The sequence below is a fragment of the Streptomyces sp. NPDC044984 genome, assembly GCF_040646935.1.
Classification (GTDB): Bacteria; Actinomycetota; Actinomycetes; order Streptomycetales; family Streptomycetaceae; genus Streptomyces.
In genome coordinates this window covers 1-57,234 of sequence record NZ_JBEZBE010000003.1, presented here as the reverse complement: position 1 = coordinate 57,234, position 57,234 = coordinate 1, and the positions used below count along the sequence as shown (strand labels likewise).

Below are 57,234 nucleotides of genomic sequence, written 5' to 3'. Positions count from 1 at the left end.
AACGACGGGCCTCGCCTCCGGGAAACGACCATGCCGCCCCCCGGGGAAACGTGAGTGCGAGGCACCCTCTGGGCAGAACAGTGGGAGGACGACGCGCCGGGGAGCCGCGGCCGGAGCCGATGACGAGTGCCCTGCTCCCCTGTCCGCCGTCGTCCCCCACGAGCCGCGGGAGGCTGACAGGTGTCCAGCGCAGCCGAGCAGGAGGCGGTGGCCTCAGGGCGGGCCACCGGGAACGGGCACCCGGCCGCCGTCGTGAACGGCGCGCGGCCGGCGCCGCCCGTGCCCACGGTGCCCGTGCGGCCGGGCCGGCCGACGCCGCTGGGCGCCCGGTTCCGGGTCGGCCCGGACGGGGTGGCGGGGACCGACTTCGCGTTGTGGGCGGGCGGGGCGGAGGGGGTCGAGCTGTGCCTGTTCGACGAGCGGGGCAGGGAGAGCAGGGCCCGGCTCACCGAGCTGACGCACGGGATCTGGCACGGTTTCGTGCCGGGTGTGCTGCCCGGTCAGCGGTACGGCTACCGGGTGCACGGCCGCTGGGACCCGTGGACGGGCGCCCGCTGGAATCCGGCGAAGCTGCTCCTCGACCCGTACGCGCGTGCCGTGGACGGGGACTTCTCGTTGCCGCCGGAGGTGTACGGGCACGTCCGCGACTGGCCGGAGCAGCATGTCGCGGACACCGTGCGCGACGACCGGGACTCCGCGCCGTACGTCCCCAAGGGCGTGGTCGTCCACGACGACGACGACTGGGCGGACGACCACCGGCCGAAGACGCCGTGGGCGGACTCGGTGATCTACGAGCTGCACGTGCGCGGCTTCACCAAGCTGCACCCGGGTGTCCCCGAGGAGCTGCGCGGCACCTACGCCGGTCTCGCGCACCCGGCGGCGGTCGAGCACCTGGTGCGCCTCGGCGTGACGGCGGTGGAGCTGCTGCCGGTGCACCAGTTCGCGCACGAGGACCACCTGCTGCGGCGAGGGCTGCGCAACCACTGGGGTTACAACTCCATCGGCTACTTCGCCCCGCACGCCGGGTACGCGGCCTCCGGGACGAGGGGACAGCAGGTCGGCGAGTTCAAGCGGATGGTGCGCGCCCTGCACGCGGCGGGCATCGAGGTGATCCTCGACGTGGTCTACAACCACACCGCCGAGGCGGGCGAACTGGGCCCCACGCTCTCCCTGAAGGGCGTCGACAACCGCGGCTACTACCGCCTCCAGGCCGACGCCCGCCGCTACGCCGACTACACCGGCTGCGGCAACACGCTCCACGTCGTCCAGCCGCACGTCCTGCGCCTGATCACGGACTCCCTGCGCTACTGGGTGACCGAGATGGGCGTCGACGGCTTCCGGTTCGACCTGGCGGCGGCGCTGGCCCGCTCGATGCACGACGTCGACATGCTGTCGCCGTTCCTCGCGGTGATCGCGCAGGATCCGGTGCTGCACCGGGTGAAGCTGATCGCCGAACCGTGGGACGTGGGCTCCGGGGGCTACCAGGTGGGGGCGTTCCCGCCGTTGTGGACGGAGTGGAACGACCGCTACCGCGACGCCGTACGGGACTTCTGGCGGCACGCGCTGCCGGACGTGCGGGAGATGGGCTACCGGCTGTCCGGGTCCAGCGACCTGTACGCCTGGGGCGGGCGGCGGCCGTACGCCTCGGTCAACTTCGTCACCGCGCACGACGGGTTCACCCTCCGGGACCTGGTGTCGTACGACCGCAAGCACAACGAGGCCAACGGCGAGGGCAACCGGGACGGCACGGACGACAACCGGTCCTGGAACTGCGGCGTGGAGGGAGAGACGCGGGACGAGGACGTACGGGCCCTGCGGCGGCGGCAGCTGCGGAACCTGCTGACCACGCTGCTGCTGTCGACGGGCGTGCCGATGCTGGTCGCCGGCGACGAGATGGGCCGCACCCAGCGCGGCAACAACAACGCCTACTGCCAGGACAACGAGACCGGCTGGGTGGACTGGACCCTCCTGGACGACCCGGACTGGCGACCGCTGTTCGAGCTGACCTCCCGGCTGATCGCCCTGCGCCACCGGCACCCGGTGCTGCGCCGCCGGGCCTTCTTCTCCGGCCGCGCGCACTCCGCGGACGGGCTGCGCGACCTGGCCTGGTTCACCCCGCGCGGCACGGAGATGACCGAGGACGACTGGTACGCGCCGGCCGCCACGCTCGGCATGTACCTCTCCGGGCGGGACATCCCGGGGCGCGACGAGCACGGGGACCAGATCCTCGACGACAGCTTCCTGGCCGTCCTGCACGCGGGTGAGGAAGCGGTGGAGTTCGAGCTGCCGGGGCCGCCGTGGGCCCGGCGGTACGAGGTGGTCGTCGACACCGGGCGGGAGGAGCAGGCGTCCGCACCGGACGCGGTGCACCGGGCGGGGACGGCGGTCACGGTGCCGGGGCGGACGGTGCTGCTGCTGAAGGCCGTCGGCTGACGTCTCGTTGCGGCTCCGTGAAATCGGCGGCGATCTTCTTGACCGGCCTGCGGCGCGCCTGGGAGCGTCCCTGGTCATGAGGACTGCCGCTGCCCGCCGGTGCGTGCGCGTCGCGCTCGTGCGGCGACGCCACGTCGACCTGTGCCGGCAGTCCGGCGCGCTCTGTCGCTGACGCGCGCCCTCCTCCCCTCACCTCTTCCTCCTCTCCACCGCCTCTTTCCTCCCGGGGATCACGCATGCCTGAAATATCCCGTCGTGCCTTCACCGGTCTGGTCGGCGGCGGCGCGGTGACGGCCGTCGCCGGCGCGTCCGCCGGCGCCCAAGCCGCCACGCCCGCCGAACGCCCCTTCAGATCCCGCGCCTCCGGCCGGCCCGGCGGACGCCCCAACATCCTGTTCGTCCTCGGGGACGATCTCGGCTGGGCCGACCTGTCCTCGTACGGCTCCCCGCACATCAGGACCCCGCACCTGGACCGGCTGGCCGCGCAGGGCGTGCGGTTCACCCAGGCCTACTCCGGCTCGGCGACCTGCTCCCCGACCCGGTTCAGCCTCTACACCGGCCGCTTCCCGGGCCGTGCCGCGGGCGGGCTGGCCGAGCCGATCGGCAACCGCACCCAGGGCCTGGAGCCGGGCCACCCGACCCTCGCCTCGCTGCTGAGGGAGGCCGGGTACGCCACCGCCCTGATCGGCAAGTGGCACTGCGGCTTCCTGCCGGACTACAGCCCCACCAGGTCCGGCTGGGACGAGTTCTTCGGCAACTTCGGCGGCGCCCTGGAGTACTTCTCCAAGCTCGGCCAGCTCGGCGAGTACGACCTGTACGAGGGCGACGCCGAGTACCAGGACCTGCGCTACTACACCACGATCCTGACCGAACGGGCCGTCGAGTACGTCTCCCGCGACCACGACGGTCCCTGGCTGCTCAACCTCAACTTCACCACCCCGCACTGGCCGTGGCTGACCGAGGACGACGCGGAGACGGGTGCCGAGATCGCCGCGAAGGTCCGGAACGGGGGCGGGGTGCGCGCGCTGCTGCACGACGACGGCGGCTCGGTGGCGAAGTACAAGGAGATGGTGGAGAGCCTGGACGCCGCCGTCGGCCGGGTGCTCACCGCGCTGCGCCGCGCCGGGCAGGAGGAGAACACCGTCGTCGTCTTCGCCAGCGACAACGGAGGCGAGCGCTTCTCCTACCAGTGGCCGCTCAGCGGCGGCAAGTCGGAGCTGCTGGAGGGCGGCATCCGGGTGCCGACCCTCCTGCGCTGGCCGGCCCGGATCGACGGCCGCCAGGTCAGCCACGAGCCCGTCTACACACCGGACTGGACGGCGACCCTGCTGGAACTGGCCGGTGCCCGGCCCGACCCGGCGTACCCGCTGGACGGGACCAGCCTCGCCGGGTACCTGCTGCGCGGCGAGGACCTGCCCGGGCGCGACCTGTTCTGGCGGGTGCGGCGCAACCGGGCGCTGCGGCGCGGCGACTGGAAGTACTACCGCGACACGGACGGCGGGGACCACCTGTACGACCTCGCCGCCGACGCCCGTGAGCAGGCCGACCTCGCCGCCGCCCGGCCCGCGCTGCTGGCCGAGCTGCGGGCCGCGTGGGAGGAGGTGGACGCCGGTCTGCTGCCCTACCCGGCGTCCTGACCCGGCCGGACGGCAGGCCGCCGCAGGACCCGCGCGCATCGGCTGACGGAGTGATACGGCTCCCGGGTCCCGGACGGTGCGACCGGCCGTCCGCGCAGGTCGTAGGGCCAGCGGCGGAGGACGGTCCGGCCGAAACCCGGTGGGCAGTGTCAGCGGCGATCCGTAGGCTCGCTGCTGATGCCCACTACACCTTCTCCCCCGGAATCCCGTTCCGCCGTGCGCACGCTGCTGCGGCTGTGGCCGTATGTGCGGCCCGTGCGGGCGCGGCTGTTCGGCGCCGCGCTCGTCGCGATCGTCGCCTCCTGCATCGGGCTGGTCATCCCGCTCGTCCTGAAGTGGATGGTGGACGGGCCGATCGCCGACCGGGACCCGGCGGGGGTGTGGCTGGGCGCGCTGTACCTGCTGCTGCTCGGGCTGGCGGAGGCGCTGCTGTTCGGGTTCCGGCGGTGGCTGGTGGCGCGTCCGCTGTCGCACGTCGAGGCGGAGATGCGGGCTGGGCTCTACCGGCACCTGCAGCGGCTGCCGGTCGCGTTCCACGACCGGTGGCCGTCGGGGCAGTTGTTGTCGCGGGCCACGACGGATCTGATGCTGCTGCGGATGTTCCTCGCCTTCCCGCTGACGTTCTTGCTGGTCAACGGGGTGACGATTCTCGTCGGCGTGATCATCATGCTGGTGCAGGACTGGACGCTGGGGCTGGTCATCCTGGTGCCGGCCGTGCCGGTGCTGATCACGTGCGTGGTGTTCGAGAAGCGGTACTCCGGGGCGGCGCGGCGGGCGCAGGACCAGGTGGGTGATCTGACGACGGTGGTCGAGGAGAGCGTGCTCGGCATCCGGATCATCAAGGGGTTCGGGCGGCACCGCAGTCAGGCGCGGGCGTTCCGGGAGCTGTCGGGGGAGCTGCGGGGGACGGAGCTGTACAAGGCGCGGCTGCTGGCGACGATCCTGGGCGTCATCGTGACACTTCCCGAGCTGGCGATCGGGGCGGCGCTGGTGCTGGGGGCCGTGCGGGTGGCGGACGGGTCGCTGTCGGCGGGGACGCTGGTGGCGTTCCTGTCGACCGCGCTGGCGCTGCGCTGGCCGGTGGACTCGATCGGCTTCCTGCTGGCGATGAGCCAGGAGGCGGCGACGGCCACGGAGCGGTACTTCGAGGTGATGGACGCGGAGCCGGAATCCTCCGGAGCCGCGCCCACCCGTGCCGCCCATGGAGGCACCTCCCAGGCCCTTCAGGCACGGGGGGAGGCACGACTGCCCGAAGTGACGGACGGCCTGGTGTTCGAGAGCGTCAGCTTCCGCTACCCCGATGCCCCGGCCGGCTCCCCGCCCGTGCTCGACCGCATCGACCTCCACATCCGCCCCGGCGAGTCCCTCGCCCTCGTCGGCGCCACCGGCAGCGGGAAGACCACCCTCACCGCTCTCGTACCGAGACTGCACGAGGTGACCTCGGGGCGCATCACCCTCGATGGGACGGACATCACCGGGATGTCCCGCGAGGAGCTGCGCTCCCGGGTCGCCGTCGCCTTCGAGGAGCCGACCCTGTTCTCGGCCAGCGTCGGCGAGAACGTGCTGATGGGTGGCGGAGCCGGGGAGGACGATCTCCACCGCGCCCTCGCCGTCGCGCAGGCCGACTTCGCGCACGCGCTGCCGCAGGGCGTGGACACCCAGGTCGGCGAGCAGGGACTCAGCCTCTCCGGCGGTCAGCGGCAGCGGCTGGCGCTGGCCAGGGCCGTCGTCGGACGGCCCGACTTCCTGGTCCTCGACGACCCGCTCTCCGCCCTCGACGTACACACCGAGGCCGCCGTCGAGGCCGCCCTGCGCCGGGTGCTCGCGGACACCACCGCCCTCATCGTGGCCCACCGCCCCTCCACGGTCCTGCTCGCCGACCGTGTCGCCCTGCTCTCCGGCGGCCGGATCACCGCGGTCGGCACCCACCACGAACTGCTGCACGCCAACCCCGAGTACGCGCACCTCATGTCCGGCGCCCCGGCGGGGAACCAGGAGGACGACGAGCGATGACGGCGACCACCACCGCACCCGCCCGGGACGAGGACGACGACCGGACCCCGCGTTCCGACGACCCCTTCGACCAGGACCAGCTGCCCACTCCCCCGGGCGCCACCGGCGTACTGCTGCGTTCCCTGCTGTCACCCATGCGGGGCAGGGTCGCCGTCACCGCGCTGTTGCTGCTGCTCCAGCAGGCCGCCGTGCAGGCCGGCCCGCTGCTGGTGGCGTACGCCATCGACCGGGCCGTGCCCGCGTTCCGCGGCGACGACAACGGGCCGCTGATCGCGGTGGCGGTGGGCTACCTGCTGTGCGCGGCGGCGGCCGGCGCGCTGCAGTACGGGTTCGTCACCGCCTCCGCCCGGGTCAGCCAGGACGTGCTGCTCGATCTGCGCGGCCGTATCTTCCGGCACGCGCAGGCGCTCAGCGTCGACTTCCACGAGCGCTACACCTCGGGCCGCCTCATCTCCCGCTCCACCACCGACGTCGAGTCCCTGCGGGAGCTGCTGGAGGAGGGCCTGCAGGAACTGGTGATGGTCATCCTGTCGGCCGTCTACATCTCGGTGCTGCTGCTCTGGCTGGACCTGGGGCTCGGGGCCGTCGCGGTGGCGTCCTTCGTGCCGCTGTACCTGCTCGTACGGTCGTACCGGCGGCGGGCGGGGCGGGTGTACCGGAAGCGGTCGACGGCCATCGCGGCGGTGATCGTGAAGTTCGTCGAGACGATGAACGGCATCCGGCCGGTGCGCGCCTTCCGCCGGGAGGCCGCCAACGACGCCGACTTCGCGGTGCTGAACCGGCGGCATGAACGTAGCAATGGCGACGCGCTCCTTGAGATGGCCCGCTATGTCGTCGGTTCCCGGATCACCGCCAACACCACGGTCGCGCTGATCGTGCTGTGGGGCGCCTACCGGGTCGCGGACGACACGCTGGAACTCGGTGTGCTGGCGGCGGCGGTGCTGTACCTGCGGCGGCTGTACGACCCGATCGACCGGCTCGGCATGTTCCTGAACTCCTACCAGTCGGCGGCGGCCTCGCTGGAGAAGATCGCCGGCCTGCTGGCGCAGACCCCGTCCGTGCCCGAGCCGGCGTCCCCCCGGGAGCTCCCGGAGCGGCGCCCCGGGCTCCCCGGCCGCGAGGTCGTCTTCGACGACGTCCGTTTCGCCTACCGCACCGGCGGCGAGGTGCTCCCCCGCTTCGGCCTCACCCTCCCGGCCGGGCAGACCGTCGCCGTCGTCGGCTCGACGGGCGCGGGCAAGTCGACGCTGGCGAAGCTGCTCGCCCGCTTCTACGACCCCACCGAAGGCCGGGTGCTGCTCGACGGGACGGACCTGCGCGACCTCACGGGGCGCGATCTGCGGCGCGAGGTGGTGATGGTGACGCAGGAGGCGTTCCTGTTCTCCGGGACGGTCGCCGAGAACATCTCGATCGGCCGGCCGGACGCCACCCGTCAGGAGATCGAGCAGGCGGCGAAGGAGATCGGCGCGCACGACTTCATCGCCGCGCTGCCCGACGGCTACGACACCGACGTACGCAAGCGGGGCGGCCGCATCTCGGCCGGTCAGCGCCAGTTGGTCGCCTTCGCGCGGGCGCTGCTGGCGGACCCGGCGGTGCTGATCCTCGACGAGGCGACCAGTTCGCTGGACATCCCCGGTGAGCGGGCGGTGCAGCGGGCGATGGCGACGGTGCTGAAGGGCCGTACGGCGGTGGTGATCGCGCACCGGCTGTCGACGGTGGAGATCGCGGACCGGGTGCTGGTGATGGAGCACGGACGGATCGTGGAGGACGGCGCTCCGGCCGAACTGATCGCCGGCACGGGCAGGTTCGCCGACCTGCACCGGGCCTGGCGGGACAGCCTGGCGTGACGGAAGCGCACGCGGCGGCCGGGCACTGAGCGGCCTTTGCCGCCGCCCGTGCCCGCGCGCCGGATTGTCTCCGCCGCCGAGGAACTGGTGGTCCCGCTCGGCGGAGGCACGCCGGTCGTCGGGCCGGTGCCGTCATCCGGCGACGGGCCTCGTCGACATTGCGGCCAGGTCCTGTCCGCAATCGTCGGTAGCGTGAGAAGCCGCCCTCTTCCGTCGATGTGAGGACGCTCATGCAGCAGAAGGCAATTCAGATCACCGGTGCCCGCGAGAACAATCTCAAGGACATCTCCGTGGAGGTGCCGAAGCACAAGGTCACCGTGTTCACGGGGGTATCGGGATCGGGAAAGTCGTCCCTGGTGTTCGACACGATCGCGGCGGAATCCCAACGGCAGCTCAATGAGACGTTCACCGCGTTCGTGCGCAACCGCCTGCCCAAATACGGTCAGCCCGACGCCGACAGCATCGCGAACCTCTCCGCCGCGGTGATCATCGACCAGAAGCGGATCGGGGGGAACGCGCGGTCCACCGTCGGGACGATCACCGACATCTACGCCTTGCTCCGGCTGCTCTACTCCCGGGTGGGCCAGCCCTGGATCGGTTATTCGAACGCCTTCTCCTTCAACGACCCCTCGGGAATGTGCCCGGACTGCGAGGGCCTCGGCCACCGGGTGCAGGTCGACCTGGACAAGCTGCTCGACCGCTCCAAATCCCTCAACGAGGGCGCCATCCGGCACCCCGCCTTCAATGTCGGCGGCTGGTTCTGGAAGCTGTACGCCAATTCCGGTCTCTTCGACAATGACAAGAAGCTCCGCGACTACACCGAGAGCGAGTGGCAGGCGTTCCTGTACGGAAGCCAGGGGTCGATCGCCCTGGAGTGGCAGGGCGGAAAGATCAACTCCAAGTACGAAGGGCTGATGGACAAGTTCAACCGGCTCTACCTGCGCAAGGAGCCGGACGAGATGAGCGCCAAGAACCGGGTGGCGCTGGAGCGGGTCGTCACCCGGGGGCCCTGTGACACCTGTAAGGGGCAGCGGCTCAGCCAGCGGGCGCTCGGCTGCCGCATCAACGGCCGGAACATCGCCGAACTCGCCTCCCTGGAGATCGCCGATCTGATGGAGTCGGTCAAGAAGGTCGACGCGCCCTCCGTCTCCACCCTGACGGCCAGTCTGATCGAGCGGCTCCAGCACCTCATCGAGCTGGGGCTGGGATACCTCAGCCTCAACCGCGAGACCTCCACGCTCTCCGGCGGCGAGTCGCAGCGCATCAAGATGGTGCGTCACCTGAACAGTTCGCTCGTCGACATGGTGTACATCTTCGACGAGCCCACGATCGGCCTGCACCCCAGCGACGTCCAGCGACTCAGCCGGCTCCTGATGGAACTGGCCGAGAAGGGCAACACCGTGCTGGTGGTCGAACACGACCGGGACATCATCGAGATGGCCGAGCACGTCATCGACCTCGGTCCCGGGGCCGGGCGCCACGGAGGCGAGATCGTCTACCAGGGCGACGTCCGGGGCCTCACCGAGGCGGACACGCCGACCGGACGGTTCCTCCGCAGGGCCATCCCGGTCAAGGAGCGGTTCCGCGAGCCCCGGGGGCACCTGGAGGTGACGGGAGCCCGGATCCACAACCTCAAGGACATCACCGTACGGATTCCGCTCGGCGTACTGACCGCCGTCACCGGACCGGCCGGCTCCGGCAAGAGCACGCTCATCCACGACGTACTGCTGCGGCAGCACCCCTCGGCGGTCGTCATCGACCAGTCAGCGGTCACCACCAACCGGCGTTCGAACCCGGCGACCTACACCGGCATCATGGACGAGATCCGCAGGCTGTTCGCCCGCGAGAACCAGGTCAGCCCCTCACTGTTCAGCTTCAACTCCGAGGGCGCCTGTCCCACCTGCCAGGGACACGGCATCATCTACACCGACCTCGCCTTCATGGATCCGATGATCACGACCTGCGAGGTCTGCGCGGGCATGCGTTTCACCGAGGACGTCCTGCGGCTGACCCTGCGCGGGCAGAACATCCACGACGTGCTGTCGATGAGCGCCGCGGAGGCGGCCGAGTTCTTCACCGAGCCCAAGGTCGCCAGGACCCTCCGTTCCCTCAACCGGGTCGGCCTCGGCTACCTCCAGCTCGGGCAGCCGCTCAACACCCTCTCCGGCGGCGAGTGCCAGCGCATCAAGCTCGCCACGGAGCTGGGGAAGAAGGGCAGCGTCTACATCATGGACGAGCCCACCACCGGACTCCACATGTCCGACGTCGACAGCCTCGTCCACCTGGTCGACGGCCTCGTGGAGAAGGGGAACTCGGTCATCGTCATCGAGCACAACCTCGACGTCGTCAAGCACGCGGACTGGGTCGTCGACCTCGGTCCCGGGGGCGGCAGCGAGGGCGGCCGGGTGATCTTCGAGGGCACCCCCGCCGACCTGGCGGAGGCCGAGCACTCCGTCACGGGGCGGTTCCTCGCCGCGTCCCTGCCGGGCGCCGGTTCCGAGGCCGGTCACCGGGTCCGGCGCTGATCCTCGGCCCCGGGCGTCGAGCGGCGCCCGGCCACGCGCGTCCGGTCGGGAACGCCGCGGCCCCGGCCGGACCGTGGGAGCGGCACGCGGATCCCTTCGAGGGGACGCGTGCGCACCCGCCGTAGTGCGTACGGGGACCTCGTGATCGCCGAGGCGGGAGCCGGGGACCGTCGTCCGGATCGAGGCGCAGGGCGTCGGCAGCACGCATCGGCGCCGGTGAGCGCGTGCCGGGCCCCGCGCCTGCGGTGTGATCCGGACGACAGGTCCTAACCCCGGACGCCCTGCCCGGCCGGCTCACGGTGCCGGGCCGTCAGCCGTTCCAGCTCCGGTACCACCGCGCCGGGTGCCGGGATCCGCAGCATCTCCGCGCGGATCCGCGCCGCGCCCTGCCGGAAGGACGGCTCGGCCAGTACCTGAGCCAGCCTGTCCCTGACCCGGCCGGCCGAGGCGCCCTCGCCGTGCGGTGGGAGGAAGATCCCCGCGCCCAGCTTCTCCAGCTGCCCGGCCCGGAAGACGTCGTCCCACTGCCAGGCGAGGGCGAGCTGAGGCACCCCGTGCAGCGCCGCTGTCGCCCAGGTGCCGGCCCCGCCGTGGTGCACGACGGCCGCGCAGCTCGGCAGGACGACGTGCAGGGACAGGCTGTCCACCACCCGCACGTTCTCGGGCAGCGGCGGCAGGTCCGCGCGGTCCTCGGCCTTGACCGTGGCGACCACCTCGGCGTCGAGCTCCGCGATCGCGGCCAGCAGCTCACCGGCCCGGGGCAGCCCCGTGAAGCCCGTCGAGCGCTCCGTGATGCCCTGGGTGAGCAGGACCCTCGGGCGTCCCGGATCCGCCCGCAGCCACGGCGGCACCACTGCCGGGACCGGTCCGTTGTACGGGACGAACCGCATCGGCACCGTCGGGCGGGACGTGGCGAACCGCACGCTCGGCGGCATCTGGTCGATCGTCCAGTGGCCGCTGATCACCTCGGGCCCGAAGGCCGCACCGTGCCGCTCCAGCGTCCACGTCAGCCACTCCTCCAGGGCGTCGTCCCGGTGCTCGGCCGGCGCCTCGTCCAGCGCCTGCCGGAACCGGTCGTGCACCCGCAGGAAGAGGTCCGGGCCCCACAGCAGGCGGGCCTGCGCCGCGCCGATCACCTGGGCCGCCACCGCGCCCGCGAAGGTGAAAGGCTCCCAGATCACCAGGTCGGGATGCCACCAGCGGGCGAAGTCCACCATCTCGTCGATCATGGAGTCGTTGTTGATCTGGGCGTAGAACGCCGCCGTCAGCATCGACGTGGACGCTTCGAGGAACTGGAGGTCGAGCAGCTCCGGCCGGTTCTCCAGGTAGTCCGGATTGCGGTGCAGCGCGAACACGCCGGGCGCCATGGCCCCCATCGCCGCCTGCACCTGGTGGTCCGTGCCCACCGGTACGGCCGTGAGCCCCGCCCGGGTGATGCTGTCGGTGAGGGCGGGCTGGCTCGCCACCCGGACGTCGTGCCCGGCCGCCCGCAGCGCCCAGGCGAGCGGCACCACACCGTTGAAGTGCGCGTCCATGGCGAACGCCGTCACCAGCACCTTCATGGGATCCCCCCTTCCTGGGTCACTTCTGGGCCAGCCGCAGCGAAAGCGGGGCGCGGACCACGGGGGAGCGCCCGCGCCGCAGCGGCTCGCCCTCGGCCCGCAGCCCGGGCAGCCGCTCGGCCACCGCCCGCAGGACGGCGGTGCACTGCACGCGGACGAGCGGGGCGACCAGTCCCAGGTGGTCCCGGCCCGCCAGGGCCATGTGCGTGAAACCGGGGGTTCGGGGCCGGTCGAGAAGGAAGCGGTCCGGTTCCTCGTACAGTTCCGGGTCCCGCTGGGCGGCGTCGACCAGTACCACCACGTGCTGGTCCGCCTCCAGCGTCTCGCCGCCGATCTCGAGTTCTCCCTGAGTGATCAGACTGCGCAGTGTCACGGGCGGGGCCCAGCGGAGGGTCTCCTCGACCGCGTCCGCCGCCCTGTCGTGATCGGCCCGCAGCAGCGACCACTGCTCGCCGTGCTCCAGCAGGGACATGACGGCGTTCGCCACGGTGGTGATCGCCGTCTCGGCCCCGACCACCGCACTCAGCAGCGCGGCCGTGACGGCGTCCTCGGGATCGCGTCCACCGTCGGGGTCCACGGCCAGCAGGGCGCTCAGCGCTCCGTCGGCCGGTGCGGCGAGGCGGTCGGCCACGGCCGCCGCCATCAGCTCCCGGACGCGGCGCAGCGCCTGCCGCATCGCCCGGGCCACCGGAAGGCGCGGCGGGCAGAGGACGGAGTCGAGCACCGGTCCGCAGGCGGCCAGCAGGTCCGGCAGTTCCGCCCGTGCCGCGTCCGGGAGGCCCAGGACGGCGGCGAGCGAGCCCGCGACCGCCGGCCGCGCCAGGTCCGACACCAGGTCGAAATGCGGCGGCAGGCCGTCCAGCACCCGGTGCGCCGCACGCTCCGCGTCGACCTGCCACGCCGTGCACGTACGGGGCCCGAGGACCGGGCCGAGCAGGGCTGCGAGGCGGTCGTGGTCGGTGGCGGCCGGGGTCAGCAGGTCCTCACCGAGCGGAGTGACGTGACAGGTCCGCCAGGTCTCCCAGACGTTCTCGCGCACGTGCTCCTGCGGGCCCTCGGAGGCGGGGTGCCGGGGACCCAGCAGCGGGTCGTCCAGCAGGCGGGCCGCCAGCCGGCCGTCCGCCGTCACCCACGCGCCCAGCGCACTGCGGTGGAGCGGACCCCGGTCGCGGACCAGCTCGCCGAGGGACAGATGATCGGCCTCGCCGCGCAGGCGCCGGGCCCAGGGGTCGCCCAGCGCGCCGAAGACGAAGTGGAAACCGCGCACGGTCAGCAGGTGGCGCCCCAGCTCACTGTCGGTCAGGGCGGCCGGCGGCGCGGACGTGGGTGTGGGCATCGTCGTGCTCCTCACACTGTCGCGGCCCGGGTGTGGGCGCAGATGGCGGCGACCAGCGGCTCGTGGACCGCGAGGGGCAGGGCGTGCCCCATGTTCTCGATCTCCACGACCCGGGCACCGGGAATCCGGTCGGCGAGGTGCCGGGCGTGCGGCGGCGGGGCCGCGGGGTCGCGCATCGCCTGGACCGCCAGCACCGGTGTGGTGACGCGGGACAACTCCGCCCCCCGCGACACCGGCGGCTGCGGGATCATGTGGTGCACGATCGGCTCGTCGAACGTTCCCGCGTGCCCGATGGCCAGGAGTTCACGGCGTCGGAACTCGTCGGCGTCGAAGGGCACTCCCTCCCCGTTGAGCAGGCGCCACTTCTCCACCCGGCGTTCCAGCCGCTCCTCGTCCGTCTCGGCCGGCTGCTGAAGCAGCGTCATCATGTCGAGGAACCGCTGGGTGGGCGCCGGCAGTCCGCTGACGGACGGCTCGCCCTTGAGAGCCGCCTCCAGGTCGGCGTCGAAGTCGACGTCGAGCGCGCCCCCCAGCATCACGGTGAGGGTGAGGAGCCGCTCCGGAGCGTCCAGGGCGAGCAGCTGGCCGATGGTGTGCCCCAGTGACATGCCCACCACGTGGGCGGCGCGGACCTGCCAGCCGTCCAGAACGGCCAGCGCGTCGGCGGCCAGCTCGTCGAAGCCGTAGGGGTGGAGCGCGAAGTCGCACCGGGAGGAGCGCCCGGTGTCCCGGTGGTCGTAGCGGATCACGAAGTGCCCGGCCGCTGCCAGGCGCTCGACGAACTCGTCCGGCCACGACCTGGCCGAGAGGTTGCCGCCGGCGATCAGGAGCAGCGGGGCGTCGGCCGGGTCGCCGAGCCCTTCGCTCCACAGGGACACCCCATCGTTGGTGATCATGCGTGTCGGCATCGTTGATGAATCCTTCCCGTTCCTCGTGCGTCAGGCGCCGGCGGGCGCGGGGGCGAGGACGAGGAGCGAGAGGTCGTACGGGATGGTCGGCGAGGGCAGTTGCCGCACCTCCTCGACCACGAGGCCCGCCGACGCGGCCAGGCCGTCCCACTTCTCGCGGGTGCGCAGGGCACCGCCGAGGAAGACCAGCATCCGCAGGTCGAGCTCCGTGAACTGCTCGTTGAACGAGTTCTCGTGGAGGTCGTCGCGTTCGTGGATCAGGATGCGCCCGCCGGGCTCCAGTGCCTCGGCGCAGCGGGTGAGGATCCGGACGGCGTCGTGGTCCGGCCAGTTGAGGAGGACGAAGGAGAGGATGATCGCGTCCGCCCTGCGGGGCAGCGGCTCGAAGAAGTCCCCCTCGACGACGTCGACGCGGTCGGAGAGGCCCTCGTCCTTCAGGTAGGCGCGGGCGGTCTCCACGGTGCCCGCCATCTCCAGCACGGTGGCCGACACGTGCGGGGCCCGGCGCGCGATGGCCGCGGCGAAACCACCCTTGCCGCCGCCCACGTCGAGCACGTGCCTGACGTTCGCCCAGTCGTACGCGGCGGCCGGGGCGTCGAAGGCGACGTCCTGGTCGCAGGCGAGCAGCGAGTCGAAGGACGCGCGCAGGTCGGGGCGGCCGGCCAGGTCCTCGTAGAACGGCTTGCCGTAGATCGACTCGTACGTGGGGCGGCCGGTCCGGACGGCGTCGGGAAGGCGGGTGAAGGAGATGTCGGCCCGCGCCACGGCCTGCGTCAGGTCGTGCCAGGCACGCTGCGCGGCCGGGTGGTCGTCGGCGAGCAGTTCCCCGACCTCGGTCGGGACGAACTCGCCCGGTGCGTCCTCCTGGAGCAGCCCGATCGCCACCAGGTGGCGGATCAGCCGCAGGAGCGCTTCGGGCCGGGTGTCGGTCCTGGCCGCCAGGGCCTCCACGGTGCGGGCTCCGGCCAGGATGTGGTCGACGAGCCGCAGGGTGGCGGCCGTCCGGACGACCATGGGGGTGTGCAGGCTTCCGAGTCGGATCAGGGTCCTGAGGGCGTCGATCTGCTGCGGCCGGGCCGCGACCGTCGGTTCGGCTGTCATGAGTGTGTCCGTGCTCCTGTCGTGGCGTCGGCGGGTGGGGGGATCAGGCGCGCCAGCCCTCGGAAGTGGGCCAGGGCTCACCGAGCTGGCGGTAGGTGCCGAGGTAGTCGGGCCAGTCGCGGTGGTCGCGGATCTTGCCGTCGACGATGCGGATGAGGTGGATCTGCTCACCGGAGAACCGGCGCCCGGTCGCCGGCATGCCGACGAGGTCGCCGACGTGCCGACCGTAGAGGGCGAGCTTCGCCCGCACCCACGGGCCGTTCTCCTCGTACCCGATCTCCTCCAGGTGCGCCTCCTCGGAAAAGGCGTACTTGAGCCAGGTGACGGCGGCCGCGAACGCCTCCGGACCGCGCAGCTCCGGGTTGTGCTCCAGCGCGCCGGGATTCAGGTACTCGGGGTGAATGAATTCCGCGACATCGTCGGTCTTTCCCGTGTTGTACGCCTCCACCATGCGGCGGACCAGATCGATCTGTGTGCTCATTGTTTTTTCCTCCCGTACCGGAAACGGTGACACCGGCGGCGACCGCGTCAACAATTGTTGTTTCTCCCTGCGGGGGCGTACAAGGGTTTCGGGGACGCCTCGAACGGCACTCCACCACCCTTCAAGTGCGGGTCGAACACTGGGAAGCCGGGAAGAGCTCGAATCGCAGAGGCAGGAGCCGACGGTGCAGGATTCGTCCTACAAAGAGCAGGTGGCACAGGCTTTCGACCAGTCGTCGTCGACCTACGACCGACTGGGAGTGGAGTTCTTCACACCCATGGGCCGCCGTCTGGTGGAAATCGCGGAACCGACCGCCGGTGAACGAGTGCTCGACATCGGCTGCGGGCGCGGCGCGTGCCTTTTTCCGGCTGCGCGGAAGGTCGGTCCCCAGGGGCGCGTCCACGGAATCGACATCGCTCCCGGAATGATCGAGGAAGCCCGCAAGGAAGTTGCCGAACGCGGGCTGCGGAATATCGTCCTCGAGGTGATGGACGCGGAGACGCCCGAACTCCCGGCGCGTTCCTTCGATCTGGTCATGGGGAGCTACAGCGTCATCTTCCTGCCGGACGCGGTGGGGGCACTGGCGCGCTACGCCGGAATCCTGGACCTCGGGGGCAGGATCGCGTTCACCAGCCCGGTCTTCCGCGCCGGCACGTTCCCGTTCCTGCCGCCCGAGTTCACCCCGCTCATCCCGCGGACGCTGCTGGAGCACCTGCCCGAGCAGTGGCGGCCCGAGGCGCTGGTCCGGCGGTTCAACAGCTGGCTGGAGCGATCCGAGGACCTCGTCCGCGCTCTGGAGGGCTGTGGTTACACCTCGGTCACCGTCACCGACGAACCGGTGCGGATGACGGCCCTGTCCAGCGAGGCGTGGGTGGACTGGTCCCACACCCAGGGCATGCGTCTGCTGTGGCAGAACCTCCCGGAGGCCCAGCGAACGGAACTGCGCGCACGGCTTGTCGAGGGACTCGACAAGCTGAGCGACTCCACCGGGGCCCTCGCCATCGACGTGCCGGTCCGCTTCGTCACCGCCCGGGTCGCCCGCTGAGCACGGCGCCCCGCTCGCGCACCGCGGTCAGCGCCGCCGCCACGGACGTCCGGTCCGCCTCGGCGGTGCCGGCCCGCGGCGGCAGCAGCGGCACCACCGCGTTCTGCCCGGACCGTACCGTCGGATGGCGGCGGGTGAGGGTGCTCAGCCCCTGTCCCGGCCCCGTTTCCAGGCAGATCACGCCCGTGCGGGAGCTGAGCACCGCGTCCAGGGCCGGCCAGAAGCGGACCGTCTCCACGGGGTGCCCGGCCCAGTACGACGGGTCGGCGGCCAGTCTCCCGGTCACCGGACCCGGCCGGTAGCCGGAGCGAAGGGGGATGGACGGCGCCTCCACCGGCGTGGCGGCGAACCGCTCGGCCGCCCCCGCCGCGTACGGGGCCAGCATCGGACTGTGGAAGGCGGTCAGCGAGGGCACCTCACGGCACGTCAGTCCCGCTTCCCGCAGCGCCCGGGCAACCCGGGCGAGCGGTGTGAGGGGTCCCGCGAGGACGGTCTGGCGGGGCGAGTTGACGGCCGCGACCACCACCTCCCCGTTCCCGAGGTACGGACCCAGTTCGTCCCCGCCCGCGGCGACCGCCAGCATCCCTCCGGGCGGTGCCTGGGCCAGCCGCCGCACCCGGTCCAGCAGGAGACCCGCCGCGTCGCGCAGGGTGAACACCCCGGCGAGCACGGCCGCCGCCATCTCCCCGACGCTGTGTCCCAGCAGCGCCCACGGCCGGCCGGTCGCGGCCGTCACCGTCCGGCCGAGGGCGTAGTCCACCGCGAACAGCAGCGGCTGGGAACGGGTGACGTGGTCCAGCGGCACGGCGGGGTGGTCGCTCAGCCAGTCGGCGCGCAGCCGCCCGCCCTCGCCGTGACCGGCGGCGTCGTACGCGTCGAACACCTCGTCCATGACGGCCGTGAAGACCGGTTCGGATCCGTACAGGCCGGCGGACATCCGCGCGTGCTGGGCCCCCTGTCCGGGGAACATCAGGAGAATCGCGGGCGCATCCATGACGGGCTCCTCACCGGGCGGCCGGGGCGGCCGCCCACGACGGGTGTTCCAGCAACTCCACGACGGCGCACGACCAGCTGAAACCGGCGCCGACGCTGACCAGCAGGCACAGCTCCCCGGGGGCGAGGCGGCCGGAGCCGACGAGGTGGTCGAACCCGGCGATGGGGTCACCGCCTCCCAGGTGACCGGTTCGCCGCCCGAACTCCCAGGTGGTGCGCTCGGGTTCGATGTCCCACTTGGTGAAGTAGGCGGCGCTCAGCCGGCGCCACCCCATGTGCGGCAGCACGACCCGGCTGATGTCCTCGAGGCCGACCCCGGCCGCCTCCAGCGCGCCGGTCAGGGCCGCCTCCTGGCCCGCCGAGACCCGTGCGACGCTGAACGAGCTCCCCGCCTCGGCCACGTACGCCCGCTTGTGCGTGTCCAGGTCCACGGTCCGCTGCTCCTCCGAGGACGGTGGGCCGAACGGGTGCCCGCCCCGGTGCATGCCCTCCAGCACCGGTTCCGAGACCGTCACCAGGCTGCGCAGCCGGGCGAAGCCGCCCCGCCGGGAGAGCACGAGGGCGGTACCGCCGTCGGCGTACACCGTGCCGGGGTCGCTGCGCCAGCGGTCGAAGCCCGGCGGGCGCATCCGGTCGCCCGTCGTGATCAGCGCGGCCCCCCGGTCCGGGGCGGCGAGCAGATAGGCGCGGGCCAGTTCCAGGGCGGCCATACCGCCGTTGGACACCTGCCGCACCTCCATGGCGGGACAGCGGTTCCCGACGGCCACCCGCTGGACGTAGGAGGCCGGCGCCCACAGATGGTGCCCCTGGGAGTACAGGCTGGCGTGCAGGACGAGGTCGATGTCGGCTGGTTCGACGCCGGAGCGGTCCAGGGCGGCCCGGGCCGCCAGCGCCGCCATCTCCGCCGGGGTCTCCTTGTCGGCGACCGCCACCGACAGCACCCCCGTCGAGGAGGCGAGCCTGCGGTCGCAGTGGCCGGCGGCCAGGGCCTGCTCCGTGGTCACCGGCGGGGGCAGCCAGACGCCGCAGCCGGCCACGTGGAGGTCCCCGGACGCCGCCTCCGGCGCGCTCACGCCGCCCTCCGGACCACCAGAGCGCTGTTGAACCCTCCGTGACCACGGGCGACGACGAGGGCCGCCCCGCCGCCGGCCAGTGGCCGGGGCCGCCCGGTCACCACGTCGAGCGGAAGGTCCGGGTCGGGGTCGACGTGGGCGGTCGCCGGGACCACCTCGTCCCGCAGCGCCAGCAGCGCGGTCGCCACGTCCAGCGGCCCGGCGCCCGAGTACAGCCGGCCGGTGAGGGTCTTGGGGACCGTCACCGGGACCCGGCGCGGCCCGAAGACCGACGCCAGGGCCTCCGCCTCGGCCGCGTCCAGTTCGGGGACGGCCGCGCCGTCGGCGAACACCACGGCCACGTCGGACGCGTCCAGCCCAGCGTCGGCCAGTGCCGTTTCGACGGCACGGGCGAGCGCGCAGGGACGGCCGGAGCCGGGCGGGGGGTCGAAGCTCGCACCGTACCCCGCGATCTCCCCGTACACCGCGGCACCCCGCGCGGCGGCCCGCTCCGCGTCCTCGACGGTGAGGATCGCCCCTCCTTCGCCGGGCACGTGTCCGGCCGCCCGCCGGTCGAACGGCAGGTACCCGGCCGCCGGGTCGTCCGAGTCGCTCAGCCGGCCCGACTTCACCTGGGCCGCCATGCCGTACGGGCACAGGGACGAGTCCACGGCGCCCGAGACGATCAGCTCGGCTCCGCCCCGGACCTTGCGGCGGGCGTGTGCGAGGGCGTCGATGCCGCCTGCCTGCTCGGCCACCACCACGCCGACCGGGCCGCGCAGATCGTGCCGGATGGCGATCTGCCCGGTGTTGACGGCGTAGAACCAGGCGAACGACATGTACGCGCTGACATGGGCCGGCCCCTTGCTCCAGAGGTTCTGCAACTCCCGCTGGCCGAAGTCGAAGCCGCCGGACGCGCTGGCCGTGATCACACCCGCGTCCAGGGCCGACGAGGGTGAGAAACGGGCTTCCCGGAGCGCCCAGTCGGCGGCGGCCAGCGCGTACCTGGTCATCGGGTCGGTCTGCGCCAGCAGCCGCTTCGGCAGATGGTCCTCGGGGACGAAGCCGTCCACCGTCCCGGCCAGCCGGCCCAGGCGGCCGTCGCCGGCGAACCGCCTCAGCGGTCCGATGCCGTTGCGGCCGTTCAGGACGGCGTCCCAGTACGCGCGCGTCCCCAGCCCGTTGGGGGCCACGATGCCGAGGCCCGTCACCACCGTGCGGCCCGTGCGGCCCCGCCGGGTCGTGGGCGACACGGGGAACTGCGAGGACGCGGTCCGTGCCGCGGTACCTCCTGTCATGGGGCTCACCTCTCGAAACGGCTCAGCAGCATGGCGCTCTGGAAGCCGCCGAAGCCGCTTCCCACCGTCAGCGCGTGCCGCACCCTCTGTTCGCGCGCCGTCAGCGGCACGTAGTCAAGGTCGAGTTCGGGATCCGGGTCGTGCAGGTTCGCGGTCGGCGGGATCGCCCCGTACTCCACGGCCAGGGCCGTCGCCGCCACTTCGAGCGAGCCGATCGCCCCCAGGGAGTGTCCGATCATCGACTTGATGGAGCTGATGGGCACCCGGTACGCGTGCTCCCCCAGGGAGTGCTTGAACGCGGAGGTCTCGTGCCGGTCGTTCTGCTTCGTCGCCGTTCCGTGGGCGTTGACGTAGTCCACGTCCGAGGGGGCGCGGCGGGCCTCGTCGAGCGCCGCGGTGATCGCCGCCGCCATCTCGGCGCCGTCGGCGCGCAGTCCGGTCATGTGGTAGGCGTTGCTGCGTGAGGCGTATCCGCCGATCTCGGCGTAGATCCGCGCACCCCTGCGCAGGGCCGTCTCCGCCTCCTCCAGGACCACGATCGCACCGCCCTCGCCCAGCACGAAGCCGTTGCGGCTGCGGCTGAAGGGACGCGAGGCGGTCCCGGGTGTGTCGTTGTGGTCGGAGGTCGCCCGGATGGCGTCGAAGCAGGCCACCGTGATCGGCGCGATGGGGGCGTCCACGCCGCCCGCGACCATGGCGTCCACCGCCCCCTCGCGGATGAGCTCGCAGGCGTACCCGATGGAGTCGATCCCCGAGGTGCACCCGGCCGAGACGATGTTCACGGGCCCCTCCGCTCCGACGAGCCAGGCCACCTCGGCGGCGAGGGAGCTGGGCACGAAGTAGTCGTACAGCTCGGGCGACCCCCGGTCGGGGTCCACGACCCAGTGCGCTCCGCCGGAGCTGAGCGCGACGTACTCCGACTCCAGCTTCTGGGTGCAGCCGACGGCGGTGCCCACGCACACACCGACCCGGTGCGCGAAGTCCTCCTCGATCCTCAGCCCGCTGTCGGTGAGTGCCTCCTGGCCGGCGACCAGCGCGAACTGCCCGGCCCGGTCGAGGCGCCGGGCCTGCTCCTCGGACAGCCCCGCCGCCACCGGATCGAAGTCGCACTCGGCGGCGACACGGGAGCGGAAGGAGGTGGCGTCGAACGTGCTGATGGCGCGGGTGGCGGTGGTTCCGGACAGCAGGAGCTCCCAGAACGGCTTGGTCCCGGTGGCGCCGGGAGCCACCACGCCGATCCCGGTGATGACGACCCGCCGGCTCACCTCGTCCGCCCTCCGGATCCGCTCGGGGCCGGGGCGTCCGGCACGACACGGACCTGACGCTGCCGGTACAGGGTCGGTTCGCTGGTGCTCAGGGCCCGCAGGGCGGACGCGTGGGCCGGGAAGTCCGGATGTGCCACGGCGGCGCGGAAGGAGGCTTCGTCGTCCCAGACCGCGATGTTCACGTACTGCGGACGGGTGTCCGCCGGGTCACGACCGGTGTCCGTGGGCACCAGCAGGGTGTGCCAGCGGAAGCCGGGCCGGCGGCACAGGAACTCGGCCGTTTCGGCGAACGCCGCCTCGAAGTCCTCGGCGGATCCGCTCAGGGTGAATCGGTTGACGAACGTCACCGTTCCGGAGCCGGCGTCGTTCGGTTCTGGCAGAGGCATCGCTGCTCCACGGGTCCGTTGGTCCAGGTGTGGGGGGACATCGGTGAGAGGGTGCGGCCGAGTCCGCGCAGGGGCGGTCACGCCGGACTCCGAGGCTCTGCGGCGCCGCTTGACCCCCTCTGGAAGCCGGGTCGTCAAGCGCGGCTCGAGCACGGGGTGCGAGGTTGATCCTCCGTCGAAGGGAGGACCATGTCCGAGGCAGCCGACCGGGTCGCACTCGTGACCGGGGGAACCAGCGGCATCGGTCTCGCGGTGGTGCGCAAGCTCGCCCGGGACGGGATCCGGGTGTTCCTGTGCGCTCGCGGCGAGAGCGCCGTCACCGGCACCGTGAAGGAACTGCAGGCATCGGGACTGGAGGTGGACGGCGCGCTGTGCGACGTACGGAGCACCGAGGACGTCGACCGGCTGGTCCGTACGGCCCGGGACCGCTTCGGGCGAATCGACATCGTCGTCAACAACGCGGGCCGCGGCGGTGGCGGTGTGACCGCTGAGATCACCGACGACCTCTGGCTGGACGTCGTCGACACCAACCTCAGCGGAGCCTTCCGTGTCACCCGTGCCGTCCTCGCCGCCGGCGGCATGTCGGAGCGCGGATGGGGCCGGATCATCAACATCGCCTCCACGGGCGGCAAGCAGGGAGTGGCCCTCGGGGCCCCCTACTCCGCCTCCAAGAGCGGCCTGATCGGTTTCACGAAGGCCGTAGCGCTGGAGCTGGCCAAGACGGGCGTCACCGTCAACGCCGTCTGCCCCGGGTACGTCGAGACGCCCATGGCACAGGGCGTCCGGCACCGCTACGCCGCCTTCTGGGGCGTCACCGAGGACGACGTCCTGGAGAAGTTCCAGGCGAAGATTCCCCTCGGACGCTACTCGACGCCCGAGGAGGTGGCCGGGATGGTGCACTACCTGGTCTCCGACAGCGCCGACTCGATCACGGCCCAGGCCATCAACGTCTGTGGTGGCCTCGGCAGTTACTGACCGTCCGCGACCCGAACCCAGGAGGGCAGATGTCCGAGTCGCCGCTTCAGCAGACCGAGCACGAGATCCACACCTCCGCCGCGCCGGACACCGTGTTCGCCGTGCTCTCCGACGCACGGGCGTGGCCCACCGTGTTCCCGCCCAGCGTCCACGTCGAACAGGTCGAGCGCACCCGCTCCACCGAGCGCATCCGCATCTGGGCCACCGCCAACGGCTCGCTGCGCACCTGGACGTCGCGGCGCGAGCTCGACGAACGAGCCCGGCGCATCAGCTTCCGGCAGGAGGTGTCCGCCCGTCCCGTCGCCGCGATGGGCGGCGACTGGATCGTCGAGGAAGCCGCCGACGGCGGCACCCGGGTGCGGCTCACGCACGACTTCCGGGCCGTGAACGACGACCCGGAGACGATCGACTGGATCCACCGGGCCGTGGACCGCAACAGCAAGGCGGAACTGGCGTCCCTGCGCACCGCGCTCGAACGGCCCGACGGCACCGCGCCGACGACCTTCGAGGACACCGTCACCGTTCACGGCCGTGCCGAGGACGTCTACGACTTCCTCCACCGCAGCGACCTCTGGGGAGAGCGGCTCTCCCACGTCGCGCGGATCGCGGTCAAGGAGGAGGAACCGGGGCTCCAGCACATGGAGATGGACACCCTCACCGCGGACGGCTCGGTGCACACCACCTCGTCGGTGCGGGTGTGCTTCCCCGAACGGCACGTCATCGTCTACAAGCAGTTGCGTACGCCGCCGCTGCTCTCGCTCCACCTCGGCCGCTGGTCGGTCCGGCCCGCCGACGACGGGGACGGGATCGCCGTCACCTCGGCCCACACCGTGTCCGTGGCACGCTCGGCGATCCCCGGTGTCCTCGGTGCCGGGGCGAGTGAGGCGGACACCGTGGACTTCGTCCGCCGGGCCCTGGGCCGCAACAGCCTCCTGACTCTGGAAGCGGCCAGGCGGTACGCCGAGTCCGGCGCCTGAGGCGGGCGTCCCGGGCCCGCACGGAACCTGCCCCGCCTCGCTCCCGCGGGGCGGGGTCCGCCGCGTTCCGGCCGGTGCTCGGGGCGGTCTCCCGTCGGCGGGGCGCCCTCCGATGAACGGAGGACGCCCCGCGGGTGTCCGGGCCGACGGGCCTCACGTCACCGAGAGACCCCCGTCCACGGCCAGCACGGCGCCGCTGGCGTAGACGGCTTCGGGATCGGCGAGTCGTACCACCCACCACGCGACTTCCTCGGGCCGGCCCACGCGGCCGAGCGGAACGCGTCGGCCCATGGCCTCCAGGAATCCGTCGTACGCCTCCTGGGACATCCCCGCCCGGACCCCCGCACCGGTCTCGATCACCCCCGGGGCGACACCGACCACGCGGATGCCGCGGGGACCGAGTTCCACGGCCCAGGACCGCGTCAGCAGGTCCAGACCCGCCTTGGCCGCCCCGTACACCGCGTTCCCGGGCCAGGCCCGTCGGCCGAGCGCGCCCGCCGAACCGATGTTCACGACCAGGCCGGAAGCGGTCTCCAGCGGGCCGAGCAGCGCCTGAGTGAGCAGTACCGGGGCCACGAGGTTCGTGGCCACCTGTGCCTCCACCGCGGTGCGGTCCAACTCGCCCAGGTGCCCGAAGGCGGCCGTGGCGGCATTGTTCACGAGCACGTCGACCACGCCGCCGAGCCGCTCGCGCACCTCCCCGGCGACCGCCTCCGGCGCCGCGGGGTCGGTGATGTCCACGGCCAGCGTGTGCGCGTCCTTGTGCCCGTCCACCGTCTCCGCCAGCGGACCGGGGGTCCTGCCCACGACGAGGACGCGGTCACCCCGGGCGGCGAAGGCACGGGCGACGGCTCGTCCGATGCCGGAGCCGCCGCCGGTCACGATCACGGATCGCTGTGTGTTCTCCATGCGGCGAGGCTAGGTACCGCTGGTGGAGGGCGACTTGAGCGCCGGGGGCCGCTCCGCCCCGCCGGATCGGTGCTCGGCGGTCAGTCGCTCCAGCACGGGCACGATGTCGTTCGGGCTCGGCGTCCCGACGATCTCGGCGCGCACCCGGCGCGCCCCGACGACGTAGGAAGGATCGTCGAGCAGGGCGAGGAGGCGCTCGCGCAGCAGTTCCGGCGAGACGTCCCGGGCGTCCACGTAGCCGCCCGCACCGCTGCGGGCCAGGCCGTGCGCCTTCTCCATGGCGTCCCACATCATGTCGGGCACGATCAGCTGCGGTACCGCGTGCGCCAGGGCGGTCATGAACGTGCCGGACCCGCCGTGATGGATGATGCCCGAGCAGGACGGCAGCAGGGCGTTCAGCGGGACGAAGTCCACGGCCCGCACGTTCGCCGGCAGGGTGCCGAGCTCCTCGCGCAGCTCCTGCGGCAGGGTGGCGACGACCTCCACGTCCAGGCCGTCCACGGCCGCCAGGACGTCGGAGGCGGCGACCGTGCCGGCGCCCGTCGCCTCGCCGAGTGACACACCCAGCGTCAGGCACAGGCGCCGCGGGTGGCGGGGCGGCTCGCGCAGCCAGTCCGGGAGCAGGGAGGGCCCGTTGTACGGCACGTAGCGCACCGGCACCCAGGGCAGGTCCAGGGGGATGCGCATCGACGGCGGTGTGGGGTCGATCGTCCACTGTCCGAGGACCAGTTCCTCGCTCATGTCCCCGGCGCTGCCGCCGCACCGTTCCAGCGTCCAGGTGAGCCACTCGGCCAGCGGGTCGTCGCGCAGCTCGGGCGGCTGCCGGTCGAGCAGGGCGCGGAACGCCGTCCTGTTCCGGCCCATCTGGTCCGGGCCGAACAGCAGCCGGGCGTGCGCCGCCCCGCTGAGCCGGGCGGCCACCGGACCGGCCAGGGTCAGCGGATCCCAGACCACGAGGTCCGGCCGCCAGTCGCGGGCGAGGTCGACGAGGTCGTCGACCATGGGCTCGGGGTTCACGTTCTGGAAGACCATGGCGGTCATCGCGGTGAACATGCCGAGCGCGTGGTCCCACGGGAAGGGGTCGTGACGGGTGTTGCTCATGGCGAGGCCGCCGAGGTTGCGGTCGTCCTGGAAACTGGCGTTGGCCTCCCGGGTCTCCTCTTCGATGTTGAGGTCCTCCCCGATCCGCACCGCGGTGAGACCGGCCCGGACGATGTCGTCGAGGACGTCGGGCTGGCTGGCCATGAGCACTTCGTGTCCCGCGGTCCGCAGTGCCGACGCCAGGGTGACCTGGGCGTAGACATGGGACCGCGCGGCCATGGTGGCGAACAGGACGCGCACGGGGAACTCACCTCCGGGACGGGGCGGACGGCACGGCCGAGCGGGTGACGGGCGAGCCCACGGACAGACTGTGCAGACAGGCGACCAGGGTGCGGGCCTGGACGTTGACGTAGTGGGAGTGACGCAGCAGCCCGACCAGTTGGTGGAGCGTCAGCCAGCGGTAGTCGTCACCGTCCGGGATGTCGCGGTCGGCTTCGACGATCATGTAGGTGTTCACCGCGTGGTAGAAGCGCCCTCCCTCCTCCGCGAGGGCGGTCGCGTAGCGCACGCGCTCGGGCGGAGCCTCCAGCACGGCGTCGAGGAAGCGGGGCCTGGCCTCGGCGGGCAGGGCGTGCAGACTGCCCGGGGTGCACTGCACGGTGGGTGCGATCTCCACGACGTCGACGTAGCCGGGCTCCACGCGCGCGTGCGCCAGGACGTGGAGGACCCCGTCGATCCGCCGGACCAGGAAGGCCGCGACCCCCTGGTCCTTGGGCTCGATCATCGGCTGGCTCCAGCCGGGCACCTCCCGCGAGGCGGCCGTCACGTCGACGGCCATCACCTCCAGGAAGCGTCCGCTCTCGTGGGCGATCACGCCGTCCCGCTCGTACCAGTGCGGTAGCGCGTTCAGCGCGGCCGGGCGGGTCACCACGTCGGTGCGGCTGCGCAGGTCGGCGATCCAGCTGACGATGTCCACGGTGCTGTGCAGGCTGCCCTCGGCCGCTGCGCACGACCGCACGAGGGAGCGGTGGAAACCGGCGTCCACCCGGCTCTCGCCACCGTCGGAGCGAGCGGGGGCCACCGGGTGGCCGCCCCCGGGGCCGTCGGCTCCGGCCGGTTCCGCGTCGGCCAGCGGGTGCGCTCCCTCGCTCGCGAACGGCAGGCAGGCCAGCACCGTCCTCGCGTCCATGTTCACGAGGTTCTCGACCCCCAGCAGCCGGTGCAGCTGGCCCAGCGTCAGCCAGTGGAAGTCCTCGTGCGACGGAACCTCGCCGAACACCTGGACGATCATGTTGCGGTTGCGCTTGCGGTAGAACCAGGATCCCTGTTCGGACTGGAGCACGTCGGCGACCACCTGCCGTCCGGCGGTGTCGCGGAAGTGCTCCAGGTACGGGATGGCCTTGCCGCCGTGCACCCGCGTGTAGTTGCTGCGGGTGGCCTGGACCGTCGGGGAGAGCTGGAGCCCGCCGGGGTTGCCGGGCTCGAACTTGGCCTGGACGAGGCAGTGCAGGAGCCCGTGGCGCTCCTGCACCAGGAAGCCGAGGATGCCCACCTCGGGCTGGTTCACGATCGGCTGGGACCAGCGCGGCACGGGGGCGCCCGGGATGTGCACGTCCAGTCCCTCGATGCTGAAGAACCTCCCGGTGTGGTGGGAGACGGCCCCGGTGACCGGGTGGCGGTCCCACCCCTTGAGTGCGTCCAGCGGGATCCGCTCGGTGCGGTGCACCACCTGTGCCGAGCGGTCGGCGTACCACGCCCAGAAACGTTCCATGCCGCCGCCCAGGCCGTCCCGGGCGAGGACGGACCGGGCGATCTGGGCGGTCATCGCGGCTCCGCTGTGCCGGCGCACCGAGAGGACCGGAAGGGCACCCATGGTCAGTCCAACCCGTCCCGGGTGACGGTGCGGTGCTTGACGCGCCACTCGCCCGCCTCCCGCACCAGGACGTCCGTGCACACCGTGCTGCGGCGCAGCACCGGGTCGCCGTCGCGCGGCGTCTCCAGCACCACCGCGTAGCTGCGGGCCGTGACCTCGTCGGCCTGTCCGTCGACGGTCAGCATGCCGATCCAGTGCCGCCGGGTGACCCCTTCGGCGGCGAACCGGTCCGTGGTCCGCCGCGCGGCCCGTGCGATGTCCGAGGCCCCGCGGACGGCCTCGCCGCCCACCTCGAAGACGCCGTCGCGGGTGAACGTGCGCGCCCAGTCCTCGGCCCTGCCGTCGTCCAGGAGCTGCATCTGCCGGGCGTAGAACCGCTGCACCCCGAGGTAGGTGCCGGGGTCCGCCGAATCCGCCGGCTCGGTCGTCGGCGCGTCGTCCGCCGCAAGCGCGTCCATGATCACCCCTTGGGTCGTGTGATGGCCTCGGATGGCCCGGTCCCGGTCCGGCCGCGTGCACCCGCCGGCCGGCACCGTGCCCAACCTGTTCCGCGCGTCTTGAGGCGGGGCGGACAACCGCCGGTCCACCGCTGCTCCAGTACGACTGGACCTGCGGAACCGAGGGTGGTCGCCGCGGTCCCGACCGGGCCGTACACGTCGTGCAGCAACCGGTGCGGAGGAGCAGGGATGGCTGAGCTCAGCCTGACGGAACTGCGGGAGATCATGCGGCAGAGCCTGGGGGAGGACGAGGTCCCCGACCTCGCGGACGCGGACACCGTGACCTTCGAGGACCTCGGGCTCGACTCCCTGGCCGTCCTGGAGACGGTCAACCACATCGAGCGGACCTACGGGGTGAAGCTGCCCGAGGAGGAACTGGCGGAGATCAGGACGCCGCACGGCATGCTGTCCTTCGTCAACGAGAGGCTGCGGGCGGCGGCATGACGGCCTCCACCCCTCACCACGGGACACCGCACGGCGGCCTGTCGGGCCGGACGGTGCTGGTCACCGGGGCCACGTCCGGCATCGGCCGGGCGGCGGCCCTCGCGGTCGCCCGCCAGGGGGCCCACGTCGTACTCGTCGGCCGGGATCCCGAACGTCTGCGGACCGTCACGAACGAGGTGGCCCGGACCGCCGGCCCGGCCCCGGACGCCTTCCGCGCGGACTTCACCGAGCTGCGCCAGGTACGCGACCTGGGAGAGCGGCTGCGGGACCGGTACCCGCGCATCGACGTCATGGCCAGCAACGCCGGCGGCATGTTCTGGTCGCGCACCATGACCCCGGACGGGTTCGAGGCCACCATCCAGGTCAATCACCTCGCGGGCTTCCTGCTGGCACGGCTGCTGCGGGAGCGGCTCGCGGGCGGGCGGCTGATCCTCACCTCGTCCGACGCGTACACCCAGGGCCGGATCGACCCGGACGACCTCAACGGCGACCGTCACCGCTACAGCGCGGGCCAGGCGTACGGCACGTCCAAACAAGCCAACATCATGACCGCGGCGGAGGCCGCCAGGCGCTGGCCGGACGTGCTGGCGGTCAGCTACCACCCCGGCCAGGTCCGCACCCGCATCGGACGGGGCACGGTCGCCTCGTCCTACTTCCGGTTCAACCCCTTCCTGCGCTCCTCGGCGAAGGGCGCTGACACCCTCGTGTGGCTGGCGACCGCGCCGGCCGGGGAGCTGACCACGGGCGGTTACTACAGCGACCGACGGCTGTCCTCGGTGAGCGGCCCGACCGCCGACGCCGGCCTCGCGGCGAAGCTCTGGGAGGCCGGCGAGGCCGCCGTCGGCGACACCGCGCACTGACCGCCGCTCCCGTATGTCCGTCTCATCCGCGAGCGCAGACGCTCGTGTGCCGATCCCTCGAAAGGAACGACTCGTGACCAGGTTCGCGCCCGGTGCCCCCGCATGGTTCGACCTCGGTTCGCCCGATGTCGCCGCCTCGGCCGACTTCTACACCGGCCTGTTCGGCTGGACCGCAACTGTGGTCAGCGACCCGGGCGCCGGGGGTTACACGACGTTCAGCTCCGACGGGAAGCTGGTCGCCGCGGTCGCCCGCCACCAGATCGACACCCCCTACCACCGGCCGTACGGGCCCGGGAACGACCAGCACGGCATGCCGGCCATCTGGACCGTGTACTTCGCCACCGACGACGCCGACGCGCTGACCAAGCGGGTCGAGACGGCGGGCGGCGAGGTCGTCATGACCCCCATGGACGTCCTCGGCCTCGGCCGGATGGCGGTCTTCACCGATCCCGCCGGGGCCGCGTTCGCCGTCTGGCGCAAGGGATTCATGGAGGGCGCGGAGGTGACCGGCGTACCCGGATCGGTCGGCTGGGTCGAGCTGGTGACCGACGGCATCGGGGCCGCCCGGGACTTCTACTCGGCGACCCTCGGACTGGCTCCGACCGACACCGGTCTGAAGGGCGTGACCGACCCGGTCTGGCGCATCGGCGACACACCGGTCGCCGGTACTCGGGCGCTGGGCGTCACCGGCGCGGTACGGCCGCACTGGGCCGTGCTGTTCGCCGTGCGCGACTGCGACGCGACGGCCCGGCGTGCCGTGGAACTCGGCGGCTCCGTCGAGAACGAGCCCGCCGACACGCCCAGGGGGCGGCGGGCGGACCTGCTCGACCCGCACGGGGCCGGCTTCTCCGTGGTCGAGCTGCGGGAGGGTTACCCCTCGGCGGCGGACGGTGCCTCGTGAGCGGCGCGGCGCCCCGGGTGGCCGTCGACCCGTTCGCGTGTCCCATGATGACCATGCAGCGCAAGCCCGAGGTGCACGACGTCTTCCGGGAGGCGGGCCCGGTCGTCGAGGTGAACGCCCCCGCGGGTGGACCCGCCTGGGTCGTCACCGACGACGCCCTCGCCCGCGAGGTGCTGGCCGATCCCCGGTTCGTGAAGGACCCCGACCTCGCTCCCGCGGCCTGGCGGGGGGTGGACGACGGTCTCGACAGCCCCGTCCCGGAGCTGCGTCCGTTCACGCTCATCGCGGTGGACGGCGAGCCCCACCGGCGCCTGCGCCGCATCCACGCACCCGCGTTCAACCCTCGCCGGCTGGCCGAGCGGACGGACCGCATCGCCGCCATCGCCGACCGGCTGCTCACCGGACTCGCCGACGCCTCCGACCGGTCGGGCAAACCGGCCGAGCTGATCGGCGGCTTCGCGTACCACTTCCCGCTGCTGGTCATCTGCGAGCTGCTCGGCGTGCCGGTCACCGATCCGGCGATGGCGCGCGAGGCCGTCAGCGTCCTCAAGTCACTCGGCCTCGGCGGCCCGCAGAGCGGTGAGGGCGGCGGCGCGGACCCGGCCGAGGGCGTACCGGACACCTCGGCCCTGGAGGGCCTGCTCCTCGAAGCCGTGCGCTCGGCCCGGCGGAACGACACCCGGACCATGACCCGCGTGCTGTACGAACGCGCGCAGGCCGAGTTCGGCTCGGTCTCCGACGAGCAGCTCGTCTACATGATCACCGGGCTCATCTTCGCGGGCCACGACACCACCGGCTCCTTCCTGGGCTTCCTGCTCGCGGAGGTCCTGGCGGGCCGCCTCGCGGCGGACGCCGACGACGACGCCGTCTCCCGGTTCGTGGAGGAGGCGCTGCGCTACCACCCGCCGGTGCCCTACACGTTGTGGCGGTTCGCGGCCACGGAGGTGACCCTCGGCGGCGTCCGGCTGCCCCGCGGAGCACCGGTGCTGGTGGACATCGAGGGCACCAACACCGACGGCCGCCATCACGACGAGCCGCACGCCTTCCGCCCCGAGCGTCCCTCGTGGCGGCGGCTCACCTTCGGCGACGGGCCGCACTACTGCATCGGGGAGCAACTGGCCCAGCTGGAGTCGCGCACGATGATCGGCGTACTGCGCAGCAGGTTCCCCGAGGCCCGACTGGCCGTGCCGTACGACGAGCTGCGGTGGAGCCGGAAGGGGGCCCAGACGGCGCGGCTCACCGAACTGCCCGTCCGGCTGCGCTGATCCGCGGATCACGCGCAGCACGGGACCGCCCGCCGCGCCGTGCGCGGCGGGCGGTCCCGTGCGGTGTACCCGGCGCGGACGCCCTCCCTGTGACTTTCTCACATCAGGACGTGCTGAATTAACCCCCGCAAATGCCGAACACACTTTCATGACAGGCATTCACTTGCGAGGATGGAGCGCACAGGCGATGCCGTCCGAGGACATCCCTCGGCCGCCGGAAATATGCCACCTGCTGAAGCGATCTGAACGCCACAGAGGGAGCACCGACAATGCAGATCAATATGTTGGGCCCGCTCGTCGCACACCACAACGGCACGTCGGTGACCCCGATAGCCAGAAAACCCCGGCAAGTGTTCTCGCTGCTCGCCCTCCAGGCAGGAACCGTGGTGCCGGTGCCCGCGCTGATGGAGGAGCTCTGGGGAACCCACCCTCCGGCAAGCGCGCTGACCACCCTCCAGACCTACATCCTCCAGGTGCGCCGGGGCATCACCGTGGCCCTCGGCGCGAGCCACAACGGACCCGCCAAGGACGTACTGCGCACCTGCTACGGCGGCTACCTGCTCGACGTGGACCACACCCGTACCGACGTGTACGCCTTCGAGCGTCTCGCCGAGGAGGGCAAGCGGGCCGGTGAGCGCGGGGAGCTCGAGCTGGCCTCCACGCGCTTCCGCCAGGCCCTCGACCTGTGGCGCGGGGACGCGCTCGTGGACGTGCACGCCGGCCTGCGGATCGGCATGGAGGTGGCGCGCCTGGAGGAGAGCCGACTCGGTGTCCTGGAGGCCCGCGTGGAAACCGACCTCAGGCTGGGCCGGCACGCGAGCCTGCTGCCCGAGCTGTCGGCGCTCACCGCCCGTCACCCCATGCACGAGAACCTGTGGGCCCAGTTCATGATCGCCCTCCACCGCTCGGGCCGCACGAGCCAGGCCCTCGAGACCTTCATCAAACTCCGCAAGACACTGGTGAACGAGCTGGGGGTGGAACCGTCCGCCCGTCTCCAGCACCTCCAGCACGCGATCCTCCGGGCCGACCCCGGCATCGACCGGAACGGTCCGGAATTACCGGCAGCCGCATCCGTCGCGCTTGCCTGACCACACTCTGACAAGGAGTCCCGTGTCCACCCACGTCTGGCAATACCTCGACGAATACCGGGAAGAGCGCGCCGACATTCTCGATGCGGTGGAAACCGTATTCGAGTCCGGCCAGCTCATTCTCGGAAGCAGCGTCCGCTCTTTCGAGGAGGAGTTCGCCGCCTTTCACGGACTGCCGCACTGCACCGGCGTCGACAACGGCACCAACGCGCTGGTCCTCGGTCTGCGGGCGCTCGGCATCGGCCCGGGGGACGAGGTCGTGACGGTCTCCAACACCGCGGCCCCCACCGTGGTCGCCATCGACGCCGTGGGCGCCACGCCCGTCTTCGTCGACGTGCACGAGGACGACCACCTCATGGACACCGACCGGCTCCGATCGGTGATCGGTCCGCGCACCCGGTGCCTGCTCCCGGTCCACCTCTACGGACAGAGCGTGGACATGTCGCCCGTGCTCCAGCTCGCCGCCGAGCACGACTTGAAGGTGCTGGAGGACTGCGCTCAGGCCCACGGCGCCCGCCACCACGGCCGGCTGGTCGGCACCCAGGGCCACGCGGCGGCCTTCTCCTTCTACCCGACCAAGGTCCTCGGCGCCTACGGCGACGGCGGCGCCGTCGTGACGCCGGACGCGGAAGTCGACCGGCGCCTGCGGCGATTGCGCTACTACGGCATGGAGGAGCGCTACTACGTCGTGGACACCCCCGGGCACAACAGCAGGCTCGACGAGGTGCAGGCCGAGATCCTCCGCCGGAAACTGCGCCGCCTCGACGCCTATGCCGAGGGCCGCCGGGCCGTCGCCCGCCGCTACGAGGAGGGACTCGGCGACCTCGACGGCCTGGTGCTGCCCACGACCGCCGAGGGCAACGACCACGTCTACTACGTGTACGTGGTGCGCCACCCCGAACGTGACCGCATCCTGGAGGCGCTCACCGCCTACGACATCCATCTGAACATCAGCTACCCGTGGCCGGTCCACACCATGAGCGGATTCGCCCACCTCGGCTACGGCCCCGGCGACCTGCCGGTGACCGAGCGGCTGGCCGGCCAGATCTTCTCCCTGCCGATGTACCCCTCGTTGCGCGCCGACACGCAGGAGAAGGTGATCGACGCGGTCCGGGAGGTCGTCACGGGCCTGTGACCTCAGCCCGGGGAGCCGTACGCGGTCCGCCACATGCTGTGGACGGAGTCCCGCAGACCGATGCGCGGCGCCCAGGGCAGCAACCGCCGGGCCCGCCCGATGTCCAGCCGGGTCCAGTCGCCGCCCTTGCTCCGCACCGGCGCGGCCCGGCGGTCGACCCGGTCCTCCGGGAAGGCGGCGGCCTCCAGCAGCCAGCCGACCAGATCGCCGATCGGCACGGCGTCGCCGCGCCCGATGTTGACGACCAGCCCACCGACCGCCGGAGCCTGCCCGGCCCGCATCACCGCCTGTGCGACGTCCCGCACGTCGACGAAGTCCCGCCGGGCGTCGGCGACGCTCAACTCCAGCCGCCCGCCGTGCGCGAGGGCGGTGCTGACACGCGCCATCAGGGCGGCCAGGAAACTCTCCTGCGGCGGGTGCGGGCCCGACATGTTCGCCGCCCGCAGCACCACCGCGTCCAGCACGCCGGTCCGCGCGGCGGCCAGGACGGCCGACGAGGTCTCCAGCTTGACGCGCGCGTACGGCGTGACCGGATCCGGCGCCAGGTCCTCGCGCAGCAGCGTGCCGGCGGGGACGGGACCGTACTCGTGCACCGAACCCAGATGGACCAGCCGGGGCCGGTGCGGGAGCAGTGCGAGGGCCTCGACCAGACGCCGCACCAGCCGCAGGTGCGAGTACGTCATCTCCTCCTCGGTGTCGCCCCAGCCGCCCGCCGCGTTGACCACGACGTCCGCCGGGGGATCACCCAGCACCGCGGCGATCCGCCCGGGCTCGGCGGCCGCGAGATCCAGCGCCGTGAACCCGCACCCGTTCAGATGCGGTGCCGGGCGACGGGCCACGCCGTGCACGTCCCACCCCTGCGCCGCGTACGCCGCGCAGACCTGCCGGCCGACGCTGCCCGTCGCCCCCAGAACCACGACCCGCATGCCCGCCTCACCCGTCCTCACGTGTCCCGGTCGGCGGCCACAGTTCCGACTCGACCGTCCGGCACGCGGCGTACTCCGGAAGGGTCCCGGCGGCCCGGGCCCGCTCCAGGGTCGGTGCCGCCCGGTCCCGGTCGGACAGCAGCGGCTCCAGGTCACCCGGCACGGGCAGCCCGAGCGCCGGATCCAGCACCGACACGGCGAGCTCGTTCGCCTGCACGTACTCCCCGGACAGCATGTACGACATGACGGTGTCGTCCTCCAGGGCCACGAAGGCGTGCCCCACCCCGACCGGGAAGTACACCGCCCGGAACTCCCGGGGGTCGAGCTCGACGGCGTCCCACCGGCCGTACGTCGGGGAGCCGACCCGCACGTCGACGACGATGTCGAGCGACCTGCCGCGGGCGCAGTACACGTACTTGGCCGAGCCCGGCGGCGTCACGGTGTAGTGCACGCCCCTCACCACCCCGCGCCGCGACCGACTGTGGTTCGTCTGCCGCACCGGGAAGAGCCGGTGGCCGACCGCGGCCGTGAACGCATCCTCCCGGAACGGTGAGACGAACAGCCCCCGCTCGTCCGGGAACACCTCCGGCTCGAACGTGAACGCCCCCCGCACCGCCAGTTCCCGCGCCTTCATCGCTGTCCTCCGACTCCAGGGGTCTCGTTCCCGCGCTGCCCGGTGCTCATCGGCCGAGCGCCACTTCGCTCAGGTAGTCGACGCCGTCCGTGAAGTTGTAGGGGTGCATGAACCCACCCGCCCGGACATCGCGGTACAGGCGCGCCAGGGGGTGGGAGTTGCTGTAGCCGGCCCCGCCCACGAGCATCAGACAGTCGTCCACCACACCCACGGCGTGCCGGTTGACCAGCATCTTGGCGTACTGGAAGGGCGTCATCATCGCGCGGCCACGAGCGGCGAGGTCGCCGCTGAGGTCGTCGGCGAGCCGGTCGGCGCTGGTCAGCGCACTCGCCACCGCGGTGTGCAGCGCGAACAACCGGGTGTCGATCTCGGCCATCGTGGTCCGCACCCCGGCCGGCGGCGCGCCGCCGCGCCTGCGCAGTTCCGCGACGGCGATCCCTCGGGCGGCCTCGGCGATGCCGACGTAGATGCCCAGCATGGCGATCGAGCTCACCGTCTGCCCGGCGAGCGCCGCGTCGTCGCGGACACCCGGCTCGCCGCGCGGCAGGACCCGGCTCCGGTCCACGGGACAGCCGTCGAAGACGATGTCCACGCTGCCCGAGGACCGCATGCCCATGCCGTCCCAGTTGTCCAGCACGGTCAGGCCCGGGCTCGTGCGCGCGACCACCGGCGCGGCCAGCCGGACGGGGGCGCCCGTCTCCTCCAGCCGGGCCGACACCACGTAGTGGGTGGCGATCCCGGCCATGCTGACCAGTGTCTTGCGGCCGTCCAGCCGGTAGGAGCCGTCCGCGGCGCGGGTGAGCACGGTGGTGCCGCGCACGTCCTTCACCGCTCCGCAGACCACGGCCTCGCCCGACCCCATCTGCCGGAGCAGGTCCTCGGCGAACGGCCGTGTCGACGGCGCCCCGTGCCGCCGCTCGAAGTCCAGGGTCAGGCCCCGGCTGAACTGCATGTGCAGGGCCAGTGCCACGCCCGCGTCCCGGCCGGCGATCCGGGCCAGGGCCAGCGCGACGTCGTGCAGCGAGTGGACGCCGAGCCCTCCGAGGTCCTCCGGGACGGTGGCGCCCAGCGCTCCCTCCTTGCGCATTCGGTCGAACAGGTGGACGGGCAGAGTGGCCTCGCGATCGTTTTCCCGGCTCTCCGCCTCCAGGGCCGGCAGGTACCGCTCCAGGAGGTCGAGCAGCCGCCGTCCGGCCGGGGTCTTGGGTTCGCACAGGCCGTTGTCGGCCAGGACACCTGGGTGTTCGTACACAGACGCCTCTGTCATGACTCCTCGTAAGGATGGGAGACAACTCCTGGGAACAGGCTGCCGACCGCCGTTCGAGCGTCACTGGAGCGGAGGTTCCGGGCACGTGGTCCACCGGCGTTCCGCCGCCGCTCTAGGGCTCGCCGGTGTGCTGTGGTTGCCCGAGAGGAGCGGAGGCGACGAGCATGCGGATCATCGACATCTCCAGCGCGGTGGACGCGTCGGGATGGGAACCGGACGAAGTGCGGCACGAGGTGCTCAGCCCTCGGGACGGCGCCGTCCACATGAGTGAGGAGATGCGGCGTCATTTCGGCGTGGAGTTCGACCCCGACGAGTTGCCCGACGGCGAGTTCCTGTCGCTCGACCGGCTCACGCTCACGTCCCACACCGGCACGCACGTAGACGCTCCCTCCCACTACGGCTCACGGGCGCACTACGGCGACGGCAGGCCGCGGAACATCGACGAGCTGCCGCTCGACTGGTTCTACGGCCCGGGGCTGCTGCTCGACCTCACCGGCTGCGAGGGGCCGACGGCCGGCGCCGGGGACCTGGAGAAGGAGCTGGCCCGCATCGGCCGGGTGCCGGAGCCGGGCACCATCGTGCTGCTCCGCACCGGCGCCTTCGAGCGGGCCGGGACGGAGCGGTACTTCACCGACTTCACCGGTCTGGACGGTCCCGCCGTGAACCTGCTGCTCGACCACGGTGTGCGGGTCATCGGCACCGACGCGTTCAGCCTGGACGCGCCGTTCGGCGCCGTCATCCGCCGGTACCGGGAGACGGGAGACCGGTCGGTGCTCTGGCCGGCGCACTTCACCGGCCGGCAGCGGGAGTACTGCCAGATCGAGCGGCTGGGGAACCTGGCCGCGCTGCCGGGATGCGACGGCTTCCACGTCGCCTGCTTCCCGGTGAAGATCACCGGCGCGGGCGCCGGCTGGACCCGCGCGGTCGCCTTCGTCGACGAATGAACGCCCCGAAACGTTCCGGGCGGTGGCCCCGTCCCGGTGGCCACCCAGCATCGAGAGGGATCATGGAGCCGAACGAATCGACATGTCGTATCTGCGGTGGCCGAGTACGGGAGTTCTTCGACTTCGGCCGCCAGCCGCTGTCCGACCACTTCCCGGCGGAGGAGGAGCTCGACGACGAGTTCTTCTTCCGGCTCGCGGTCGGGATGTGCGCCACGTGCACCATGGTCCAGCTGCTGGAGGAGGTGCCCCGGGACCGTATGTTCCGCTACGACTACCCGTACCACTCGTCGGGGTCCGAGCGGATGCGCGAGCACTTCGCGGCCACCGCCCGCCGGCTGATCGACACCGAGCTGACCGGGCAGGACCCGTTCTGCGTGGAGATCGGCAGCAACGACGGGGTGATGCTCCGCACGGTGCGCGACGCCGGCATCCGGCACCTGGGCGTGGAGCCCTCCGGAGGTGTCGCGGACGTGTCCCGGGCCGAGGGCGTCCAGGTGCGGACCGCGTTCTTCGAGGAGTCCACGGCCCGGGAGATCGCCGAGGAACACGGGCCCGCGAACGTCATCTACGCGGCCAACACCATCTGTCACATCCCCTACCTGGACTCCGTCTTCCGCGGCATCGACTCCCTGCTGGCTCCGGACGGCGTCTTCGTCTTCGAGGACCCCTACCTCGGCGACATCGTCGAGAAGAACACCTTCGACCAGATCTATGACGAACACTTCTACCTGTTCACGGCCCGCTCGGTGAGCACCACCGCCCAACGCTTCGGGTTCGAACTGGTCGACGTCGAGCGGCTCCCGGTGCACGGCGGCGAGGTCCGCTACACCATCGCCCGCGCGGGCCGGCGGCGGCCGAGCCCCCGGGTCGGCGAGCTCATCGCCGAGGAGAGCCGGCGGGGGCTCGCCGACCTGACGACGCTGGAGAAGTTCGGCGCCCAGGTCAAGCGGGTCTGCTGGGACCTGGTGGCCCGCCTGCGCGAGCTGCGCGACCTCGGCTTCTACGTCGTCGGATACGGGGCGACCGCCAAGAGCGCCACGGTGCTCAACTACGCGGGGATCGGCCCCGACCTGCTGCCGTGCGTCTACGACACCACGCCGGCCAAGATCGGCCGCCGGCTCCCCGGATCGCACATCCCCATCCGCTCCGCGGAGGATTTCCGGCCCCCCTACCCCGACTACGCGCTGCTCTTCGCCTGGAACCACCTGGAGGAAGTCCAGGCGCGGGAGGCGGAGTTCACGAAACAGGGGGGCCGCTGGATCCTCTACGTCCCGGAGTTCCGCATCAGCTGATCGCGGGAGCTCCGTCCCCGGGCAGCCGGACGGAGAGGGCGTGCCGGAAGACGTCGTCCGGGTCCCAGCGCTCCTTGGCCCGCTGAAGCGCGGCGTAGTTGTCCCGGAAGTACAGACGGTGCCAGGGCACGCCGCTGCGGTTGAGGTCCGGCTCGGCCAGGTCGGCGTCGGCGTAGTTCACGAAGGCTCCCCCGTAGCCGCGGCCGGGGTCGGGCACTCCGCCGGCGTCGTCGAAGAATTCCGCGTAGGACGCCCGCACCCAGTCCAGGTGGAGGGCGTCCTCTCCCTCGTCGAACCAGAACACCGACCAGTAGGTCTTGAGCACCGCGTCCCGGTGGGCCATGGCCGTGTCCGCCGGGCCGGGCCGGTTCACCTCACCCCCGTGCGAGAGCAGGTAGACCGTCGCGGCGGGGTTGTGGTAGCCGGACGTATCGGTGAGCCGCCGGTACACCAGCCGGGCCTGCCGCTCGTCCCACCCGGTGCGCAGGAAGGCGGCCTTGGACTTGAACCGGCCCTTGACCCCGGCGAACTCGTCCGGGACGAGTGTCGCCGCGAGCCATGGCAGCGTGGTCGCCGAGACCTCCGGGCGGGCGCCGACGTTCCTCGACACCTCCGCGATGAACCGGTCGGTGAGCTCCTGCGCGTCGGGCCGCGCGGCGTCGACGGCCGTCTCCAGCGTCAGGGGCCCGCCGCCGGTCCGGGGCAGGGCGAGGCTGTTGTCGAGCTGGGCGCCCGGATCGCCGGGGGCCGCGTGCCGCTCGTGCCAGGTGCCGAAGTTCCCCACGAGCGTGAGGAAGGCGGCCTCGTCGATGCTCTGCCAGTCCCAGCGCACCGTCTTGCGCAACACCGAGGCCGGTGGCCTGGGCAGCAACCGGCCCGGGTCCGCGGACCGGGAGCCGGTGTCCGCGCCGGGGGAACGGAACAGATAGCGCGTGACCAGGCCGAAGCCGCCTGCGCCCCCACCGGTGTGGGCCCACCACAGGTCGCGGTGCGGATCCGACGGCTCCCTGGTGGCCCGCACCAGCCGCGCCCGCCCGCCGGAATCCACCACCACCACCTCGACCCCGTGAAGATGGTCGACCGACAGCCCGTACCTGCGGGACAGCGCTCCGCCCCCGCCGCCGGCCACATGGCCGCCGACCCCGACCTCGGGGCAGCGTCCGGCCGGGACGGTCACGCCCCACCCGAGGTACAGGCTCCGGTACATGGTTCCGAGGGTGGCCCCCGAGTCGACGGAGAACGCGTCCAGTTCCTCGTCGTAGTACACCGACCGCATCTCGGACACGTCGATCACCGTGGTGACGGCGGGGTCGTCCACGAGCGACTCGAAGCAGTGCCCCCCGCTGCGCACCGCCAGCCGGGTGCCGTCGCGCACGCTGTCCTGCACCGCCCGCACGGCCTGCTCCGCGGTGGCCACCACCCGGATGGTGTCGGGATCGGGGCTGAAGCGGGCGTTGATGCCGCGGCCGACCAGGTCGGGGTAGCGGGGATCGTGCCGGCCGACGACGGCGGACGGCCGGACCTGTGCGTGCGGTGCCGAGGGAGCCTGCGGGTACCGGGCCACGGAAGACGCCCCTTCCAGGTGTCTGCGAACTGTCTCCGGGATGTGTCTCCGGGGACAGTAGGTGTGCCGCTCACGCTCCCTCAACGTCGCTCCAGCGTGGCGCGAGCGGCACTCCGGCAGCCGCGTCAGTGGGCGTTCTTGTTGCGGTACAGACGCATGGTCAGCGGTGCGAAGACGGCCACCAGACCGGCGGAGACGCACAGGACCAGGCCCACGTCCCAGAAGCCGGCGGTACCGTGCATGAGCTCGCGGGAGGCCGTCGCCGCGTGGCTCATCGGGTTGGCGTCGACGATGGCCTGCATCCAGCCCGGCATCGTCTCCGGCATGACGAAGATGTTGCTCATGAAGAGCAGCGGATACAGCACGATCATGCTGGTCCCCGAGACCCGCTCGGGCTCGCTGGCCACCACGCCCAGGGCGGCGAAGATCCAGCTGACGCTGAACCCGAAGACGATGAGCACCAGGACCGCGCCGAGCACGCCGAGGAAGCCGCCGTCGGGCCGGAAGCCCAGCAGCAGGCCGAGGGACACCGTGGTCGCCAGGGCGACGACGTAGCGGAGCACGTCACCGAGGAGACTGCCCGCGAGCGTCGCGGGCTGCCAGAAGGGAAGCGTCCGGAAACGGTCGAAGACGCCCTTGTGGATGTCCGTGTTGAGCGAGGTGCCGGTGTAGACCGTCATCATGACGACCGCCTGCACCGTCACACCCGGAAGGTAGAACTGCAGGTACTCCTCGGTGGAGTCCGCGAACGCCCCGCCGAACAGGTACGTGAACATCAGCAGGAAGATCAGCGGCATCAGGACGATGTCGATCAGCTGCACCGGGAAGTGCTTGAACGCCATCATCGCCCGCCACAGATGGGTCAGGGTGGCGGACACCGCCGTCGCGCGGGCCGGGCGTTCACCCGCGGACAGCACCGTCCGCAGCCGGCCGCTCTCGGCGGTCGTGGAGTCCACGGTGCCGGGGGATGTGGTCATGCCGCCTTCTCCTCTTCGGTCGCTTCCTCGGTGCTCCGGTCCTCGACCGGGTGGCCGGTCAGAGCCAGGAACACCTCGTCGAGACTGGACTGGCCGAGGGAGAAGCTGCGTACCTCCAACGGTGTGCGCGACAGCTCGGCCAGGGCCCGCATGCCCTGCCGGGGGTCGTCGATCCGTGCGGTCAGCGCCGTCGGGTCGGAGTCTCGGTGGACCGTGACGCCCAGTTCCGCGCTCAGCAGCCGTTCCGCCTCGGCGCGCGACCGGGCGTCGTGCAGGCGCAGCCGCAGGACGTTGGACCCGAGCGAGGACTTCAGCTCCCCGACGGTGCCCTCCGCGATCACCCGGCCGTGGTCGATGACCGCGATGCGGTCGGCCAGTTGGTCCGCCTCGTCGAGGTACTGCGTGGTCAGCAGCACCGTCGTGCCGGCGTCCACCAGCGCCCGGACGATGTCCCAGACCTGGTTCCGGCTGCGCGGGTCGAGACCGGTGGTCGGCTCGTCCAGGAAGAGCAGGTCGGGGGTGACCACGATGCTCGCGGCGATGTCGAGCCGCCGCCGCATGCCACCGGAGTAGGTCTTCAGGAGCCGGTCGCGGGCGTCGCCGAGGCCGAATCCGTCGATCAGTTCGGCGGCACGCTCCCTGGCCCGGGCCCAGGAGTAGCCCTGGAGCCGGCCCATCATGACGAGGTTCTCCGTACCGGTCAGGCCCTCGTCCACGGAGGCGTACTGACCGGTGACACTGATCCTGCGGCGAACCGTGTCGGGTTCGTCCGTCACGTCGTGACCGAAGACCCGGGCCGTACCGCCGTCCGGACGCAGCAGCGTCGCCAGCATGCGGATGGTGGTGGACTTGCCGGAGCCGTTCGGCCCCAGGATCCCGTAGACGAGACCGGCCGGGACGCGGAGATCCAGGCCGTCCACCGCCTTCCTCCCGTTGTAGGCCTTGACGAGACCCGACGTTTCGATGGCCCATGTCGGCTGCGTGTTCACAGAACGCCCCCCGTAGTCACATGGAGCGGACAAAACGTGCACGTTAAATGATTTCGGTCACTCGGCTTCACGTTGAGTACCGTAGCCCCCAATGAGGACACTTCATGGCCGCGATGGCCCAGCTCGCCAAGCCATTTTCCGTCGGGCGCTCCACCGGTCCTCGTGACCCACTCGAGTGGGGCGCCCGACCCTGGGGGTGCGGCCGCGGACGCCGCGAACCCAGGAGGTTGAGGTGGCCTTGTCGAAGCCGGATGTCGATGTCCTCGTGGTGGGCGGCGGTCTCGGAGGGCTGTCCACCGCCCTGTTCCTCGCCCGCCGGGGCGTGCGGGTCCTTCTGGTGGAGCGGCACGCCACCACCTCGGTCCTGCCCAAGGCGGCCGGCCAGAACCCGCGCACCATGGAGCTGTTCCGCTTCGGCGGCGTGGCCGACGAGATCCTGGCCACGGACGACATCCGCGGCGCCCAGGGCGACTTCACCATCAAGGTCGTGGAGCGCGTGGGCGGTCGCGTGCTGCACAGCTTCGCGGAGAGCTTCGAGGAGCTGGTCGGAGCGACCGAGCAGTGCACGCCCATGCCCTGGGCCCTCGCCCCCCAGGACCGGGTGGAGCCCGTCCTGGTGGCCCACGCCGCCAAGCACGGCGCGGACATCCGGTTCGCCACCGAACTGACCTCCTTCCAGGCGGGGGACGACGGTGTCACCGCCCGCCTGCGCGATCTGAACACGGGAGCGGAGAGCACCGTGGACGCCCGCTACCTGGTGGCCGCCGACGGCCCCCGCAGCGCGATCCGGGAGAGCCTGGGCATCACCCGGCACGGCCACGGCACCCTGGCCCACTTCATGGGTGTCATCTTCGAGGCCGACCTCACCGCCGTCGTACCGCCCGGCTCCACCGGCTGGTACTACCTGCAACACCCGCTCTTCACCGGCACGTTCGGCCCCACCGACCGGCCCAACCGGCACACCTTCTACGTTCGCTACGACCCCGAACGCGGCGAGACGCCGGACGACTACACACCGCAGCGCTGCACCGAGCTGATCCGGCTGGCCGTCGACGCGCCCGGGCTCGTACCGGACATCCTCGACATCCAGGCGTGGGACATGGCGGCGTACATCGCCGACCGGTGGCGCGAAGGGCCGGTGCTGCTGGTCGGTGACGCCGCCAAGGTCACCCCGCCCACCGGGGGAATGGGCGGCAACACCGCCATCGGCGACGGATTCGACGTGGCCTGGAAGCTGGCCGCCGTGCTGCGCGGCGAGGCGGGCGAGCAGCTCCTCGACAGCTACGGAGCGGAGCGGTCGCTCGTGGCCCACCTCGTCGTCGACGAGTCCCTCGCCGTCTACGCCCAGCGCATGGCCCCCCACCTGCTCGGCAGCGTTCCCGAGGAACGCGGTACGGCGCAGGTGGTCCTGGGCTTCCGCTACCGGTCCGACGCCGTCGCCGCCGAGGACGACGACCCCGAGCCGACCGAGGACCCGCGACGCCCGTCCGGCCGCCCCGGCTTCCGCGCCCCCCACGTCTGGATCGAACAGGACGGGACACGGCGTTCCACCGTCGAGCTGTTCGGCGACCGCTGGGTGTTCCTGGTGGCGCCGGAGGGCGGACCGTGGGCGCGGGCGGCCGTCCGCGCCGCCGGGGACCTGGACGTCCGCCTCGACGCCCACCTCGTCGGCCGCGACGTCGCCGATCCCTCCGGCGAACTGACGCGGACCTACGGGATCAGCCGGGCGGGAGCCTGCCTGGTGCGCCCGGACGGCGTGGTCGCCTGGCGTACGGCGGTGGCGCCCGGACCCGAGGCCCAGGACCTGCTGAGCACCCTGCTCACCCGGCTGCTGGCCCGCTGACCGGAACCTCCCGCGTCGGCGCCGCCACGGAGCGGTCCGACCCCGGGGACGCGGCTCGGGCCAGCCGGTCCGACAACTCCTGGATGTAGTCGATCAGTTCGGGCGGCTCGTGCACCTCGAACTCGATGCCGAACATCCCGATGGTGAGCGCCAGCCACTCCAGCGAGTCGGCGGCCGAACGCAACCGGCACGTCCGGTCGTCGACCGCCGTGAGGATCCCGTCACGCGGGCGGATCCGCTCCGCCACCACTTCGACCGGCGCGTGCAGGGTGACCAGCGCCCGGTAGCCGGCCAGTGAGGACGTGATCGACTGCGCCACGTAGGCCGCCGCGTCCTCGGCCGGCAACTCGCGCTGCTGGAAACGCACCCCCGTCAGCAACAGCGATTCCATGCGGTCCACGCGGAAGGTGCGCCAGTCCTGCCGCCCCATGTCCCAGGACAGCACGTACCACTTACGGTTCACGTGCACCAGACGGTACGGCTCCACCAGACGGTTGCTCGTCTCCCCGTCGCGCTTGCGGTAGGTGAACCTCAGCCGCTGCTGGTCGCGGCACGCCTGGGCCACCGACACGAGGTGCTCGGGGTTCACGGTCGGGGCCACCGTGAACATGGGAACGGTGTACATCTGGAGGGCGTTGACCCGGCTGCGCAGCCGCTTGGGCAGCACCTGCTCCAGCTTGGCCAGCGCACGGATCGAGGTGTCCTCGATGTCCGCCACGCTTCCCCCCGCGGCCGTCCGCAACCCGACCGCGATGGCGACCGCCTCGTCGTCGTCGAGGAGCAGCGGCGGAAGACTGGCGCCCGCCTCCAGCCGGTACCCCCCGCCGACGCCCGGTATGGCCTGAACCGGATAGCCCAGTTCCCGCAACCGCTCCACGTCCCGGCGCAGCGTCCGCGGACTGACCCCGAGCCGCTCCGCCAGCTTGCGCCCCGGCCAGTCCCGGCTGTTCTGGAGGAGGGACAGCAGACGGAGCATGCGGGACGGCGTCTCAGTCATGCTCCCAGAGTGGCACGGAATGCGGTCACTCCATGGCCGCGATACGGCCATGTTTTCCCTTCGCCCTCACAGGGACCCGTAGCCACTGCCCGAATCGCCTCTTATAGTCGTACGTGAGCCCGGTTGGCGAGACCACGCCAATTTTTGCCGGGAGAAGACGGGGGAGTCGATGAGTAGTACCCGGGCGCGGGCCTCAGGCACGCACTCGCCCGCACCGTCCATTCCCTGCGGATCCGCGGGCGCACCACGGAATCACCTGACCGGCAGGGCGGAACGGCCCGTCGAGGTCCGGGTGCTGCCCCCCTCTTTCCGACCGCTGCATGAACTCGGCTAATCGCTACCTGGCCATGCCAGCCGAAACTCGCACCACCGGAGATGGAGTTCCGTCGATAACCACACTGAGGGAATGTATGACCATACGGGTTGTGATTGCCGAAGAGCTGGAAATGGTCCGTGCGGGGTTGGTCCTCTTATTGGAACGTGAATCAGGCATCAAAGTGATCGCTTCCACCGGTGTCGGCAGCGATTTGATCCGGACGGTTCTGGAGTACGGCCCCGACGTGGCGGTCATCGATGTCGACCTGCACGAGCGGGAGGGCCTCCTCGCCGCCATGTCCATCCAGGAGCACCTGCCGGACTGCCGCACACTGCTCACCGCTCGATTCGCCCGGCTGGCCACCGTGCGGCAGTCACTGGCGTCCGGCCTCGGCGGCCTGGTGCTGAAGAACTCCCGCCCGGCCAACCTCGCCGATGCCATACGCAGCGTGCACGAGGGCCGCCGCGTCTTCGACACCGAATTGACGCTCGCGGCCTGGGGCAACACCGGGTGTCCTCTCACCGAACGGGAGATGGAGATTCTCCAACTCGCCGCCGCGGGGGACGACATCAAAGAGATCGCCGTCAAGCTCTCGCTCTCCCCCGGGACGGTCCGCAACTACTTGACGACGACCGTCCGGAAAATGGACGCGCGCAACCGGCTCGACGCGGTGCGCATCGCCAGTATGTCCGGCTGGATATGACCTCCGGCCACCGGCGTGGAGAACCCGTCGGCTCAGGATCCGGTGAGCGGCGCCCACCAGGAGCGGCGGTCGCGGTACCAGGCCACGACCTCGGCGAGCGAATCCCGGAAGTCCCGGCGCGGCCGGTACCCGAGCAGTGCGGTGATCTTCCCGTGGTCGACAGCGTAGCGCCGGTCGTGTCCCTTGCGGTCGGCGACGAACTCCACGGAGTCCCAGCCGGCGCCCACCTCGTCCAGCAGCAGAGCCGTCAGCTCCTTGTTGGACAGCTCGGTGCCACCGCCGATGTTGTAGATCTCGCCCGGGGAGCCCCCCTCCCTGACCAGTTCCACCGCGTCGACGTGGTCCTCGACGTGCAGCCAGTTCCGCAGATTGCCACCGTCACCGTAGAGCGGTACCCGGCCACCGCTCAGCAGGGTCGTCACGAAACGCGGAATCACCTTCTCGGGATGCTGATGGGTGCCGTAGTTGTTCGAGCACCGGGTGATCCGGACGTCCAGCCCGTGCGTGCGATGGTAGGACAGCGCCAGCAGATCACTCGACGCCTTCGTGGCCGCGTACGCGGAACTGGGGCGCAGCGGATCGGTCTCCGTGCTGGCACCGACATCGACGGAGCCGTACACCTCGTCCGTGGAGATGTGGACGAAGGTCCTGGGGGCATGGCGCAGGGCCGCGTCCAGCAGCGTGTTCGTGCCCACCACGTTGGTGCGCACGAACTCCGCCGCCCCCCGCACCGAGCGGTCGACGTGCGACTCGGCCGCAAAGTGAACGATCTGGTCGTGGTCGGCGATCAGCCGATCGACGAGCGGGGCATCGCAGATGTCGCCGTGGACGAAGGCGAACCGCTCGTCGTCGCGCAGGGGATCGAGGTTGGCCGGATTCCCCGCGTAGGTGAGACTGTCCAGCACCGTGACTTCGACCGAGCGGTCGCCGCGCGGACCGAGCAGGGCGCGGACGTAGTGCGAGCCGATGAAGCCGGCGCCCCCGGTCACCAGGATTCTCGTTGTCATGAGGAGATCTCCACCTTGCTGTCGTCACCGAGGATGAGACGGGAACCCGCGGGTACACGGGGGGCCGGCGAGACGGTCACGTTCCGGCCCAGGAGCGAGTGCTGGACCCGGCGCGTGCCCGTGAGCCGGGAGTCGCCCAGCATGATGGAGAACTCGATCTCGCTGTCCTCGATCGAGCAGTTCTCCGCGATCGACGTGTAGGGCCCGACGTACGAGCCCGTCACCACCGTCCCGGCCCCGATGACCGCGGGCCCCACGATGCGCGACGCCCGGATCTGGGCGCCCGCCTCGATCCGCACCCGCCCCACCAGTTCGCTCGCCGCGTCGACCCGGCCCTCCGTACCCGGCTCGATCCCGTCCAGCACGGAGCGGTTCACCTCCAGCATGTCGGCGACGTTTCCCGTGTCCTTCCAGTAACCGGAGATGATGGTGGACCGCACGTCGTAGGGTCCGTCGAGGAGCCACTGGAGGGCGTCCGTGATTTCCAGTTCGCCGCGCCACGACGGTGTGAGGGTGCGCACCGCCTCGTGCACGACCGGCGTGAAGAAGTAGATCCCGACCACGGCCAGATCACTGCGGGGGTGCCTCGGCTTCTCCTCCAGCGCGACGACCCGGCCGTCCCGGCCGACCTCCGCCACACCGAAACCGGACGGGTCGGAGACACGGGTGAGCAGGATCTGGGCGTCGGGGCGCTCCGCGCGGAACTTGTCGACGAGGTCCGCGATGCCGCCGACCACGAAGTTGTCACCGAGATACATGACGAAATCCTCTTCGCCGAGATAGTCGCGGGCGATGAGGACGGCGTGGGCCAGGCCCAGGGGCGCCTCCTGCGGAAGGTAGGTGACGCTGAGCCCGAATCTGTCGCCGCTCCCGACGGCCTTGCGGATCTCGTTGGCCGTCTCCCCGACGACGATGCCGACCTCGGTGATGCCGGCCTGAGCGATGTCCTCAAGGACGTAGTAGAGGACTGGTTTGTTGGCCACCGGTACCAACTGCTTGGGAGACGTGTGTGTGAAGGGCCGCAGGCGCGTGCCCGAACCCCCGGACAGGACGAGAGCCTTCATGTCGCCGGAGCCTAGGCGGCGCCGCTCAAGCCCAACTGGTGTACCGGTCGCGGGCGCGCCGTCCCGGCCCGGGGCGGCGTGCGCCCGCCGGCGCGACGGACCGGTGTTCAGGTGCACCTGCGGGCCGACCGGGCCCCGGCTTCACGGACCACCCGCCGCGCCTGGGGAACAGGCCGGCCTCGCACCGTATGCGCGGTGCGGTCCCCGGCAGTGCCGCCCTGGTGCTCGCCGTGGCCGCTGACCGGATCGGTCGTCGGTGCGGTCAGCGGCGAGACCTTGCGGATGTCAGGCCGTGAGCGGGTGAACCGAACGTTCCGCATGAGCGGTTCGTGCACCGGTTCAGCCGGGAGGAGCCAGGGGGGTCGGCGCCGGCTCGTGTGCGAGGGCTGGTTGCTCCGCAGGAACGGAAGAACGGCTGCGCACCGCGCACGACGCCGACCGCGTGGCCGTCACGGAGGACGGCCGGCTGACCGGACTCGGCACGCACGACGCCCTGGTGGCGGCCGACGGCGCGTACGCGGCGCTGTGGCGCTCCTGGCACGGGGACCGGCCCACCGCCCTCCCTTAACAGTTCGAATATCGAACGTTAACACCCGGACAACGAACGGTTTCCGGCCAAAGTTCTGACGCGCTCCTGACAAGGACTGTGGTTCCCTGCCACTCTTCCCACGGCCGCTCCACAGCAACCCCACCGCGCCGTCCACCGCTGTCCGGCGGCCACGGCTCAGAGCACTTCCGTTCTGCCCGGCCGGCCCACCCGCCGTCCGGTCCTCCCCAGGCCGCGCGATCCGCGGCCACGCAGAAGGAGTCCGCGTTGAGAAGCAGGTCGTCCCACAGACGCGCCCCCCACACCACGCACCGCCGTGCCGCCGCCGTCGCCCTCGCCGGGGTGGCCGCGCTGATCGCCACGGCCGTGCAGTCCGGCAGCGCCACCGCCGCCCCCGAGCGGACGCCGGCGGCCGCGAGCAAGGCGAAGCCGGGTTCGGAGTCGGTCCGGCTCACCCCCGCCCAGCGCGCCGCGCTGATCCGCGAGGCGAACGCCACCAAGGCGGAGACCGCGAAGGACCTCGGTCTGGGCGCGAAGGAGAAGCTCGTCGTCCGTGACGTCCTCAAGGACCGCGACGGGACCGTGCACGTCCGCTACGAGCGCACCTACGACGGCCTGCCCGTCCTCGGCGGCGACCTCGTGGTCCAGGGCGACACGGCCGGCGAGGCCGACGCCGTCGTCAAGGCCACCCGGGCCGCGGTGAAGCCCGCGACCACCACCGCCACGGTGCCGGCCGCGAAGGCCGAGCAGCAGGCCCTGTCCGCCGCGAAGGCGGAGGAGGCGAAGGGCGCCGACGTCGACCGCGCCCCGCGCAAGGTGATCTGGGCCGCCGGGGGCGAGCCGGTCGTGGCGTACGAGACGGTCGTCGGCGGGCTCCAGCACGACGGCACCCCGCAGGAGCTGCACGTCGTCACCGACGCCACCACGGGCGAGAAGCTGTACGAGTGGGAGGCCGTCCAGAACGGAACCGGCCACACCGTCTACAGCGGCACCGTCGACCTGACCACCACCCAGTCCGGGTCGTCGTACAACCTCACCGACGGGGCGCGCGGCGGGCACAAGACCTACAACCTGAACCGGGGCACCTCCGGCACCGGCACGCTGTTCTCCGGCTCCGACGACGTCTGGGGCAACGGCAGCCCGTCCAACCTGGAGTCGGCCGCCGCCGACGCCCACTACGGGGCCGCGCTGACCTGGGATTACTACAAGAACGTGCACGGCCGCAGCGGCATCCGCGGCGACGGCGCGGCCGCCTACTCGCGGGTCCACTACGGCAACAACTACGTCAACGCCTTCTGGTCCGACAGCTGCTTCTGCATGACCTACGGCGACGGCTCCGGCAACGCCAACCCGCTCACCTCGATCGACGTCGCCGCGCACGAGATGACCCACGGTCTGACCTCGAACACCGCGGGCCTCAACTACAGCGGCGAGTCCGGCGGCCTCAACGAGGCGACCAGCGACATCTTCGGCGCGACCGTCGAGTTCTACGCCAACAACTCCTCCGACGTCGGTGACTACCTCATCGGCGAGGAGATCGACATCAACGGCGACGGCACCCCGCTGCGCTACATGGACAGGCCGAGCAAGGACGGCGCGTCCAAGGACAGCTGGTACTCCGGCATCGGCTCGATCGACGTCCACTACTCGTCCGGCCCCGCCAACCACTTCTTCTACCTGCTGAGCGAGGGCAGCGGCACCAAGACCATCAACGGTGTCGCCTACGACTCGCCCACCTCCGACGGCCTCCCGGTCACCGGCATCGGCCGCGCCAAGGCGGAGAAGATCTGGTTCCGCGCGCTGACCACGAAGTTCACCTCCACCACCAACTACGCGGGTGCCCGCACCGGCACCCTGGCGGCGACCGGTGAGCTGTACGGCACGGACAGCGTCGAGTACAAGGCGGTGCAGGACGCCTGGGCGGCCATCAACGTCGGCTCGCGCTCCGGCGACGGCGGTGGCGGCGGTACGTCCTTCGAGAACAGCGCCGATGTCCCGATCCCGGACGCCGGGTCCGCGGTGACGTCCTCGATCACCGTCTCCGGGCGGACGGGCAACGCGCCCTCCAACCTCCAGGTCCCGGTGGACATCGTGCACACCTACAGCGGTGACCTGGTCGTCGACCTGCTGGCCCCGGACGGCACGGTGTACAACCTGCGCAACCGCACCGGCGGCTCCGCGGACAACATCAACCAGACCTTCACGGTCAACGCCTCCTCCGAGACCGCCAACGGCACCTGGAAGCTGCGGGTGCAGGACGTGGCGCGGTACGACACCGGCTACATCAACGGGTGGAAGCTCACCTTCCCGTAAACCGGACACGCAGTGCGTGAGCGGCGCCCCGCCTTTCCCCGAGGCGTGGGCGCCGCCCTACTCTTGGGTCCCATGTCTTCGGCGGACTTCACCTACGACCACGTCGGCGGGACCCGGGAACCCGGTTTCTGTCCTCCCGGCTTCCACCCGATGCGCGTCCGCACCCGCCTCGGCGAGGGCGAGGCGGTCTTCCGGCAGGCCGCTCGGGCGCTGCTCACCTGGGAGCTGCACCGGGAGCTGGGGGTCGGTGTCGAGACCGCCGCAGACCGTGCGGCCCCGGACGTCGACGTGACCATCACCCTCGCCGGGGTCGTGAAGGCGCCCTGCCGGGTGGTGTGGACGGTGGAGGAGCACCGCAGGGCCGGCTGGGCGTACGGCACTCTGGCCGGGCACCCCGAGTGCGGCGAGGAGTCGTTCGTCGTGGACCGCACCGGTGACGGGACGGTGTGGCTGACGGTGGAGGCGTTCAGCAGGCCGGCCCGCTGGTACTCCCGTGCGGGCGGCCCGGCCACCCGCGCGATGCAGCACGCGTACGCACGCCGTTGTGGAAAGGTGCTGCGCCGGCTGGCCACGCGGGGCGTGGAACAGGACTGACGCCCGCATGCCGACCCCCGCAGCCTGCGGGCAGTCGTGTCTCGCCATGCCGACCCCGGCAGCCTGCGGGCAGTCGTGCCGCTGGGGCGGCACGGGTGGGCGCTGGGGGTACCCCCTCTGGGGGGAGGCACCCCCAGCAGGCCGCGCCGCCACCCCCGCCGCCCACGGTCAGTCGCCCCCGCCGCCCCTTCCCTCCCCCACTCTCGGCTTCGCTCGAGCGGGAGGTACCCCCATCGTTCCTGGGGGCTGCGCCCCCGGCCCCCCTTCGGCCCTGAACGGGCCGCGTCCTCGAACTCCCCCAGAGGGGGCACCCCGGACGGGCTGACAGCGCCTCACCTCATCAGTAAGCCCGCCGCCTCCACCACATCCTCCGACGGCACCGCCACCAGCCCCAGCTCCGCCCCGGACGCCAGCAGCCGGTGCCCCGGCAGAATCCGCACCGTGTACCCGAAGGGCCCCGTCCGGTCCAGCACCAGCGGCCCCTCGTACACCCACCGCCCCTCCGGATCGGGCGCGCCCACCGGCTTCAGCGGCACCGCCGCCGCATCGGTGATGCGGTCCTCCTCGTCCACCCGCCCGGAGACCGCCTGCACCTCGACGTCCTCCGGTTTCAGACCGCCCAGCCCCACCCGCACCCGCAGCGCGAGCGTGGTGCCGAGTTCCGCCGTGGCCGCGGTGGCCGCGGTCACCGACGTCTCGACGTGGTCGACGGTCACCCCGTGCCAGGCCGCCCGCACCCTCGCCTTCCACCCGGCGAGCTCCCGCGCGGAGTCCGGGTCCATCGCACGGTGCGCGTGCGCGGCGGGCGCGTACAGCCGCTCCACGTACTCCCGGACCATCCGCCCGGCCAGCACCTTCGGGCCGAGCAGGCTCAGCGTCCGGCGCACCATCTCGATCCACCGGTCCGGCAGCCCGCCGCGCCCCCGTTCGTAGAAGCACGGCGTGATCCGCTGCTCCAGCAGGTCGTACAGCGCCGCGGCCTCTATGTCGTCGCGCCGGTCCGGGTCGGTGCCCGCCCCGTCGGCCGTCGGGATCGCCCAGCCGAAGTCGGGCTGGAACCACTCGTTCCACCAGCCGTCGAGCACGGACAGGTTGAGGCAGCCGTTGAGCGCCGCCTTCATCCCGCTGGTGCCGCACGCCTCCAGCGGCCGGAGCGGGTTGTTCAGCCAGATGTCGCAGCCGGGGTAGAGCTTCTGCGCCATCGCCATGCCGTAGTCGGGCAGGAACACGATCCGGTGCCGCACGCGCGGGTCGTCGGCGAAGCGGACCAGCTCCTGGATGAGCCGCTTGCCGCCGTCGTCCGCCGGGTGCGCCTTGCCCGCGACCACGATCTGCACCGGCCGCTCGGGGTGCAGCAGCAGCTCCGTCAGCCGGTCCCGGTCGCGCAGCATGAGCGTGAGCCGCTTGTACGACGGGACGCGCCGGGCGAAGCCGATGGTCAGCACGTCCGGGTCGAGCACCCCGTCGATCCAGCCCAGCTCGGCCGTGCCGGCGCCGCGCTGCCGCCAGGAGGCGCGCAGCCGCTCGCGCACCTCGAGGACCAGCAGCTCCCGCAGGGACCGGCGCAGCTCCCAGATGTCCTGGTCGGCGATGTCCACGACGGAGTCCCAGCGGTCGGAGTCGCCGACGCTCAGCGCCTCCTCGGCGCGCTGGGCGCCGATCTGCCGGGCGCCGAGCCGGAACACCTCGGGGGCGACCCAGGTGGGCGCGTGCACGCCGTTGGTGACGGAGGTGATGGGCACCTCCTCGGGGTCGAAGCCCGGCCAGAGTCCGGCGAACATCTCGCGGCTGACGTCGCCGTGCAGCAGGGAGACGCCGTTGGCGCGCTGGGCCAGGCGCAGGCCCATCACTGCCATGTTGAACAGGCCGGGCTCACCGCCGGGGTAGCTCTCCGTGCCGAGCCGGAGGATGCGGTCGACCTCCATGTTCGGCAGTTCGGCGTGCGGGCCGAAGTGCCGGGCGACCAGTTCGCGGTCGAAGCGGTCGATGCCGGCCGGGACGGGCGTGTGGGTGGTGAACACGGTCCCCGCCCGGACCGCCTCCAGGGCCGCGTCGAAGTCCAGCCCCCCGGCGCGCAGTTCGGCGATGCGCTCCAGGCCGAGGAAGCCCGCGTGACCCTCGTTGGTGTGGAACACCTCGGGTGCGGCGTGCCCGGTGAGCCTGCAGTACGCGCGCACCGCGCGGACCCCTCCTATGCCGAGCAGCATCTCCTGGAGCAGCCGGTGCTCGCTGCCGCCGCCGTAGAGCCGGTCGGTCACCCCGCGTTCGCCGAGGTCGTTCTCCTCGACGTCGGAGTCGAGCAGGAGCAGCGGGACCCTGCCGACCTGGGCCAGCCAGATCCGGGCGCGCAGGGAGCGGTCGCCGGGCAGGGCGAGGGTGACCTGGGCGGGGGTGCCGTCGGGCTCCTCGAGCTGGTCCAGGGGCAGCTCGTGGGGGTCGAGGACGGGATAGTGCTCCTGCTGCCAGCCGTCCCGGGACAGGGACTGGCGGAAGTAGCCGTGCCGGTAGAGCAGGCCGACGCCGATGAGGGGGACGCCGAGGTCGCTGGCGGCCTTGAGGTGGTCGCCGGCGAGGATGCCGAGTCCGCCGGAGTACTGCGGCAGCGCGGCCGTGATGCCGAACTCCGGGGAGAAGTAGGCGACGGCGGCGGGCAGCCGGTCGGTCTGCGCCTGGTACCAGCGGTCGCCGGTCATGTAGGCGTGCAGATCGCCGGCGACCGCGTCGAGGCGGTCCAGGAAGTCACGGTCACCGGCCAGCTCGGTGAGCCGCCCGGTCGCCACGCTGCCGAGCAGCCGTACGGGGTCGCGGCCGGCGGCGGCCCAGCGTCCGGGGTCGACGGAGCGGAACAGGTCGCGGGTCCCGGCGTGCCAGGACCAGCGCAGATTGCGGGCCAGGTCACTGAGGGGACGCAGGGGTTCGGGGAGCACGGGTCGGACGGTGAATCGACGGATCGCCTTCACAAGCCACCTCGACGGGTTCGTGAGAGACGCGGTGCGCGTCCGGGCATCGTGGCCGACAGTACCGGCGCGGACACGCACCGCGCGGGAAGCCGGGGGACACGGGTACCTCCGTATCCCCAACCAAACGATTCACCTCATGGCGGATATGGCCGATTCCGCCCCCATGGGCGTTCTTGTCGCGCTTCACCCCGCACGAGACGCTTCCCCTTTGACGCACCGGCCCGCGCCGGACGCGCCGAGTGGAGGAGGGGAACCCGGACCATGTCACGGACGCGAAGGCGGCGTCCGCGTCGGGCGGGGGTCATGACGGCGGTGCTGTGCACCGCGGCGGTCTCGGCCGCCACCCTGCCCGCGCACGCCGCACCACAGGGACGGATACTCGGTGCCGGGGCACCCGGCTCCGTGACCGGCAGTTACCTGGTGACGCTGGAGGAGGGGACGGCGGCCCGCTCGGCGGCGGGCAGGGACCTCGCCGAGGGGTACGGGGCGAGAATCAGCCACACCTACGGCACGGTGCTCAACGGGTACGCCGTACGGGCCGACGCGAGACAGGCCGGGCGCCTGGCCGCCGATCCGCGGGTCGCCTCGGTCGTCCAGGACACGCGCGTCGCCCTGGACCGCACGCAGAAGCATCCTCCGTCCTGGGGCCTGGACCGGATCGACCGGCGCGACCTCCCGCTGGACAGGCGTTACGCCTGGCCGGAGTCGGCGGGCGCCGGGGTGACGGTCTACGTGATCGACACCGGCGTACGGACCACGCACCGGGACCTCGCCGGACGGGCCCTGCACGGCTGGGACTTCGTCCAGGACGACCGGACCGCACAGGACGGCAACGGACACGGCACGCACGTCGCCGGGATCGTCGCGGGCGCCTCGTACGGGGTCGCCAAGAAGGCGCGGATCGTCTCCGTGCGCGTCCTGGACGACGCCGGCTCGGGCACCACCGCCCAGGTGATCGCCGGCATCGACTGGGTCACCCGGAACGCGAGGAAGCCCGCGGTCGCCAACCTCAGCCTCGGCGGCTTCCACAACGCACAGCTGGACGCCGCCGTCCGCACCTCCATCGCCTCCGGTGTCACGTACACGGTCGCCGCGGGCAACGAGGGCGGGCCGGCCGCGCTGTACTCGCCGGCGGGCGTGAAACAGGCCGTCACGGTCGGCGCGACCGACCGGCAGGACAAGAAACCGGCCTTTTCCAACTTCGGTTCCGCCCTCGACCTGTTCGCCCCGGGGGTCTCGATCACCTCGGCCTCCGCCGCGAGCGACACCGCGCGGGTCGCCCACTCGGGCACGTCGATGGCGTCCCCGCACGTGGCGGGCGCGGCGGCGCTGTATCTCGCCGAGCACCGGCGGGCGACCCCGGCCCAGGTGGCGAACGCGCTGGTCAAGGGCGCGGCGAGCGGGAAGGTGGCCGGGCGCGGGCTCGGTTCGCCGAACCGGCTGCTCCAGGTTCCGCGCGCGTAGCGGCACCCGCGCGGGACACCCGGGGACCGGCCGCCGGGACGGCACCGGTGACCGTGGGAGCGGGCCCACCACGGACCGGCTCCGTCCCGTGCGGACGGGGCCGGTCTTGTGTGTCGACATACGCGTGAGTAGTTAACAAAGCGCCGGATTGCCCACCCGAACAGTGTGGGAAGGCTCCTGCGGGTACCCCCTCAGCAGCACCACGCAGGACCCACCTCCCCACAGTCATCCGCCCACCCACGTTGACGCGGACAGGAGCGGTCATGCCCGCCAAGCACCACTCGTCATCCCCCCCGACCCCAGGCTCCCGCACACCCGCGGAGCGCGGCGCCGGATCCCCTCCGGTCCGCCCGGCCGAGACCGGTCCCCCGCCGGCGTCCTCCTCCGCGACGCCGGCTCCCGCGCGCCCGTCCACGGGCCCCGCGACCGCCGTGGGGCGCATTCCCGTCCTCGACGTCCGGCCGATGGTCCGGCAGGGGCGGCGGCCCGCGAAGGCCGTGACCGGTGAGACGTTCGAGATCTCGGCGACCGTGTTCCGGGAGGGGCACGACGCGGTCGCCGCCGATGTGGTGCTGACGGACCCGGAGGGACGCCGGGGGCCGTTCACGCCGATGCGGGAGCTCGCGCCCGGCACGGACAGGTGGGGGGCGACCGTCACCGCCGGGGAGCCGGGGCTGTGGACGTACACCGTGGAGGCGTGGGGCGATCCGGTCACCACCTGGCGGCACCACGCGCAGATCAAGATCCCGGCGGGCATGGACACCGAGGTCGTCCTGGAGGAGGGCGCCCGGCTGCACGAGCGGGCGGCGGCCCAGGTGCCCGACTCCGGGTCCAGGAGCGTCCTGCTCGCCGCCGTGGACGCCCTGCGCGACGAGAGCCGTCCGGCGGCGTCCCGGCTGGCGGCGGCGTTGACGCCGGAGGTGGACGCGGTGCTGGCCCGGCACCCGCTGCGGGAGCTGGTCACCAGCAGCGACCCGCTGCCGCTG

General features: G+C 72.0%; 48 protein-coding genes and 1 pseudogene. 25 read left to right on the top strand and 24 right to left on the bottom strand.

The genetic code is table 11. The annotated features are described in order from the left end of the window. Positions 1-180: 180 nt before the first annotated feature. The 6 genes from glgX to AB0A94_RS04245 all read left to right on the top strand — a co-directional run bounded on the left by glgX (position 181) and on the right by AB0A94_RS04245 (position 10,455). Positions 181-2,433, top strand: a complete 2,253-nt coding sequence (gene glgX / locus AB0A94_RS04270; RefSeq protein WP_361738621.1) for a glycogen debranching protein GlgX — start codon at positions 181-183, stop codon at positions 2,431-2,433. Positions 2,434-2,509: 76 nt separating this feature from the next. After that, positions 2,510-2,605 (top strand): putative leader peptide, encoded by a 96-nt coding sequence (locus AB0A94_RS04265; RefSeq protein ID WP_361738619.1) that lies wholly within the window; start codon positions 2,510-2,512, stop codon positions 2,603-2,605. 64 nt (positions 2,606-2,669) lie between these two features. Next, positions 2,670-4,070 (top strand): sulfatase-like hydrolase/transferase, encoded by a 1,401-nt coding sequence (locus tag AB0A94_RS04260; RefSeq protein ID WP_361738616.1) that lies wholly within the window; start codon positions 2,670-2,672, stop codon positions 4,068-4,070. 177 nt (positions 4,071-4,247) lie between these two features. After that, on the top strand, positions 4,248-6,083 hold the full coding sequence (locus AB0A94_RS04255; protein ID WP_361738613.1) for an ABC transporter ATP-binding protein: 1,836 nt from the start codon (positions 4,248-4,250) through the stop codon (positions 6,081-6,083). Then, positions 6,080-7,930: an ABC transporter ATP-binding protein gene (locus AB0A94_RS04250; RefSeq protein WP_361738611.1), complete on the top strand. Its 1,851-nt coding sequence runs from the start codon at positions 6,080-6,082 to the stop codon at positions 7,928-7,930. The genes AB0A94_RS04255 and AB0A94_RS04250 overlap by 4 nt, the downstream gene beginning before the upstream one ends. 230 nt (positions 7,931-8,160) lie before the next feature. Next, complete coding sequence (locus AB0A94_RS04245) at positions 8,161-10,455, top strand: excinuclease ABC subunit UvrA (protein WP_361738609.1); 2,295 nt, start codon at positions 8,161-8,163, stop codon at positions 10,453-10,455. Between the two features lie 266 nt (positions 10,456-10,721). Here the strand turns inward: AB0A94_RS04245 and AB0A94_RS04240 are convergent, their stop codons facing one another. Genes AB0A94_RS04240 through AB0A94_RS04220 form a run of 5 tightly spaced genes read right to left on the bottom strand, consistent with a single transcriptional unit; the run spans position 10,722 to position 15,843 of the window. Further along, complete coding sequence (locus tag AB0A94_RS04240) at positions 10,722-12,017, bottom strand: activator-dependent family glycosyltransferase (protein ID WP_361738607.1); 1,296 nt, start codon at positions 12,015-12,017, stop codon at positions 10,722-10,724. Positions 12,018-12,036: 19 nt separating this feature from the next. After that, positions 12,037-13,353 (bottom strand): P450-derived glycosyltransferase activator, encoded by a 1,317-nt coding sequence (locus AB0A94_RS04235; protein ID WP_361738604.1) that lies wholly within the window; start codon positions 13,351-13,353, stop codon positions 12,037-12,039. An 11-nt stretch (positions 13,354-13,364) separates the two neighbouring features. Then, positions 13,365-14,249: an alpha/beta fold hydrolase gene (locus AB0A94_RS04230; RefSeq protein WP_361738601.1), complete on the bottom strand. Its 885-nt coding sequence runs from the start codon at positions 14,247-14,249 to the stop codon at positions 13,365-13,367. Between the two features lie 42 nt (positions 14,250-14,291). After that, entirely contained in the window at positions 14,292-15,362 is a 1,071-nt protein-coding gene (locus AB0A94_RS04225) for a methyltransferase (RefSeq protein WP_361738598.1), read from the bottom strand. Positions 15,363-15,405: 43 nt separating this feature from the next. Then, positions 15,406-15,843, bottom strand: coding sequence for an ester cyclase (locus AB0A94_RS04220; protein WP_361738595.1), 438 nt, complete (start codon positions 15,841-15,843; stop codon positions 15,406-15,408). A 211-nt stretch (positions 15,844-16,054) separates the two neighbouring features. Here AB0A94_RS04220 and AB0A94_RS04215 point away from each other — a divergent pair, with 211 nt between their 5' ends. Continuing rightward, positions 16,055-16,888 carry a methyltransferase domain-containing protein gene (locus AB0A94_RS04215; RefSeq protein ID WP_361738593.1) on the top strand — a complete coding sequence of 278 codons (834 nt, stop codon included), beginning with the start codon at positions 16,055-16,057 and terminating at the stop codon, positions 16,886-16,888. Here the strand turns inward: AB0A94_RS04215 and AB0A94_RS04210 are convergent. From AB0A94_RS04210 to AB0A94_RS04190, 5 genes are read right to left on the bottom strand one after another with little or no spacing between them, the layout of a single operon-like run. Next, entirely contained in the window at positions 16,866-17,882 is a 1,017-nt protein-coding gene (locus AB0A94_RS04210; protein WP_361738590.1) for an acyltransferase domain-containing protein, read from the bottom strand. The genes AB0A94_RS04215 and AB0A94_RS04210 overlap by 23 nt on opposite strands. 10 nt (positions 17,883-17,892) lie before the next feature. Then, positions 17,893-18,954, bottom strand: a complete 1,062-nt coding sequence (locus AB0A94_RS04205) for a ketoacyl-ACP synthase III family protein (protein WP_361738587.1) — start codon at positions 18,952-18,954, stop codon at positions 17,893-17,895. Then, positions 18,951-20,231 carry a ketosynthase chain-length factor gene (locus AB0A94_RS04200; RefSeq protein ID WP_361738584.1) on the bottom strand — a complete coding sequence of 427 codons (1,281 nt, stop codon included), beginning with the start codon at positions 20,229-20,231 and terminating at the stop codon, positions 18,951-18,953. Before AB0A94_RS04200 ends, AB0A94_RS04205 begins: the two co-directional genes overlap by 4 nt. A 5-nt stretch (positions 20,232-20,236) precedes the next feature. Further along, positions 20,237-21,496, bottom strand: coding sequence for a beta-ketoacyl-[acyl-carrier-protein] synthase family protein (locus tag AB0A94_RS04195; protein WP_361738581.1), 1,260 nt, complete (start codon positions 21,494-21,496; stop codon positions 20,237-20,239). After that, positions 21,493-21,882, bottom strand: a complete 390-nt coding sequence (locus tag AB0A94_RS04190) for an antibiotic biosynthesis monooxygenase family protein (protein WP_361738578.1) — start codon at positions 21,880-21,882, stop codon at positions 21,493-21,495. Before AB0A94_RS04190 ends, AB0A94_RS04195 begins: the two co-directional genes overlap by 4 nt. A gap of 189 nt (positions 21,883-22,071) precedes the next feature. Here AB0A94_RS04190 and AB0A94_RS04185 point away from each other — a divergent pair, with 189 nt between their 5' ends. Then, positions 22,072-22,857 (top strand): SDR family NAD(P)-dependent oxidoreductase, encoded by a 786-nt coding sequence (locus AB0A94_RS04185; protein ID WP_361738575.1) that lies wholly within the window; start codon positions 22,072-22,074, stop codon positions 22,855-22,857. A gap of 29 nt (positions 22,858-22,886) precedes the next feature. Continuing rightward, positions 22,887-23,834, top strand: a complete 948-nt coding sequence (locus AB0A94_RS04180) for an aromatase/cyclase (protein ID WP_361738572.1) — start codon at positions 22,887-22,889, stop codon at positions 23,832-23,834. A 153-nt stretch (positions 23,835-23,987) separates the two neighbouring features. On the opposite strand, the gene AB0A94_RS04175 is transcribed toward AB0A94_RS04180, so the two are convergent. From AB0A94_RS04175 to AB0A94_RS04160, 4 genes are read right to left on the bottom strand one after another with little or no spacing between them, the layout of a single operon-like run. Beyond that, positions 23,988-24,743: an SDR family oxidoreductase gene (locus AB0A94_RS04175; RefSeq protein WP_361738569.1), complete on the bottom strand. Its 756-nt coding sequence runs from the start codon at positions 24,741-24,743 to the stop codon at positions 23,988-23,990. 9 nt (positions 24,744-24,752) lie between these two features. Next, the gene (locus tag AB0A94_RS04170; protein WP_361738566.1) at positions 24,753-26,084 is read right to left on the bottom strand and encodes an activator-dependent family glycosyltransferase; all 1,332 of its coding nucleotides are present in this window, start codon (positions 26,082-26,084) and stop codon (positions 24,753-24,755) included. Positions 26,085-26,091: 7 nt separating this feature from the next. Continuing rightward, positions 26,092-27,657: an NDP-hexose 2,3-dehydratase family protein gene (locus AB0A94_RS04165; protein WP_361738563.1), complete on the bottom strand. Its 1,566-nt coding sequence runs from the start codon at positions 27,655-27,657 to the stop codon at positions 26,092-26,094. Between the two features lie 2 nt (positions 27,658-27,659). After that, entirely contained in the window at positions 27,660-28,115 is a 456-nt protein-coding gene (locus tag AB0A94_RS04160; RefSeq protein ID WP_361738561.1) for a nuclear transport factor 2 family protein, read from the bottom strand. A 228-nt stretch (positions 28,116-28,343) separates the two neighbouring features. Here AB0A94_RS04160 and AB0A94_RS04155 point away from each other — a divergent pair, with 228 nt between their 5' ends. The 6 genes from AB0A94_RS04155 to AB0A94_RS04130 all read left to right on the top strand — a co-directional run bounded on the left by AB0A94_RS04155 (position 28,344) and on the right by AB0A94_RS04130 (position 33,847). Further along, complete coding sequence (locus AB0A94_RS04155; protein WP_361738559.1) at positions 28,344-28,598, top strand: acyl carrier protein; 255 nt, start codon at positions 28,344-28,346, stop codon at positions 28,596-28,598. Next, positions 28,595-29,458 carry an SDR family NAD(P)-dependent oxidoreductase gene (locus AB0A94_RS04150; RefSeq protein WP_361738557.1) on the top strand — a complete coding sequence of 288 codons (864 nt, stop codon included), beginning with the start codon at positions 28,595-28,597 and terminating at the stop codon, positions 29,456-29,458. The genes AB0A94_RS04155 and AB0A94_RS04150 overlap by 4 nt, the downstream gene beginning before the upstream one ends. A gap of 73 nt (positions 29,459-29,531) precedes the next feature. After that, positions 29,532-30,359 (top strand): VOC family protein, encoded by an 828-nt coding sequence (locus tag AB0A94_RS04145; RefSeq protein ID WP_361738554.1) that lies wholly within the window; start codon positions 29,532-29,534, stop codon positions 30,357-30,359. Positions 30,360-30,412: 53 nt separating this feature from the next. Then, positions 30,413-31,624: a cytochrome P450 gene (locus tag AB0A94_RS04140; protein WP_361738551.1), complete on the top strand. Its 1,212-nt coding sequence runs from the start codon at positions 30,413-30,415 to the stop codon at positions 31,622-31,624. A gap of 269 nt (positions 31,625-31,893) precedes the next feature. After that, positions 31,894-32,712 carry an AfsR/SARP family transcriptional regulator gene (locus AB0A94_RS04135; RefSeq protein ID WP_361738548.1) on the top strand — a complete coding sequence of 273 codons (819 nt, stop codon included), beginning with the start codon at positions 31,894-31,896 and terminating at the stop codon, positions 32,710-32,712. A 22-nt stretch (positions 32,713-32,734) separates the two neighbouring features. Then, the gene (locus AB0A94_RS04130) at positions 32,735-33,847 is read left to right on the top strand and encodes a DegT/DnrJ/EryC1/StrS family aminotransferase (protein ID WP_361738545.1); all 1,113 of its coding nucleotides are present in this window, start codon (positions 32,735-32,737) and stop codon (positions 33,845-33,847) included. A 2-nt stretch (positions 33,848-33,849) separates the two neighbouring features. Here the strand turns inward: AB0A94_RS04130 and AB0A94_RS04125 are convergent, their stop codons facing one another. The 3 genes from AB0A94_RS04125 to AB0A94_RS04115 are packed head-to-tail and all read right to left on the bottom strand — an operon-like array spanning position 33,850 to position 36,674. Further along, complete coding sequence (locus AB0A94_RS04125) at positions 33,850-34,773, bottom strand: NAD-dependent epimerase/dehydratase (protein ID WP_361738542.1); 924 nt, start codon at positions 34,771-34,773, stop codon at positions 33,850-33,852. 7 nt (positions 34,774-34,780) lie between these two features. Next, positions 34,781-35,407 (bottom strand): dTDP-4-dehydrorhamnose 3,5-epimerase DnmU, encoded by a 627-nt coding sequence (gene dnmU, locus AB0A94_RS04120; RefSeq protein WP_361738539.1) that lies wholly within the window; start codon positions 35,405-35,407, stop codon positions 34,781-34,783. A 46-nt stretch (positions 35,408-35,453) separates the two neighbouring features. Further along, on the bottom strand, positions 35,454-36,674 hold the full coding sequence (locus AB0A94_RS04115; RefSeq protein WP_361738536.1) for an acyl-CoA dehydrogenase family protein: 1,221 nt from the start codon (positions 36,672-36,674) through the stop codon (positions 35,454-35,456). 164 nt (positions 36,675-36,838) lie between these two features. Here AB0A94_RS04115 and AB0A94_RS04110 point away from each other — a divergent pair, with 164 nt between their 5' ends. Together AB0A94_RS04110 and AB0A94_RS04105 are read left to right on the top strand one after the other, a co-directional pair. Further along, a complete protein-coding gene (locus tag AB0A94_RS04110; protein ID WP_361738533.1) occupies positions 36,839-37,618 on the top strand; it encodes a cyclase family protein in 780 nt (259 codons plus the stop codon). A 62-nt stretch (positions 37,619-37,680) separates the two neighbouring features. After that, positions 37,681-38,910, top strand: coding sequence for a class I SAM-dependent methyltransferase (locus tag AB0A94_RS04105; RefSeq protein WP_361738530.1), 1,230 nt, complete (start codon positions 37,681-37,683; stop codon positions 38,908-38,910). Here AB0A94_RS04105 and AB0A94_RS04100 read toward each other — a convergent pair. From AB0A94_RS04100 to drrA, 3 genes are all read right to left on the bottom strand, one after another. Further along, on the bottom strand, positions 38,903-40,474 hold the full coding sequence (locus tag AB0A94_RS04100; RefSeq protein WP_361738527.1) for an FAD-binding protein: 1,572 nt from the start codon (positions 40,472-40,474) through the stop codon (positions 38,903-38,905). The genes AB0A94_RS04105 and AB0A94_RS04100 overlap by 8 nt on opposite strands. 125 nt (positions 40,475-40,599) lie before the next feature. Further along, complete coding sequence (drrB, locus tag AB0A94_RS04095) at positions 40,600-41,451, bottom strand: daunorubicin/doxorubicin ABC transporter permease DrrB (RefSeq protein ID WP_361738524.1); 852 nt, start codon at positions 41,449-41,451, stop codon at positions 40,600-40,602. After that, entirely contained in the window at positions 41,448-42,440 is a 993-nt protein-coding gene (gene drrA, locus AB0A94_RS04090; RefSeq protein WP_361738521.1) for a daunorubicin/doxorubicin transporter ATP-binding protein DrrA, read from the bottom strand. Before drrA ends, drrB begins: the two co-directional genes overlap by 4 nt. 238 nt (positions 42,441-42,678) lie before the next feature. Here drrA and rdmE point away from each other — a divergent pair, with 238 nt between their 5' ends. After that, positions 42,679-44,283 carry an aklavinone 12-hydroxylase RdmE gene (gene rdmE, locus AB0A94_RS04085; RefSeq protein ID WP_361738518.1) on the top strand — a complete coding sequence of 535 codons (1,605 nt, stop codon included), beginning with the start codon at positions 42,679-42,681 and terminating at the stop codon, positions 44,281-44,283. On the opposite strand, the gene AB0A94_RS04080 is transcribed toward rdmE, so the two are convergent. After that, entirely contained in the window at positions 44,261-45,280 is a 1,020-nt protein-coding gene (locus AB0A94_RS04080; RefSeq protein WP_361738515.1) for a YafY family protein, read from the bottom strand. The genes rdmE and AB0A94_RS04080 overlap by 23 nt on opposite strands. A 425-nt stretch (positions 45,281-45,705) precedes the next feature. Here AB0A94_RS04080 and AB0A94_RS04075 point away from each other — a divergent pair, with 425 nt between their 5' ends. Beyond that, positions 45,706-46,299 carry a response regulator transcription factor gene (locus tag AB0A94_RS04075; RefSeq protein ID WP_361738512.1) on the top strand — a complete coding sequence of 198 codons (594 nt, stop codon included), beginning with the start codon at positions 45,706-45,708 and terminating at the stop codon, positions 46,297-46,299. Positions 46,300-46,331: 32 nt separating this feature from the next. Here AB0A94_RS04075 and rfbB read toward each other — a convergent pair whose 3' ends face one another. Both rfbB and AB0A94_RS04065 read right to left on the bottom strand, forming a co-directional pair. Continuing rightward, positions 46,332-47,306, bottom strand: coding sequence for a dTDP-glucose 4,6-dehydratase (gene rfbB / locus AB0A94_RS04070; RefSeq protein WP_361738509.1), 975 nt, complete (start codon positions 47,304-47,306; stop codon positions 46,332-46,334). Then, positions 47,303-48,370: a glucose-1-phosphate thymidylyltransferase gene (locus AB0A94_RS04065; RefSeq protein ID WP_361738506.1), complete on the bottom strand. Its 1,068-nt coding sequence runs from the start codon at positions 48,368-48,370 to the stop codon at positions 47,303-47,305. Before AB0A94_RS04065 ends, rfbB begins: the two co-directional genes overlap by 4 nt. Before the next feature lie 245 nt (positions 48,371-48,615). Between AB0A94_RS04065 and AB0A94_RS04060 the strand changes: the two are divergent. From AB0A94_RS04060 to AB0A94_RS04045, 4 genes and pseudogenes are all read left to right on the top strand, one after another. Then, positions 48,616-48,786 (top strand): annotated as a pseudogene (locus AB0A94_RS04060) (IS701 family transposase); the annotation flags it as partial. 26 nt (positions 48,787-48,812) lie between these two features. Continuing rightward, on the top strand, positions 48,813-48,938 hold the full coding sequence (locus AB0A94_RS04055; protein ID WP_361738503.1) for a hypothetical protein: 126 nt from the start codon (positions 48,813-48,815) through the stop codon (positions 48,936-48,938). 246 nt (positions 48,939-49,184) lie between these two features. Beyond that, entirely contained in the window at positions 49,185-51,230 is a 2,046-nt protein-coding gene (locus AB0A94_RS04050) for a M4 family metallopeptidase (protein WP_361738500.1), read from the top strand. Positions 51,231-51,302: 72 nt separating this feature from the next. Continuing rightward, positions 51,303-51,824, top strand: coding sequence for a DUF1990 domain-containing protein (locus tag AB0A94_RS04045; protein WP_361738497.1), 522 nt, complete (start codon positions 51,303-51,305; stop codon positions 51,822-51,824). A 332-nt stretch (positions 51,825-52,156) separates the two neighbouring features. Here the strand turns inward: AB0A94_RS04045 and AB0A94_RS04040 are convergent, their stop codons facing one another. Further along, positions 52,157-54,784 (bottom strand): glycosyltransferase family 1 protein, encoded by a 2,628-nt coding sequence (locus tag AB0A94_RS04040; RefSeq protein WP_361738494.1) that lies wholly within the window; start codon positions 54,782-54,784, stop codon positions 52,157-52,159. A gap of 261 nt (positions 54,785-55,045) precedes the next feature. Here AB0A94_RS04040 and AB0A94_RS04035 point away from each other — a divergent pair, with 261 nt between their 5' ends. After that, on the top strand, positions 55,046-56,248 hold the full coding sequence (locus AB0A94_RS04035) for a S8 family peptidase (protein ID WP_361738491.1): 1,203 nt from the start codon (positions 55,046-55,048) through the stop codon (positions 56,246-56,248). Positions 56,249-56,511: 263 nt separating this feature from the next. Continuing rightward, a partial coding sequence (locus AB0A94_RS04030; protein WP_361738488.1) for a maltotransferase domain-containing protein occupies positions 56,512-57,234 on the top strand: 723 nt, incomplete at its 3' end.

Excerpts from the sequence above, each read along its gene's own strand:
- dnmU (WP_361738539.1), bottom strand. The coding sequence starts at position 35,407 with ATGAAGGCGCGGGAACTGGCGGTGCGGGGGGCGTTCACGTTCGAGCCG.
- rfbB (WP_361738509.1), bottom strand. The coding sequence starts at position 47,306 with ATGACAACGAGAATCCTGGTGACCGGGGGCGCCGGCTTCATCGGCTCG.
- AB0A94_RS04150 (WP_361738557.1), top strand. The coding sequence starts at position 28,595 with ATGACGGCCTCCACCCCTCACCACGGGACACCGCACGGCGGCCTGTCG.
- AB0A94_RS04045 (WP_361738497.1), top strand. The coding sequence starts at position 51,303 with ATGTCTTCGGCGGACTTCACCTACGACCACGTCGGCGGGACCCGGGAA.
- AB0A94_RS04250 (WP_361738611.1), top strand. The coding sequence starts at position 6,080 with ATGACGGCGACCACCACCGCACCCGCCCGGGACGAGGACGACGACCGG.
- AB0A94_RS04200 (WP_361738584.1), bottom strand. The coding sequence starts at position 20,231 with ATGACAGGAGGTACCGCGGCACGGACCGCGTCCTCGCAGTTCCCCGTG.
- AB0A94_RS04190 (WP_361738578.1), bottom strand. The coding sequence starts at position 21,882 with ATGCCTCTGCCAGAACCGAACGACGCCGGCTCCGGAACGGTGACGTTC.
- AB0A94_RS04080 (WP_361738515.1), bottom strand. The coding sequence starts at position 45,280 with ATGACTGAGACGCCGTCCCGCATGCTCCGTCTGCTGTCCCTCCTCCAG.
- AB0A94_RS04225 (WP_361738598.1), bottom strand. The coding sequence starts at position 15,362 with ATGACAGCCGAACCGACGGTCGCGGCCCGGCCGCAGCAGATCGACGCC.
- AB0A94_RS04160 (WP_361738561.1), bottom strand. The coding sequence starts at position 28,115 with ATGGACGCGCTTGCGGCGGACGACGCGCCGACGACCGAGCCGGCGGAT.
- AB0A94_RS04265 (WP_361738619.1), top strand. The coding sequence starts at position 2,510 with ATGAGGACTGCCGCTGCCCGCCGGTGCGTGCGCGTCGCGCTCGTGCGG.
- AB0A94_RS04220 (WP_361738595.1), bottom strand. The coding sequence starts at position 15,843 with ATGAGCACACAGATCGATCTGGTCCGCCGCATGGTGGAGGCGTACAAC.
- AB0A94_RS04210 (WP_361738590.1), bottom strand. The coding sequence starts at position 17,882 with ATGGATGCGCCCGCGATTCTCCTGATGTTCCCCGGACAGGGGGCCCAG.
- AB0A94_RS04235 (WP_361738604.1), bottom strand. The coding sequence starts at position 13,353 with ATGCCCACACCCACGTCCGCGCCGCCGGCCGCCCTGACCGACAGTGAG.
- AB0A94_RS04230 (WP_361738601.1), bottom strand. The coding sequence starts at position 14,249 with ATGATCACCAACGATGGGGTGTCCCTGTGGAGCGAAGGGCTCGGCGAC.
- AB0A94_RS04175 (WP_361738569.1), bottom strand. The coding sequence starts at position 24,743 with ATGGAGAACACACAGCGATCCGTGATCGTGACCGGCGGCGGCTCCGGC.
- AB0A94_RS04185 (WP_361738575.1), top strand. The coding sequence starts at position 22,072 with ATGTCCGAGGCAGCCGACCGGGTCGCACTCGTGACCGGGGGAACCAGC.
- AB0A94_RS04065 (WP_361738506.1), bottom strand. The coding sequence starts at position 48,370 with ATGAAGGCTCTCGTCCTGTCCGGGGGTTCGGGCACGCGCCTGCGGCCC.
- AB0A94_RS04180 (WP_361738572.1), top strand. The coding sequence starts at position 22,887 with ATGTCCGAGTCGCCGCTTCAGCAGACCGAGCACGAGATCCACACCTCC.
- AB0A94_RS04035 (WP_361738491.1), top strand. The coding sequence starts at position 55,046 with ATGTCACGGACGCGAAGGCGGCGTCCGCGTCGGGCGGGGGTCATGACG.
- AB0A94_RS04245 (WP_361738609.1), top strand. The coding sequence starts at position 8,161 with ATGCAGCAGAAGGCAATTCAGATCACCGGTGCCCGCGAGAACAATCTC.
- AB0A94_RS04115 (WP_361738536.1), bottom strand. The coding sequence starts at position 36,674 with ATGACAGAGGCGTCTGTGTACGAACACCCAGGTGTCCTGGCCGACAAC.
- AB0A94_RS04260 (WP_361738616.1), top strand. The coding sequence starts at position 2,670 with ATGCCTGAAATATCCCGTCGTGCCTTCACCGGTCTGGTCGGCGGCGGC.
- AB0A94_RS04125 (WP_361738542.1), bottom strand. The coding sequence starts at position 34,773 with ATGCGGGTCGTGGTTCTGGGGGCGACGGGCAGCGTCGGCCGGCAGGTC.
- drrB (WP_361738524.1), bottom strand. The coding sequence starts at position 41,451 with ATGACCACATCCCCCGGCACCGTGGACTCCACGACCGCCGAGAGCGGC.
- AB0A94_RS04110 (WP_361738533.1), top strand. The coding sequence starts at position 36,839 with ATGCGGATCATCGACATCTCCAGCGCGGTGGACGCGTCGGGATGGGAA.
- AB0A94_RS04255 (WP_361738613.1), top strand. The coding sequence starts at position 4,248 with ATGCCCACTACACCTTCTCCCCCGGAATCCCGTTCCGCCGTGCGCACG.
- AB0A94_RS04140 (WP_361738551.1), top strand. The coding sequence starts at position 30,413 with ATGCAGCGCAAGCCCGAGGTGCACGACGTCTTCCGGGAGGCGGGCCCG.
- AB0A94_RS04240 (WP_361738607.1), bottom strand. The coding sequence starts at position 12,017 with ATGAAGGTGCTGGTGACGGCGTTCGCCATGGACGCGCACTTCAACGGT.
- AB0A94_RS04135 (WP_361738548.1), top strand. The coding sequence starts at position 31,894 with ATGCAGATCAATATGTTGGGCCCGCTCGTCGCACACCACAACGGCACG.
- AB0A94_RS04155 (WP_361738559.1), top strand. The coding sequence starts at position 28,344 with ATGGCTGAGCTCAGCCTGACGGAACTGCGGGAGATCATGCGGCAGAGC.
- AB0A94_RS04165 (WP_361738563.1), bottom strand. The coding sequence starts at position 27,657 with ATGGGTGCCCTTCCGGTCCTCTCGGTGCGCCGGCACAGCGGAGCCGCG.
- AB0A94_RS04105 (WP_361738530.1), top strand. The coding sequence starts at position 37,681 with ATGGAGCCGAACGAATCGACATGTCGTATCTGCGGTGGCCGAGTACGG.